Annotated in this window: 44 protein-coding genes and 4 pseudogenes (2 of these 48 running past the window's edge); 19 read left to right on the top strand and 29 right to left on the bottom strand. The window is 59.0% G+C overall.

Going from position 1 to position 57671, the window contains the following annotated elements:
* The 7 genes from WHX55_RS18000 to mhpT form a co-directional block, all read right to left on the bottom strand.
* On the bottom strand, positions 1-704 hold the 5' portion of the coding sequence (locus tag WHX55_RS18000) for a MurR/RpiR family transcriptional regulator (RefSeq protein WP_353740956.1). 205 nt of this gene lie to the left of the window's left edge; the window shows 704 of its 909 coding nt (coding positions 1-704); its start codon is at positions 702-704; its stop codon lies off the left edge, out of view.
* Between the two features lie 125 nt (positions 705-829).
* Positions 830-1594 carry an ATP-binding cassette domain-containing protein gene (locus WHX55_RS17995; RefSeq protein WP_150758772.1) on the bottom strand — a complete coding sequence of 255 codons (765 nt, stop codon included), beginning with the start codon at positions 1592-1594 and terminating at the stop codon, positions 830-832.
* Positions 1595-1612: 18 nt separating this feature from the next.
* A complete protein-coding gene (locus tag WHX55_RS17990) occupies positions 1613-2725 on the bottom strand; it encodes a succinylglutamate desuccinylase/aspartoacylase family protein (RefSeq protein WP_353740955.1) in 1113 nt (370 codons plus the stop codon).
* A gap of 9 nt (positions 2726-2734) precedes the next feature.
* Complete coding sequence (locus WHX55_RS17985; RefSeq protein ID WP_008046412.1) at positions 2735-3433, bottom strand: ABC transporter permease; 699 nt, start codon at positions 3431-3433, stop codon at positions 2735-2737.
* A gap of 12 nt (positions 3434-3445) precedes the next feature.
* Positions 3446-4135 carry an ABC transporter permease gene (locus WHX55_RS17980; protein WP_151214316.1) on the bottom strand — a complete coding sequence of 230 codons (690 nt, stop codon included), beginning with the start codon at positions 4133-4135 and terminating at the stop codon, positions 3446-3448.
* A 105-nt stretch (positions 4136-4240) separates the two neighbouring features.
* A complete protein-coding gene (locus WHX55_RS17975; RefSeq protein ID WP_150725574.1) occupies positions 4241-5017 on the bottom strand; it encodes an ABC transporter substrate-binding protein in 777 nt (258 codons plus the stop codon).
* Positions 5018-5379: 362 nt separating this feature from the next.
* Positions 5380-6597, bottom strand: a complete 1218-nt coding sequence (gene mhpT / locus WHX55_RS17970; protein ID WP_353740954.1) for a 3-(3-hydroxy-phenyl)propionate transporter MhpT — start codon at positions 6595-6597, stop codon at positions 5380-5382.
* A 331-nt stretch (positions 6598-6928) separates the two neighbouring features.
* Here mhpT and WHX55_RS17965 point away from each other — a divergent pair, with 331 nt between their 5' ends.
* Positions 6929-8251 carry an OprD family porin gene (locus WHX55_RS17965; protein WP_353740953.1) on the top strand — a complete coding sequence of 441 codons (1323 nt, stop codon included), beginning with the start codon at positions 6929-6931 and terminating at the stop codon, positions 8249-8251.
* Positions 8252-8312: 61 nt separating this feature from the next.
* Here WHX55_RS17965 and WHX55_RS17960 read toward each other — a convergent pair whose 3' ends face one another.
* The gene (locus WHX55_RS17960; RefSeq protein ID WP_150756326.1) at positions 8313-8801 is read right to left on the bottom strand and encodes a MarR family transcriptional regulator; all 489 of its coding nucleotides are present in this window, start codon (positions 8799-8801) and stop codon (positions 8313-8315) included.
* 213 nt (positions 8802-9014) lie between these two features.
* Here WHX55_RS17960 and WHX55_RS17955 point away from each other — a divergent pair, with 213 nt between their 5' ends.
* The 4 genes from WHX55_RS17955 (at position 9015) to WHX55_RS17940 (ending at position 14600) form a co-directional block, all read left to right on the top strand.
* Positions 9015-9845: a p-hydroxycinnamoyl CoA hydratase/lyase gene (locus WHX55_RS17955; RefSeq protein WP_046038330.1), complete on the top strand. Its 831-nt coding sequence runs from the start codon at positions 9015-9017 to the stop codon at positions 9843-9845.
* A gap of 83 nt (positions 9846-9928) precedes the next feature.
* The gene (locus tag WHX55_RS17950; RefSeq protein ID WP_150756325.1) at positions 9929-11377 is read left to right on the top strand and encodes an aldehyde dehydrogenase; all 1449 of its coding nucleotides are present in this window, start codon (positions 9929-9931) and stop codon (positions 11375-11377) included.
* A gap of 89 nt (positions 11378-11466) precedes the next feature.
* Positions 11467-13350 carry a feruloyl-CoA synthase gene (locus tag WHX55_RS17945; protein WP_150756324.1) on the top strand — a complete coding sequence of 628 codons (1884 nt, stop codon included), beginning with the start codon at positions 11467-11469 and terminating at the stop codon, positions 13348-13350.
* Positions 13351-13358: 8 nt separating this feature from the next.
* On the top strand, positions 13359-14600 hold the full coding sequence (locus WHX55_RS17940; RefSeq protein WP_353743064.1) for a thiolase family protein: 1242 nt from the start codon (positions 13359-13361) through the stop codon (positions 14598-14600).
* A gap of 126 nt (positions 14601-14726) precedes the next feature.
* On the opposite strand, the gene WHX55_RS17935 is transcribed toward WHX55_RS17940, so the two are convergent.
* The 3 genes and pseudogenes from WHX55_RS17935 to WHX55_RS17925 form a co-directional block, all read right to left on the bottom strand.
* Positions 14727-15215, bottom strand: coding sequence for a hypothetical protein (locus WHX55_RS17935; protein ID WP_150725579.1), 489 nt, complete (start codon positions 15213-15215; stop codon positions 14727-14729).
* Positions 15216-15230: 15 nt separating this feature from the next.
* The gene (locus tag WHX55_RS17930) at positions 15231-15647 is read right to left on the bottom strand and encodes a hypothetical protein (protein WP_353740952.1); all 417 of its coding nucleotides are present in this window, start codon (positions 15645-15647) and stop codon (positions 15231-15233) included.
* Between the two features lie 989 nt (positions 15648-16636).
* Positions 16637-16846, bottom strand: a pseudogene (locus WHX55_RS17925) (hypothetical protein).
* Positions 16847-17194: 348 nt separating this feature from the next.
* On the opposite strand from WHX55_RS17925, the gene WHX55_RS17920 reads away from it, so the two are divergent.
* Positions 17195-18649, top strand: a complete 1455-nt coding sequence (locus WHX55_RS17920; RefSeq protein WP_353740951.1) for a TrkH family potassium uptake protein — start codon at positions 17195-17197, stop codon at positions 18647-18649.
* Positions 18650-18871: 222 nt separating this feature from the next.
* Here WHX55_RS17920 and WHX55_RS17915 read toward each other — a convergent pair whose 3' ends face one another.
* The gene (locus WHX55_RS17915) at positions 18872-19909 is read right to left on the bottom strand and encodes an AraC family transcriptional regulator (protein WP_150758783.1); all 1038 of its coding nucleotides are present in this window, start codon (positions 19907-19909) and stop codon (positions 18872-18874) included.
* Positions 19910-20055: 146 nt separating this feature from the next.
* On the opposite strand from WHX55_RS17915, the gene WHX55_RS17910 reads away from it, so the two are divergent.
* The 5 genes from WHX55_RS17910 to WHX55_RS17890 all read left to right on the top strand — a co-directional run bounded on the left by WHX55_RS17910 (position 20056) and on the right by WHX55_RS17890 (position 27434).
* Entirely contained in the window at positions 20056-21876 is a 1821-nt protein-coding gene (locus WHX55_RS17910) for a DUF1302 domain-containing protein (protein ID WP_353740950.1), read from the top strand.
* Positions 21876-23231, top strand: coding sequence for a DUF1329 domain-containing protein (locus tag WHX55_RS17905; protein ID WP_353740949.1), 1356 nt, complete (start codon positions 21876-21878; stop codon positions 23229-23231). Before WHX55_RS17910 ends, WHX55_RS17905 begins: the two co-directional genes overlap by 1 nt.
* 66 nt (positions 23232-23297) lie before the next feature.
* The gene (locus WHX55_RS17900) at positions 23298-24728 is read left to right on the top strand and encodes a DUF1214 domain-containing protein (protein ID WP_353740948.1); all 1431 of its coding nucleotides are present in this window, start codon (positions 23298-23300) and stop codon (positions 24726-24728) included.
* 177 nt (positions 24729-24905) lie between these two features.
* A complete protein-coding gene (locus WHX55_RS17895; protein ID WP_191624962.1) occupies positions 24906-25916 on the top strand; it encodes an AraC family transcriptional regulator in 1011 nt (336 codons plus the stop codon).
* Between the two features lie 144 nt (positions 25917-26060).
* A complete protein-coding gene (locus WHX55_RS17890) occupies positions 26061-27434 on the top strand; it encodes an IS1182 family transposase (RefSeq protein ID WP_353740947.1) in 1374 nt (457 codons plus the stop codon).
* A 232-nt stretch (positions 27435-27666) separates the two neighbouring features.
* Here the strand turns inward: WHX55_RS17890 and WHX55_RS17885 are convergent.
* A pseudogene (locus WHX55_RS17885) lies at positions 27667-27858 on the bottom strand (nucleotidyltransferase family protein); the annotation flags it as partial.
* 364 nt (positions 27859-28222) lie between these two features.
* On the opposite strand from WHX55_RS17885, the gene WHX55_RS17880 reads away from it, so the two are divergent.
* On the top strand, positions 28223-28882 hold the full coding sequence (locus tag WHX55_RS17880) for a hypothetical protein (protein ID WP_150753502.1): 660 nt from the start codon (positions 28223-28225) through the stop codon (positions 28880-28882).
* A gap of 333 nt (positions 28883-29215) precedes the next feature.
* Here WHX55_RS17880 and WHX55_RS17875 read toward each other — a convergent pair whose 3' ends face one another.
* Positions 29216-30160 carry a LysR substrate-binding domain-containing protein gene (locus WHX55_RS17875; protein WP_150753269.1) on the bottom strand — a complete coding sequence of 315 codons (945 nt, stop codon included), beginning with the start codon at positions 30158-30160 and terminating at the stop codon, positions 29216-29218.
* A gap of 181 nt (positions 30161-30341) precedes the next feature.
* On the opposite strand from WHX55_RS17875, the gene WHX55_RS17870 reads away from it, so the two are divergent.
* From WHX55_RS17870 to WHX55_RS17860, 3 genes are all read left to right on the top strand, one after another.
* Positions 30342-31571 carry a CaiB/BaiF CoA-transferase family protein gene (locus WHX55_RS17870; RefSeq protein ID WP_353740946.1) on the top strand — a complete coding sequence of 410 codons (1230 nt, stop codon included), beginning with the start codon at positions 30342-30344 and terminating at the stop codon, positions 31569-31571.
* Positions 31568-32362, top strand: coding sequence for a methylmalonyl-CoA decarboxylase (gene scpB, locus WHX55_RS17865; RefSeq protein ID WP_150753267.1), 795 nt, complete (start codon positions 31568-31570; stop codon positions 32360-32362). Before WHX55_RS17870 ends, scpB begins: the two co-directional genes overlap by 4 nt.
* Positions 32363-32531: 169 nt before the next feature.
* Positions 32532-33884 carry an SLC13 family permease gene (locus WHX55_RS17860; RefSeq protein ID WP_150758789.1) on the top strand — a complete coding sequence of 451 codons (1353 nt, stop codon included), beginning with the start codon at positions 32532-32534 and terminating at the stop codon, positions 33882-33884.
* Positions 33885-34224: 340 nt separating this feature from the next.
* Here WHX55_RS17860 and WHX55_RS17855 read toward each other — a convergent pair whose 3' ends face one another.
* The 4 genes and pseudogenes from WHX55_RS17855 to WHX55_RS17840 all read right to left on the bottom strand — a co-directional run.
* Positions 34225-34710, bottom strand: a complete 486-nt coding sequence (locus WHX55_RS17855; protein ID WP_353740945.1) for a DUF6130 family protein — start codon at positions 34708-34710, stop codon at positions 34225-34227.
* A 164-nt stretch (positions 34711-34874) separates the two neighbouring features.
* The gene (locus tag WHX55_RS17850) at positions 34875-36311 is read right to left on the bottom strand and encodes an FAD/NAD(P)-binding protein (protein ID WP_353740944.1); all 1437 of its coding nucleotides are present in this window, start codon (positions 36309-36311) and stop codon (positions 34875-34877) included.
* 279 nt (positions 36312-36590) lie between these two features.
* The gene (locus WHX55_RS17845; protein WP_353740943.1) at positions 36591-37262 is read right to left on the bottom strand and encodes a DUF4157 domain-containing protein; all 672 of its coding nucleotides are present in this window, start codon (positions 37260-37262) and stop codon (positions 36591-36593) included.
* 150 nt (positions 37263-37412) lie between these two features.
* A pseudogene (locus WHX55_RS17840) lies at positions 37413-37569 on the bottom strand (integrase); the annotation flags it as partial.
* 129 nt (positions 37570-37698) lie between these two features.
* On the opposite strand from WHX55_RS17840, the gene WHX55_RS17835 reads away from it, so the two are divergent.
* Positions 37699-38463 (top strand): tetratricopeptide repeat protein, encoded by a 765-nt coding sequence (locus tag WHX55_RS17835; protein WP_353740942.1) that lies wholly within the window; start codon positions 37699-37701, stop codon positions 38461-38463.
* Positions 38464-38559: 96 nt separating this feature from the next.
* Here the strand turns inward: WHX55_RS17835 and WHX55_RS17830 are convergent, their stop codons facing one another.
* The gene (locus tag WHX55_RS17830) at positions 38560-39456 is read right to left on the bottom strand and encodes a serine hydrolase domain-containing protein (RefSeq protein WP_150753262.1); all 897 of its coding nucleotides are present in this window, start codon (positions 39454-39456) and stop codon (positions 38560-38562) included.
* 899 nt (positions 39457-40355) lie between these two features.
* Here WHX55_RS17830 and WHX55_RS17825 point away from each other — a divergent pair.
* Complete coding sequence (locus WHX55_RS17825; RefSeq protein WP_353740941.1) at positions 40356-42866, top strand: EAL domain-containing protein; 2511 nt, start codon at positions 40356-40358, stop codon at positions 42864-42866.
* 116 nt (positions 42867-42982) lie between these two features.
* On the opposite strand, the pseudogene WHX55_RS17820 reads toward WHX55_RS17825, so the two are convergent.
* The 6 genes and pseudogenes from WHX55_RS17820 to WHX55_RS17795 form a co-directional block, all read right to left on the bottom strand.
* Positions 42983-43269 (bottom strand): annotated as a pseudogene (locus WHX55_RS17820) (isochorismatase family protein); the annotation flags it as partial.
* Between the two features lie 194 nt (positions 43270-43463).
* The gene (locus WHX55_RS17815; RefSeq protein WP_353740940.1) at positions 43464-44153 is read right to left on the bottom strand and encodes a hypothetical protein; all 690 of its coding nucleotides are present in this window, start codon (positions 44151-44153) and stop codon (positions 43464-43466) included.
* 180 nt (positions 44154-44333) lie between these two features.
* Entirely contained in the window at positions 44334-46766 is a 2433-nt protein-coding gene (locus tag WHX55_RS17810) for an SAM-dependent methyltransferase (protein ID WP_353740939.1), read from the bottom strand.
* Positions 46767-46768: 2 nt separating this feature from the next.
* Positions 46769-47512: a protein-L-isoaspartate(D-aspartate) O-methyltransferase gene (locus WHX55_RS17805; protein WP_224789684.1), complete on the bottom strand. Its 744-nt coding sequence runs from the start codon at positions 47510-47512 to the stop codon at positions 46769-46771.
* A gap of 400 nt (positions 47513-47912) precedes the next feature.
* Positions 47913-49349, bottom strand: coding sequence for an IS1182 family transposase (locus WHX55_RS17800; protein ID WP_353740938.1), 1437 nt, complete (start codon positions 49347-49349; stop codon positions 47913-47915).
* A gap of 210 nt (positions 49350-49559) precedes the next feature.
* Positions 49560-50375 carry a transporter gene (locus tag WHX55_RS17795; RefSeq protein WP_353740937.1) on the bottom strand — a complete coding sequence of 272 codons (816 nt, stop codon included), beginning with the start codon at positions 50373-50375 and terminating at the stop codon, positions 49560-49562.
* Between the two features lie 399 nt (positions 50376-50774).
* Between WHX55_RS17795 and WHX55_RS17790 the strand changes: the two genes are divergently transcribed.
* Positions 50775-52247: a DUF1254 domain-containing protein gene (locus WHX55_RS17790; RefSeq protein WP_353740936.1), complete on the top strand. Its 1473-nt coding sequence runs from the start codon at positions 50775-50777 to the stop codon at positions 52245-52247.
* 32 nt (positions 52248-52279) lie between these two features.
* Positions 52280-53782: a DUF1254 domain-containing protein gene (locus tag WHX55_RS17785; RefSeq protein ID WP_353740935.1), complete on the top strand. Its 1503-nt coding sequence runs from the start codon at positions 52280-52282 to the stop codon at positions 53780-53782.
* A 197-nt stretch (positions 53783-53979) separates the two neighbouring features.
* On the opposite strand, the gene WHX55_RS17780 is transcribed toward WHX55_RS17785, so the two are convergent.
* The 4 genes from WHX55_RS17780 to rsxC all read right to left on the bottom strand — a co-directional run.
* Complete coding sequence (locus tag WHX55_RS17780; RefSeq protein WP_353740934.1) at positions 53980-54600, bottom strand: tyrosine-type recombinase/integrase; 621 nt, start codon at positions 54598-54600, stop codon at positions 53980-53982.
* Between the two features lie 140 nt (positions 54601-54740).
* Positions 54741-55247 (bottom strand): peptide-methionine (S)-S-oxide reductase MsrA, encoded by a 507-nt coding sequence (gene msrA, locus WHX55_RS17775; protein ID WP_353740933.1) that lies wholly within the window; start codon positions 55245-55247, stop codon positions 54741-54743.
* A gap of 270 nt (positions 55248-55517) precedes the next feature.
* Positions 55518-56465, bottom strand: a complete 948-nt coding sequence (locus WHX55_RS17770; protein WP_150758797.1) for an RnfABCDGE type electron transport complex subunit D — start codon at positions 56463-56465, stop codon at positions 55518-55520.
* Positions 56462-57671, bottom strand: the 3' portion of a protein-coding gene (rsxC, locus tag WHX55_RS17765) for an electron transport complex subunit RsxC (protein WP_353740932.1). It continues 191 nt past the right edge of the window; only the last 1210 of its 1401 coding nucleotides appear in the window; the start codon falls outside the window, past its right edge; its stop codon occupies positions 56462-56464. Before rsxC ends, WHX55_RS17770 begins: the two co-directional genes overlap by 4 nt.

The raw sequence follows: 57671 nt of genomic DNA, 5'->3' as shown, positions 1-57671 counted from the left end.
GTGAGCGGCGAGGCGGGTGAGTCGGTAATTGCCAGCACCGATGCGCCGCGTTCATTGGCGAAGCGTGCCAGTTGCAGGGTGTCGAGGGAGTAGCGCGGCAGGGCGATCGCCAGCAGCACGTCCTGATCGGTGATTGCGGCCAGACGGTAAGCGGCGTTTTCGTTGCCGCCCTCCATGCTGATGGCGGTGGCGTCCGCACAAAAGGGCATCAGGGTCGAGGCGGCGAGACCGGCAAAGTAAACACTGTTGCCAAAGCCCAGGATGTAGATTTTGCGTGCCGTGGTCAGGCGAGTGACGAACGCTTCAAAGGTGTCGGCGTGGTTGTTGGTTGCCGCCGTGGCCAGGTTGCTGCTGGCGCTCTGGAGTTGCTCATGCAGGCCAAACGCGCCGCCCGGGCGATGGGCAAGTTCGTTGCGCAGCTTGTCGACCGGCGACACCATCTGCTGCAACGTAGTGACCAGCTCGGCCTTCATGCCGCTGTAACCACCGAGGTCCAGTGCTTTGGCCAGGCGGTTGACGGCGGCAGGTGAGGTCAATGTTTCGTGAGCCATCTCCTCGATGGTCAGCGTCGCGGCCTTGAGCGGGTGACGCAGGATGAAGTCCGCCACCTTGCGCAGAGACGGCGGCAGTTCGGAAACGATTTCCGTGAGTTTGCGCATGACCGGCGCGGCATAGACAGTGGTGTCTTTCGATGGGGTGGGCATATCCAGCTCAACGTTTCCTGAAAGTGAGAGAAGGGCTGTGCCTGATGCCCTGACAAGTTGGCTGGAGTGTATCCGAAGCCAACCTTGTCGGGCAGCGCCGAGCAGTGCATGGGTGGGCTGCGGTCTTACTTCAAACTCCCGGCCAGAAACTGCTGGAGGCGTTCGGACTGTGGGTTGACCAGCACTTCTCGCGGGTCGCCGCGCTCTTCGACAACGCCCTTGTGCAGGAACACCAGCTGGTTCGAAACCTCGCGGGCAAAGCCCATTTCGTGAGTCACCACCACCATGGTGCGGCCTTCCTGCGCCAGATCCTGCATGACTTTAAGCACTTCGCCGACCAGTTCGGGGTCGAGCGCCGACGTCGGCTCATCGAACAGCATCACTTGCGGTTCCATCGCCAGTGCGCGGGCAATGGCCACGCGTTGCTGCTCGCCACCGGACATATGCGCCGGCCAGGCGTTCATGCGGTGCGCCACGCCGACTTTGTTCAGGTAGTGCTCGGCCTTTTCCCGTGCCTCTTTCTTGCCCAGGCCGAGTACATGCACCGGCGCTTCCATGACGTTTTCCAGAGCGCTCATGTGTGACCAGAGGTTGAAGTGTTGAAACACCATCGATAGCTGCGAACGCATGCGTTGCAACTGCCTGGGTTCGGCCGCCTTCAACCCGCCAGACTTGTTGGCCACCAGCTTGAGCGGTTCGCCATTGAGCACGATATTGCCCGCATTGGGTTGCTCCAGCAGGTTGATGCAGCGCAGGAACGTACTTTTGCCAGAGCCGCTGGAGCCGATGATGCTGATCACGTCACCGGCCCGTGCCTGCAGGGACACGCCCTTGAGCACCTGGTGCGCGCCGTAGCTTTTATGCAGGTCCTGAACTTCAAGTTTGTACATGGTTTGAACTCTCTGGAATCAGTCGCTGAGCAAGCGACCCTGGCGAATGGGGGTGACGCCTGCAACCTTGGCCAGCCACAATCCAGGCTGGGCAAAGCGCAGTCGTTCGCGGGCATAGAGAATGCCGTCGGTGCTGGCGCTCACTACGCTATGGCGGTCGGTCAGCGGGTCGATGACCTCGAATAGCGGATCGCCGACCTTGACCTGCGCGCCCAGCGGTTGCAGAAAACTCACCACACCCGGATGGGGCGCACAGGCGTACTGCGCGCCGGCGAATGGCATGGCCTGGCAATGGCTCGGCGGTGCCGCTGGCCAGTCACCGCTGATCAGGCCTTGTTCGGCGAGATACCCGAGAATGGCTTGTGCACTGTCGAGGCATTGCTCGCGCTCGGTGTCTGCCATGCCACGCAGTTCGATGGTGGTGGCCGCGCACGCCAGGGGAATATTGGCTTCGGGAAACAGCTCGGCCAGGCGTAGCCATGCAATGGCGCAGGCTTCGTCGAAGGCACTGCCGCCGGCGTCTTCGGCCAATAACGTGACCCCGGCGCCGAGGCGGGCGGCCAGTGACTGCAAGCGTGGCCAGATTTGCGGCATCGCATACAACAACATGATCGATTCGAAATCGCAGTGCAGGTCCAGCACCACATCGGCGTCACAGGCATGCTGCAGCAACAGGCGACGCAGGCCGTCGAGCTCCGAGGTCGGTGCCGGCATGGCGGCGAGGGCATCGCCCATGGCGCGGCGGATGAGTGCGATGTTGGCGTCGGCATCGTCTCCCAATCGGCCTTCCAGCAGCGGTGCAACGGCATCGACCAACACCGGGAAGTCGCGATTGAAGTTCTTGCCGCTGGAGAACTCGAAGCGTCCCTGGTGGGTGGCCTGGAACATCTGGGCGATACCGATCGGATTGGCCATGGGCACCAATTCGATCAGCCCGGTCAGGCGGCCTTGGGTTTCCAGTTCCAGAAGACGGCGCTTGAGCTCGACGGCGACGCGCATTCCCGGCAACTCGTCGGCATGCAATGACGCCTGGATGTACGCTTTGCGTGCTCCGCTGCCAAAACGAAACAGTGACAGCGTTCGTTCGGTGCCCGAGGCACTCCACGGCAACAGGTATTGAATGTGCTCCATAGCAGCTCCTTAGTGCTTGCGCGGTGCCAGATACGCCAGCCAGCGGCGCTCGGCCAACTTGAACAGACGCACCAGAATGAAGGTCAGGGCGAGGTAGATAAGCCCGGCGGTGATAAACGCCTCGAATGGCAGATAGAACCGTGAACTGACCGTGCGTGCGGCCCCGGTGATGTCGACGAGGGTGACGATGGAGGCCAGGCTGGTGGTTTGCAGCATCATCAGCACTTCGTTGCTGTACTGCGGCAATGCCCGGCGCAAGGCCGACGGCATGAGAATGCGGCGGTACAGGGTCAGGCGCGACATGCCCATGGCCCTGGCGGCTTCGATCTCGCCATGGTTGGTGGATTTCAAACTGCCGGCCAGCAGCTCTGCGCTATAGGCACTGGTGTTGATCGCGAAGGCCAGGCAGGCGCAAAAGGTGGCGCTGGAGAGGTAAGGCCAGAGCACGCTTTGGCGCACCGCTTCGAACTGCGCCAGGCCGTAATAGATCAGGAACAATTGCACCAGCATCGGCGTGCCGCGAATCACGTAGGTATAGAGCCAGGCCGGGAAGTTGATCAGTGGCGATCGCGACACCCGCATCAGCGCCAGTGGAATCGCCAATACCAGACCCAGGGCCAGGGAAATGAGCAGGACTTTGAGGGTCAACAAGGCGCCATTGAAATACAGCGGCAGGTTTTCCCAGATCAGGTTGTAGTCGAGAATCATGGGTGGCTCCCCTCACAATTCGGCGGCTTTGATGCCGACCGAGTAGTGTTTTTCCAGATAGCGCAGCACCAGCAAGGACAGGCTGGTGAGCATCAGGTACAGCGCTGCCACCGCGAGGAAAAACGTAAATGGCTCGTGTGTGGCATCCGCTGCGTTCTTGGCTTTGAACATCATGTCCTGCAGGCCGATCACCGAGATCAGCGCGGTGGATTTGGTCAGTACCAACCAATTGTTGGTGAACCCGGGAATGGCGAAACGAATCATCTGCGGTACCAGAATTCGCCAGAACACCTGCGCACCGCGCATGCCATAGGCCACGCCGGCCTCGGCCTGACCCTTGGGGATCGCCATGAAGGCGCCGCGAAAGGTTTCCGAGAGGTAGGCGCCAAAAATGAAGCCCATGGTGCAGACGCCGGCGATAAAGGGGTTGATGTCGATATAGCGGGTGTAACCGAGCGCCAGGGCAATGCGGTTCACCAGATCCTGGCCGCCGTAGAAGATCAGCAGGATCAGCACCAGGTCTGGAATACCGCGAATCAGGGTGGTGTAGCTTTCCCCGAGCATGGCCAGCCATTTGAGCGGCGACAAGCGAAAGGCCGCGCCGACCAGGCCCAGGGCAATCGCCAGGGACATGGACGTCAAGGCCAGGTTTATGGTCAGCCAGGCGCCATCGAGAATGCTCGATCCGTAGCCGTGAAGCATGATGAAGTTCCTCAAGCGAGCGCCGCGAGGCGCGCAAGACAAGCCCCGGGAGACGCCTGCAACGGGCCGTCGCCGGGTCTTGGGTCAGGGGGGCACGGGTAAGTCTTACTCGCCGTAGATATCGAACGCGAAGTACCTGGCCATCACTTGCTGGTACTTGCCATTGGCGCGAATGGCGTCAATCGCGGCACTCAGGCGCGCAACGTTGGCACTGTCGCCTTTGCGCACGGCGATCCCGGCGCCCCGGCCAAAATACTTCGGGTCGTTGATGTCGGGCCCTGTGAGTGCGAAGCCCTGGCCTGCCGGTGTCTTGATAAAGCTTTCGTCGGTGTTGACGATGTCGGCGAGGGTGGCGTCCAGACGACCCGAGGCCAGGTCGAGGAAAGCCTCATTCTGCGAGCCGTAACGCACCACGACGACGCCGGCTTTTTCCAGTTGCTCGGTGGCAAAACGATCGTAGGTCGAGGAGCGTTGCACACCGACTTTCTTACCCTTGAGGTCCACCAAGGGGTCATTGATCACGTTGCCGGCCTTCATCGCGAACTTGCCTGGCGTGTGGTAGTACTTTTTGCTGAAGTCCACGGACTTCATCCGGTCTTCGGTGATCGACATCGACGACAGCACGGCATCGATCTTGCGCACTTTGAGCGACGGGATCATGCCGTCGAACTCCTGAATGACCCACTCGCACTTGACCTGCATTTCTTCGCACAAGGCGTTGCCGATGTCGTAATCGAACCCGCTGACGTTGCCTTCTGGTGTCTTGAAGGAGAAGGGCGGGTAGGCGGCTTCGATACCGATTCGCAGGCTGTCTTCGTCGGCATGTGCCAGGAAGCTGAAAGCGCATAGCGCCAGAGCACCTAGAAGTTCTGTCTTGTTCATATTGTTGACTCCTTGGAGGGCATTTGGGGGAAACGGGTGCCTGCCATCCGGGTTGGCGTGGTGGATCAGTCCTGTGATCGGCGAGGCTATAAATGACACAATAAAAATCAATAATCAATATACGTGAAAATAAACGTATCAGTATGGGGCGTGATAAAGCGCACCAGTACCCAGCCGGTGCGGGCGCGGGCGGCCGGTTCTATGGGGGATTACAAAGATTGTTTCGAGGCGCTGATCGAGGATTTGCAGCGCGGGTTTGGAGCCATGGGGTACTTCGACTGATTGAAGCGGGTCTGGTGGTCATAAAAAAATGCCCGGCACATTGCCGGGCATTTTCATTCCTCAAACCCAGGTTGCGGCGCTCAGTTTGCTGCTTGCGGTTGAGACTCAGTGGTCGCTCCGGTGCGGGCGATCACGGTCAGGATCGACAGCGCGGCGATCACCAGTCCCGGTGACGTTGCCAGCAGCACGCCAGTGGTGCCGGCACCGGCGGCGAGGATCTGGCCGGCGGCCAGGGGACCTGCCACCGAACCGAGCCGGCCGATGGCCACGGCCGCGCCGACACCGGTGGCGCGCACCGACGTCGGGTAGGAAGGGGGCGCCAGTGCATACAGCACCAACTGTGCGGCCATGACGAACAGCCCGACGGCAAACCCGGCGATTGCCATCGGCACGATACCCACTGACAGGCCGACCCCGGCCAGCGCCGCCAACACCCCGGCGTACACGAACAGGACCACTTTCAGGCCGTTGCAGCGGTCCAGCATCACCCCGCCGAGCAGCGAACCAATGGCGCCGCCGATGTTGAACAGCATCTGCACCATGCCTGCCTGGGGCTTGGTGAAACCCTGTTCCAGCAACAGTGAGGGCAGCCAGTTGAGCAGCATGTACATTACGGTCAGGGTGAAGAAGTAGCTCAACCACAAGGCCAGCGTGCAGCGTGCGCGTCCTTCGCCAAACAGCGCCTGGGCGGTGGACGACCGTGGGCTGCCGGTCGTGACGTGTTGCTGGCGGAACACAGTGGATTCGGGCAGCAGCAAGGCCATCAGCGGCACCACCAGCAAGGGTGTCAGACCGCCGATGATAAAGGTGGTTTGCCAGTGTTCACTGGAAAACATCGCCACCACTGCCGCCAGCGCACCGCCCAGGGGCACGCCGCAGTACATGACGCTGATGGCGGTGCCGCGATGGCGCTCGCTCACGGCCTCGGCACACAGGGCAATCAGGTTGGGCAGGGCGGCACCCAGGCCCAGGCCGGTCATGAAGCGCACCAGCAGCAGGCTGGAGTAGCTCTCGACATAGGCGGTGCAGAGCGAGAAGACACCGAACAGCAGCACGGCGCCGACGAGGATTTTCTTGCGGCCGATACGATCGGCCACCCAGCCGCCAAAAAACGCACCCGGCAGCAGGCCGATGATGCCGGCGCTGAACACCCAGCCCATCATCTTCGGGTCCAGGGCAAAGCTCTGGCGCAATCCCGCGGCAGCGGTGCCGGCAGCCTGCAGATCGAACCCCTCGATCAGCGCAACGATAAAGCACAAAGCGATTGTCAGCGTCGAGCGACGCGATGGACTGTCCATGGGTGAGCCTCATTGTTGTTTTTGTTATGCAGTCGAGTCCTTCGTGCGTTGGCTACGCCGTCAGTGACCGCTGGCGATTAAGATAACAAAGATAACTAAAAAAAGAATGATGTGCTAAAAATTGCAAAAAACGACTAATAAATCGTTTAAAAACAGATTGTTATGAATGCATTCTGAGGTTTATGTAAAAATAGATAATAATATTAATGTTCGATTATCGGTCATCTGCGATTGACGGCGACCCTTGGCTGTTTCCATTCTCTGATCGTGAAGCCGGCAGTCCCGTGCGGGTCCGGCACCCACGAACAACAATAAAAAGTGGACATCGAACATGCCAAAACGCCCCTTGAACACCGGTTCCGTAGCGTCGCTCTCCTGCGTCACCAGTATCCATCCAGGGTGGGTCGTGGCACTGCTAGGCGTTAGCGTTCTGCCCTCTCAGCTGCGGGCCGAGGGGTTTATCGAGGACAGTCACGCAAACTTGACCCTGCGCAATTACTACATTGACCGTGAATACCAGGACGGCGGCGCCAAGACTGCCGCGCGGGAGTGGGCCCAGGGTTTCATCATGGGCATGGAGTCGGGGTTTACCGAAGGAACTGTGGGCTTTGGTCTGGACGTGAGGGGGCTGCTGGGGGTCAAGCTCGACTCCGCTCCGGATCGCAGCGGCACTGAACTGTTGCCGGTGTCGGCCAGCGACAAGCGCGCGGCGGATGACTATTCGCGGCTGGCGCCGACGGCCAAGCTGCGGCTTGCCCAGACAACGGTAAAGAGCGGCGATGTCTCGATTTTCCTGCCGTTTGCCCTTGCCAGCCCGTCGCGACTACTGCCACAGACCTTTCGCGGCACCACGCTCAGTTCCAGGGATTTCGATGGCCTGACCCTCAACACCGGCTACATCGATCGCATCAACAAGCGTGATTCCACGGACTATCAGGCCATGACCATCGCCTCGCCGAACCGGCGTTTCAACGGCGCTGCCACCACCTCGCACCTGGCTTATCTGGGGGGTGATTACCAGGTCAACAAGGACCTGAGCCTGCGCGCGTACCATGCCGAGGTGGCCGACCTGTATCAACAGGGCACCCTGGCATTGCTGCACAACCTGCCGCTTGGCGACGGTGTGTTCACCAGCGACTTGCGCAGTTTTTTCAGCCGTGAGGATGGCGCCGCCAAAGCGGGTGAGGTGGACAACCGCAACCTCTCGGCATTGTTCGGCTACCGCTTCGGCGGGCACCGGGTGAGCCTCGGCTACATGCATTCGAGCGGCGACACCGCGACGCCCTACATCTCCGGCACGGAGTTGATGGGCATGAGCGAACAGACCATGGCTTCGGATTTTCTCAACGCCAAGGAGCGCACCTGGCAAGCGATCTATGACTACGACTTCGTCGCATCCGGGGTGCCCGGTTTGAAGGGAAGGTTGCGCTACGTGCGCGGCGACAATATCGAGTTGGCCGCCTACAACGCCGAGGACCGCAAGGAGCGCGAATTCCAGATGGAACTGGGTTATGTGATTCAGAGCGGCCCGCTGAAAAACGTCGGGCTGTTGGCGCGCAAGGCGATCTATCGCAATGACTTCCCGAGCGGTACGGCGTTTCGTGATGAAAACCAGACCCGCTTCCTGGTGCTCTATACCTTGCCGATCTGGTAAGCCTGGGTCCTTCGATGTTCCCCGCCGGCCGCTCCTTCTGGAACGTGCCGGCAGCGTGCGTTCAGTCCTGGTAAACCTTTCTCAGCAAGCGCAGCAACTCCTCGCGCTCTTCGCCGGTCAGCGATGAAGTGGAGTCGAAATCGCTTTGCGCGGCGATCTGCTTGAGCTCCTTGAGCAAGGTTTCGCCGGTCTTGCTCAGGAAAATTCCGTAGGAGCGTTTGTCCGGCTTGCAGCGCACCCGCACCGCCAGCGCGCGGCTTTCCAGTTTATTGAGCAGCGGCACCACCTGCGGCGGCTCGATGGCCAGGGCCCGGGCCAGGTCAGCCTGCATCAGCCCCGGATTCTGGTCGATGATCGCCAGGGCCGAGAACTGCGCGGGGCGCAGGTCGTGGGCTGACAGGCGACCGATCAGGTTCTGGAACAGTTTGAGTTGGGCGCGCCGCATCGCGTAGCCGATCAGGTCGTCCAGTGCCGAATCCAGCGGTGCCTGCTGCTCGGCGGTGGCGGACGGGGACTCGCTCTGGTCGGCGAGGGGAGAAGGCTTGGTCATTGCGGGTGAATCCTGAAGAGGTGGAGGTTAACAAGTGTATCTAGTTTGCCGGGGTTGGCCGCTGATAGCTATGCCCGCCGTTCATGGCGATGGGTTCGGAGGATATTTCCGGGCGGATAAAAAATGATTAATTCGATTAATAGTTAATTGACATAACTATATTGGTCCTTTAATTTCCAGTCATCTTCAAGCCAAGAACAAGAGAGCAACGTCATGAGTAACTACGAAGGTCGCTGGACAACCGTCAAGGTCGAGATCGAAGAAGGCATCGCCTGGGTCATTCTCAATCGCCCGGAAAAACGCAATGCCATGAGCCCGACACTGAACCGGGAAATGATCGATGTGCTGGAAACCCTGGAACAGGATCCGGCGGCGGGCGTGTTGGTGCTGACCGGTGCCGGCGAAGCCTGGACTGCGGGCATGGACCTCAAGGAATACTTCCGCGAAGTGGACGCGGGCCCGGAGATCCTCCAGGAAAAAATCCGCCGCGAAGCCTCGCAATGGCAATGGAAACTGCTGCGCATGTACACCAAGCCAACCATCGCCATGGTCAACGGCTGGTGTTTCGGTGGCGGCTTCAGCCCGCTGGTGGCCTGTGACCTGGCGATCTGCGCCGACGAAGCGACCTTCGGCCTCTCGGAAATCAACTGGGGCATCCCGCCGGGCAACCTGGTGAGCAAGGCCATGGCCGACACCGTGGGCCATCGTCAGTCGCTGTACTACATCATGACCGGCAAGACCTTCGGTGGGCAGAAAGCCGCCGAGATGGGCCTGGTCAACGAAAGCGTACCCCTGGCGCAACTGCGTGAAGTCACCGTGGATCTGGCGCGCAACCTGCTGGAGAAAAACCCGGTGGTGCTGCGTGCGGCCAAGCATGGCTTCAAGCGCTGCCGCGAGCTGACCTGGGAGCAGAACGAGGACTACCTGTACGCCAAGCTTGACCAGTCGCGCCTGCTCGACACCGAAGGTGGCCGCGAGCAGGGCATGAAGCAGTTCCTCGACGACAAGAGCATCAAGCCCGGTCTGCAGGCCTACAAACGCTGAGACTGATCGCCGGGTGCATCTCCGCCCCGGCGCTCTGCATCGCTCGACTGTATTCCCGATAAAGACAATAAAGAGGAATCACCATGCTGGACGTGCCCCTGCTGATTGGCGGCCAGTCGCTGCCTGCCCGCGACGGTCGGACCTTCGAACGCCGCAACCCGGTAACCGGTGAAGTGGTATCGCGGGTTGCCGCCGCCACCCTGGAAGATGCCGATGCCGCGGTGGCTGCAGCCCAGGCAGCGTTTCCCGCCTGGGCCGCCCTGGCGCCCAATGAACGTCGCAGCCGTTTGCTCAAGGCGGCCGAGCAGTTGCAGGCGCGCAGCGCCGAGTTCATTGCCGCGGCCGGTGAAACCGGGGCCATGGCCAACTGGTACGGCTTCAACGTGCGGCTGGCGGCCAACATGCTGCGAGAAGCGGCGTCGATGACCACCCAGATCAATGGCGAAGTGATTCCCTCGGATGTGCCGGGCAGTTTTGCCATGGCCCTGCGCCAACCCTGCGGTGTGGTGCTGGGGATCGCCCCGTGGAATGCCCCGGTGATTCTCGCCACCCGCGCCATCGCCATGCCGCTGGCGTGTGGCAATACCGTTGTGCTCAAGGCTTCGGAGCTGAGCCCGGCGGTACATCGCCTGATCGGTCAGGTGTTGCAGGATGCCGGGTTGGGCGATGGCGTGGTCAATGTCATCAGCAATGCTCCGGCGGATGCCCCGGCGATTGTCGAGCGGCTGATTGCCAACCCGGCGGTGCGGCGGGTCAACTTCACCGGCTCGACCCATGTCGGGCGTATTGTCGGCGAGCTCTCGGCGCGCCACCTCAAGCCGGCCTTGCTGGAGTTGGGCGGCAAGGCGCCGTTGCTGGTGCTCGATGATGCCGATCTGGATGCGGCGGTCGAGGCGGCTGCCTTCGGTGCTTACTTCAATCAGGGACAGATCTGCATGTCCACCGAACGGCTGATCGTCGATGCCAAGGTCGCCGACGCCTTTGTCGCCAAGCTGGCGGCCAAGGTCGAGACCCTGCGCGCCGGTGATCCGGCGCTGACGGATTCGGTACTCGGATCGCTGGTCGATGTCAGTGCCGGAACGCGCATCAAGGGGTTGATCGACGATGCCCTGGTCAAGGGTGCACGGCTGGTGGTCGGCGGGCAACTGGACGGCAGCATTTTGCAGCCGACCCTGCTTGATGGCGTCAACGAGACCATGCGTCTGTATCGCGAAGAGTCCTTCGGCCCGGTGGCGGTGTTGTTGCGCGGGGAGGGCGATGAAGCGCTGCTGCGTCTGGCCAACGACTCCGAGTTCGGGTTGTCGGCGGCGATCTTCAGCCGCGATACCGGGCGTGCGCTGGCGCTGGCCCAACGGGTCGAGTCGGGCATCTGCCATATCAATGGCCCGACCGTGCACGACGAAGCGCAAATGCCTTTCGGCGGGGTCAAGTCCAGCGGCTACGGCAGCTTTGGCGGCAAGGCGTCCATCGAGCATTTCACCCAGTTGCGCTGGGTCACCTTGCAACATGGACCGCGGCATTACCCGATCTGAACCGCAGAAATAACAATAAAAAGGCTGCAGCCACCACCATGCCCATTCGTGCGGCTTGGTGGTAGCGTGCCTTGATGGAGAGCAAGCACGTGAGTTCCGAATTCAGATCGCAACCCCACACCGAGGCCAGCGCGCCGCGCTACCGTCACGTGTCCATCGGTCGCGCAGCGGTCGAGGTGACAGAACAGCAGGGTGCATTGCACATGCGTTCCCTGGAGCCATTGGCCGAGTATCCGCCGCGACTGCTCGACCGTCTGGTGCATTGGGCCCGGGTGCGTCCCGAGCAGACCTTTATCGCCGCCCGCCAGGTCGACGGTGACTGGCGTCGGGTCAGCTACGCCGAGATGCTCGACAGTGTCCGGGCCATCGCCCAAAGCCTGTTGAGCTACGGTCTGTCGGCAGACAAACCGCTGGTGCTGCTCTCGGGCAATGACATCGAACATTTGCAACTGGCGTTCGGCGCCCTGTATGCGGGCATTCCCTACTGCCCGGTGTCGCCGGCCTATTCGCTGCTGTCCCAGGATTTCGCCAAGCTGCGTCACGTCTGCGACCTGCTGCAGCCTGGCCTGGTGTTTGTCAGTGATGCCGCGGCCTACCAGCGTGCCATCGAGGCGGTGCTGCCGGCTGAAACGCCCATGATTACCGTCCGGGGCGAAATCGCGGGACGCCGTCAGGTCAGCTTCGCCAGCCTGCTTGAGCAGCCGGGCGGGGCCGAGGCCGAAGCTGCGTTTGCCAGCACGGGGCCGGGCAGCATCGCCAAGTTCCTGTTCACCTCCGGCTCGACCAGGCTGCCCAAGGCGGTGGTCACCACCCAACGCATGCTGTGCTCTAACCAACAGATGCTGTTGCAGACGTTTCCGGTGTTCGGCGAAGAACCGCCGGTGCTGGTGGACTGGCTGCCGTGGAACCACACCTTCGGCGGCAGCCATAACGTCGGCATCGTGCTCTACAACGGTGGCAGCTTTTACCTGGACGACGGCAAGCCCACGGCACAGGGTTTCGCGCAGACTCTGCGAAACCTCAAGGAAGTGTCGCCCACCGCCTACCTGACCGTGCCCAAGGGCTGGGAAGAACTGGCCTCGGCACTGGAGCAGGACGCGGAACTGCGGGAGATCTTTTTCAAACACATCAGCCTGTTCTTTTTTGCCGCGGCCGGCCTGTCGCAAAGTGTCTGGGACCGGCTCGACCGCGTCGCCGAACAGCACTGCGGTGAACGTATCCGCATGATGGCCGGGCTCGGCATGACCGAGGCTTCGCCGTCTTGCACTTTCACCACCGGGCCGTTGTCCATGGCCGGTTATGTCGGCCTGCCGGCGCCCGGTTGTGAGGTGCGCCTGGTGCCGGTGGACGGCAAACTGGAAGGGCGCTTTCGTGGGCCGCACATCATGCCCGGCTATTGGCGGTCACCGCAGCAGACCCTCGAAGCGTTCGATCCGCAGGGCTTCTATTGTTCCGGCGATGCGCTCAAGCTCGCCGACCCGCGGGATCCGCAATTGGGGCTGATGTTCGACGGGCGCATCGCCGAAGATTTCAAGTTGTCATCCGGGGTGTTCGTCAGTGTCGGGCCTTTGCGCAGCCGGGCGGTGCTCGAAGGTTCGCCCTATGTCCAGGACCTGGTGGTGACCGCACCTGATCGTGAATGCCTGGGCGCGCTGGTATTTCCACGGATGTTTGAATGTCGACGGCTGTCAGGGCTGGCGGCCAGTGCCAGCGACACAGAGGTGTTGGCCAGCGCACCGGTGCGCGAGTGGTTCGCCGGCTGGTTGCAGCGACTCAATCGCGAGGCCACGGGCAACGCCAGTCGCCTGGAATGGATCGCCTTGCTCGATGAGCCGGCGTCCATCGACCGGGGGGAAATCACCGACAAGGGTTCGATCAACCAGCGTGCGGTATTGCAGTGGCGCGCGGAGCAGGTCGAGGCGCTGTATCGCGGGCTCGATCCGGCCATCCTGCGCGCGGGGGCGAAATCGTGAGCGAAGTCGTGAGTGCAGGCGGGCAGTACTCGGCCTTTGCCGATGCGGCGATTTTCGATGCGGTGCGCACGCCGTGGGTGGACCTCGGTGGGGCGCTGGCCGAGGTTTCGCCGATCGACCTGGGCATCAAGGTCGGGCGCGAAGTACTGGCGCGCGCGGCAGTCGATCCGCTGGCGGTAGACAGCGTGCTGGCGGGTTCCATGGCCCAGGCCAGCTTCGATGCCTACCTGCTGCCACGGCACATCGGCCTCTACAGCGGCGTGGCGCAATCGGTTCCGGCACTGGGGGTGCAGCGCATCTGCGCCACCGGTTTCGAACTGCTGCGCCAGGCCGCCAGGCAACTGGATGACGGCGTGCAATTGGCCCTGTGCGTGGCCACCGAATCGATGTCGCGCAATCCGATTGCGGCCTATACCCATCGAGGTGGCTTCCGCCTTGGCGCGCAAGTGCAGTTCAAGGATTTTCTCTGGGAAGCGTTGTACGACCCGGCTCCCGGAGTGGACATGATCACCACCGCCGACAACCTGGCGCGGCGTTATGGGCTGAGTCGCGAAGCGGTGGACGCCTACGCCTGTGCCAGTCATCAGCGGGCGTTTGCGGCACAACAAGCAGGCTGGCTGGCACCCGAGATCGTTGCCGTGGGGCATCAGGTGTTTGAACTGCAAGGCTATCAGCCACGGGGCATCCGCCTGTCACGCGGTGTCGCCATGGTGAGTGAAGACAGCCACCCACGGCCCGGAGACATCGCGGCGTTGGCCCGGTTGCGCAGCGTGCACGAAGGCGGGGTGCAAACCGCCGGCAACAGTTGTGCGGTGGTCGATGGCGCGGCAGCGGCCCTGGTCGGGCGCGCTTCGGCCTGTCGGGATACACCGCTAGCCTTGCTGCGGGCCAGCGCGGTGGTCGGGGTGGCGCCAGAGTTCATGGGCATCGGTCCGGCACCGGCGATTCGCCTGCTGTTGCAGCGCAGTGGCTTGAGCCTGGAGCAGATCGACCGCTTCGAAATCAACGAGGCCCAGGCCGCCCAAGTCCTGGCGGTGGCCCAGGAACTGGAGCTGGATTGTTCGCGTCTGAACGTCCAGGGTGGTTCGTTGGCGCTCGGCCACCCCTTGGCCGCCAGTGGCTTGCGTCTGGTGCTGACCCTGGCGCGACAACTGCGTGAGCACAATCTGCGTTACGGGGTCGCCGCGGCCTGTGTTGGCGGCGGGCAGGGCATGGCGTTATTGATCGAGAATCCGGCCTGGCGGGCCTGAGGTTTCGTCGGCTGACGGACAATCTGTGTTTTCCGGTAATGACCGGTTCTGGCCGAGAGGTGGTTGCCGGGAAGGGGAAGGGGAAGGGGACGGAAGGAGCCACGCTCCTTCCGCTGGTTCAGCTAGTCAGTTCGTACCAATGAAGGGGTCCCATTGGATGAAACGTGTCGATGGCCGCAGTCCTCCAGAGGTCACCTTGACCTGGATCTGGTAGGTGGTCTGAGACGATGCGTTGCGAGCCAGGCCCACCCAATAGTTACCAGCGGCACCGACTTGCATCGGGTAGCCATCGCTGCCGAACACGCTGCCCTGGGAAATTTGGAAGCCGGTGATGGACACCGTGTCGCCAGCGTTCTGATCGATCGGTACCACCTCGAAGCCGATGTAGTCCCCGATGTTGCAGTGGGTGCGCAGTTCCAGCGTTCCTTCGCCGCTGCTGTCATTGCTCAGACGATTGTCAAACATGTACACACCGGTGGAAATGTTCCCGCCACCAGTGCCCAGTACATATGAGGTATCGATGGCAATGGTGATTGCGGTTTGCGGATTGGCGATGCCGGCAAGCACCTGCGAATCAGCAACCCAGACCTGGGCAGTATTTTTTTGGCCACTCATTGTCGTGCTCCTTCCTTAGGCAGAGACAGTCACGCTGGGGTTGAGCTTCACGGTGATACCGGAGCCGCCCGCCACCTGTACATTGAGGGATACCGGGTAGGACGCGGAACCTGCGTTCTGCACGGTGCCGGTAAACGCGCTCGGGTTATCCGAAGCGGTTTGCGGCTGGCCACTGAAGCCCCAGGCGTTCGAGTTACCGAAGGCGGCAATGGAGACCTGCGAGGTCGACTTGGGATTGATCAGGAACACCTCCCAGCAGACATTGCTGCCTTTGGACGCAGCAGTATTCAGGTTGGCGGTGCCTTCGTTGGTGGTGCCAGCAGAGATACGGTTATCGACCAGATAGACCCCCGAGGTGGAGCCATTGGTCACTGCATTGTCGTCGACCCAGATTTGCACCTGGACGTCACAACTGGTGGTAGGAATTGCCATGAGAGAACTCCTTGTAAGGTTTCGACGCAAGCGTCGGGCGTGCCCTATGTCGACCCCACACACTTACCTGCAGGCGTGGTGCCGCACCACCTTGAGCCTTGTGGTCGCGAGGACCTTGGCAAAGCATCTCGGTCAGGCGAGTAGGAAGATAGACCAAGCAAAGAAAGGCAACTTGCCATTACGCTATAAGCGCTAGAGTCGTTCGAAGTAACTACCGCGACAGAAGCCTCAAATCGCCTTGGGGCGGCTTGGCGAACCCGCGCAATACAAGGTTCTCGAGCTTGCAGGCATGGCAACCTCAATGCCGAAACGGCTGGCGATGGCCTTGCGCCCGTTCCTCGGCAAGGTCAGTACACGGCTGTCCAGGTCCTGGGGCCGCCACTGGCGCTTGACGGCCGGAAGCGCCCGGTTTGAAACTCCGCTTATGGCCGGTTTCTGCCTGTCGCCAAGGGCTGCAACCGACCCATAGCGGTCTTTGGCGGACCTCAAGAGTTAATCTCTGACTATCCGCTTTTTAGCTGCTGATCACGATTGGCTGTTCTCGAAGCCAAATGGTCCGTAATGGCGGCGCGTAAATATTACGGAACTGAATCTGAGCTGCTCAGCTGCGCAAGGGGATGCTGGCTTATTGTGATCTACACTCCCTGAGCGTGTGAGTAGACGCTTCGCCACAAAATTTACTCAGTCGCTAAGTAAAGAGATAAATCTGAATTTCAGTGAGTCGTGGTCTGGGTGGGGGCACGCCAGTCGATCAGCAAAAAACCTTGTCTGGCAATCGTGTATCAGGCGAGTTTGTAGTGGTCAACTAATCCCGGACACGACGTTAAGTTTTTTCTCGGCTTGAGCCGGGGCCGCTCATCCGGAGCCTCTATTGGGCAAGCATTCTCGCCTAAATGGGTATCAAAAGTTTAATTAGACCACGAGATATTCAGGGGCTTGCGAGTCGCTCTCGAGCTGCTTATGACGCGATTGGCCACAGCCGATAGCCGTCACTCCGGCGCCATCATCATTGCGAGCGTCATCTTGATAAATTCCTCATTCCTGTCGATAGCTTCAAGGGCGCCGCGCACATTGTCGGCGACATCGGCCGATCCGCGCTGCTCGACCCAGTTCGAAAGCTCCAAGATGGCGGCTTCAAGGGCAAGCCGGTTTTAGTTGAGCTTGAACAGCAAGGAAGGGAGTAGGTCAGAATTTGGCATCGCGAATCCTCCGTGGAGATTTCAGCGTAGCAGTCGCCAATCGTGAGGGAGGGAAGGTGGGGCGGTCGGCAGGAAGCCGGAGGAGGATTTCGGTATCGCGCGCCATCTCGCGCAGCTTGAAGGTTCAGGGCGCGCTACGATGAAACCACCTATTTGAATGCCTTGAGGAAGCGTGTTTCACCGCTCCTGAAGAGTCTCGATTTTGGTTGACTGACTTCCTCTGGGCGTGAAGCTGCCCTTTGACGTCCCCAGCCTGACTGATTGCTCGTAGAAGTTTTACGCAAAATTTACGGGGGCTTTAGGGGGGGCATCCGATACTGCGTGGTGCTAATTTGGAACGCTACTGTTATGTCCCTCGCAGCAATTCGGCTTATCGGCTTCATCTTGGGCATTTTTCTGATCACGCTGGCCGTAAGCATGGCTATTCCCATGATCACGCTGGTGGCCTATGAGCGTAGCGACGATCTGTCGGCCTTTCTCTGGTCGAGTTTGATTACCTTCCTCTGTGGATTGCTGTTGATCGTGCGGGGGCGCCCGGATACTGGCCAGCTTCGCCCGAGGGATATGTACCTGCTGACAACTGGAAGCTGGGTAGTCGTGTGCACCTTCGCAGCGTTGCCAATGGTGTTCATCAGCGATATCAGCTACACCGACGCATTCTTTGAAACGATGTCTGGCATCACAACCACTGGCTCGACGGTACTCACCGGTTTGGATAGCTCATCTCCCGGCTTGTTGATATGGCGCTCCATGCTGCATTGGTTGGGAGGCATCGGTTTTATCGGCATGGCTGTGGCGATCCTTCCACTGTTGCGAGTAGGCGGTATGCGTCTGTTCCAGACAGAGTCCTCAGACTGGTCGGAGAAAGTGACACCGCGTTCCCATGTGGCAGCCAAGTACATACTTCTGCTCTATCTGGGGCTTACTGGCATCGGAGCTCTGGCGCTCTGGCTTGCTGGAATGACGCCATTTGAAGCGGTCAACCACGCAATGTCGTTGATCTCTACCGGGGGGTTCTCAACTTCGGACGCCTCACTTGGGCATTGGGCGCAACCTGCGATTCACTGGGTGGCGGTGGCCATCATGATTCTGGGCAGTCTGCCCTTTACCTTGTACGTTGCAACATTGCGGGGAAATCGGCGTGCGCTGATCAAGGATCACCAGGTACGCGGATTCATTGGGTTCTTGCTCGTCACATCGCTGGCTGTGGGTACCTGGCTGTGTTTTCACAGCGATTACGGATGGTGGGATGCGTTTCGTATCGTGGCAGTCAATGTGACCTCGGTCGTCACGACCACCGGAATTGCGGTTGGCGACTACACGTTATGGGGCAGCTTCGCTGTCTTGCTGTTTTTCTATTTGACCTTCGTGGGTGGATGTTCCGGCTCCACTGCAGGCGGTCTCAAAATCTTCCGTTTTCAGGTTGCTGCCGCTCTGCTGGTCAGTAGTTTGAAGCAGTTGATCCATCCTCGCGCCGTGATTCAGAAGAAATACAACGGTCATCCCATCGACGAGGAGATCTTGCGCTCGCTTTTGACCTTCTCGTTTTTCTTCACCATCACTATTGCTGCCATCGCCTTGGGCCTGGCTCTCATTGGGCTTGATTGGACAACAGCGTTGAGCGGTGCCGCTACTGCGGTGTGTAACGTTGGACCAGGGCTGGGCACGATCATTGGACCGGCCGGTAATTTCTCTTCATTACCGGATGCCGCCAAATGGCTACTGACCGTTGGAATGCTTCTGGGAAGGCTGGAAATCCTGACTGTGTTGGTACTGGTAACTCCCGTTTTCTGGAGATATTGACCCACCTTGTCGGGGGCTGAGTCTAAAAGGTACATGGGGGACGAAAATAAATCTGTCGATACCCACCCAAGGGGCAGCGAGTACTTCCATAGAGAGATCAGTAGTCGTTTGGGTTGCCGCTATTTGCCGATTTCTGCCACTGGCGAAGGGCGAAAGTCGACCCATAGCTGACACTCAAGAAAAGCACCAGGAAGGAAACTGCCGTTCGATTTATTTCGAACGTCAGTGCTCGTGCAATTTACTAGGGCTTACTCCGTACCAACGGCGAAAGGCGCGGCTGAAGTTTGAAACTTCGCGGTACCCCAGTTGCTCAGCCACTTCACTCACCGATAGCTTCCCGCTTGAGAGCAGATCATGCGCCACGTAACGGCGGTGTATTTCCACAATGGCATTGAACGTCCAGCCCTCCCGATGAAGCGCGCGATGCAGCGTGCGCGAGGTGAGGTGCAAGTGCTCGGCCATTTGCTCAAGACCCGGAGGCTGTGCAAGATCGGCCAGCACGGCGTTGGCCACGGCTTCGAACACTGACTCCCGTGCAGTTTGCTCCGCGTAGCTTTTCAAAGCGGCCTCCAATGCCTTGCAAATGGCCGGGCTACCGCCTGGACGTGGTTCGCCCAGGGCCGCCATATCCAGTACCACTTCGTTGCGTGCGGCATCGAACCGAACTTCGCCGGCAAAGAGCTTCAGCCAAGGCTCGGGGTTCTCCGGGCGGGTACGGCAAAAATGGATTTCGCGCACCGCATTGGTGGTTCCAGGCAAGCCCTTGAGGTGCTGGATTTGCAGGGCACCCCAGAAATCCAGTTCTTCTACTGCCGGCTGCAAGGCATGTTCGGGCATCAGGGCCACGTGCAGCAGTCCGTCCTTTACTTCGCCGAGCAAGCTCATATGTCCGGTCCACAACGGCCAATAGCGCGCCAACATGTCCAGTGATTGCATGCGGCTGGGCATCAGTTGCATGAGATAGGCCAGGCCCAGCATTTGCCCGGGATCGTTCTGCCGCGCCGCGGCCAGGCCGATGGCCGGATCATCACTGAGGTCGCGCGCCACTTCCCAGAACCGGCGAGCCAGAAATGCCGGCAGACGCAAATGCGGCTGGCGCAGGCTGGCCAGGCTCACGCCCCAGTCGCTTTGCAGGCGCTGCATGTCCACGCCGCGCGCCTCCAGTTCCAGCACCCCCGAGTTGATGATGCCGACACATAACGACGGTCTATTTCGATGCGCCGGGAAACGATTTGTCGGCCAATGATTAACGATCTTCAAGCAAATCCTCCCATCGTGGCTGTCCCGGCGGCGCAACCCTTTTGCGTCTTCGGCGGCGCGACATAGTACGGCTGAAATTGCCAACCGCCAGCACCTTGCGCGTCGTTACGTACTCACCACTAAAACAAAAACAGGTGAACATGAGCATGAAGCAGCTTGCACCACCACGTACCCGCGCGAGACGCATCAACCACTTGCATCCGGGCTTTTCGGTCGCTGGTATTGCATTGGCGGCGCTGGCCTGCCCAATGGCCCAGGCCACCAGTTGGCAAGTCAATGACGACTGGAGCCTGACCACCAACACCACGCTGACCCTGGGCAACAGTTGGGCCTTGCGCAACGCCGATCCTGATCAACTAACGGTCGCCGATGCTCGTTCTATCGGCAAGCGTGGCGAAGGCATCAACTATAGCGCCGACGACGGCAAGCTCAACTTCGACAAGGGCGACACCATCTCGCAGGTCTTCAAGGGGCTCACCGAGTTTGACTTGAACGATGGCGGGCAGGGCGCCTTCGTGCGTTTCAAGTATTGGTACGACCACGCCTACGAAACCGGAAACGGCGACTTCACCCGGTTTGACGACAGCGGATGGCAGGATCTGGCCAAGTTCCAGGGTTTCGAGGTGCTGGATCTGTATGCGTGGAAAAACTTCGAAGTCAACGATCACCAGCTCAATGTGAAATTGGGTAAACAGGTGCTGTCGTGGGGCGAGGCGCTATTCCTGCAAAACGGCATCAACGCCATCAACCCATTGGACGCCTCGGCCTTCAACCGTCCCGGCGTGGAACTGAAAGAAGGCCAGTTACCGGTCGAGATGCTGAGCTTCAGTTACGACTTGGCAGACACCCTGAGCCTCGAAGGTTTCTATCAGTACAATTTCCGGCCTTCGGTTTTTGATGGCTGCGGTACTTTCTTCTCGGTCAGCGACAATACCCAGGAAGGCTGCCAGTTCAATAAAGTCATCGTCAATCCGCCAGGCAACCTGACCACTGCACAGTCGATCCGGGCCCGTGCCTACGAGACTCGCGGTGCCTCGGATTGGCCCAGCGACGGCGGCCAATACGGCTTGGCTCTGCGCAAGACTCTTGATTCGCTCAATGACGCCGAGTTGGGTTTCTATTACGCCAACTACCACAGCCGTACACCTTTGGTGAACGGCACCGTGCGCACCAGCCTCGCCGCTGGCACGCTGCCCACCGGTACTTACAACACCGTCTACCCGGAAGACATTCGCCTGTTCGGCATCAGTCTCAGCGGGGTGGTCGGCAGCACGGCGGTGTTCAGCGAATTGAGTTACCGGCCCAACCAGCCACTGTCCTTCAACGCTTCCGATGTGGTGGCGGCCATCGCCGGTTCCGGTGCCAGCACACCGATCTTCGATGGGGTGGCGCCGCCCTTGGGCAGCGATGTTCAGGGCTACACGCGCAAGAAAGTCTGGCAGTACAGCCTGGGAGCCACCAACAACGTCAGCAACGTGCTCGGTGCGCAGAAGTTGACCTGGGCAGCCGAAGCCGGGGCGAACTGGATCGATGACATCAATCTCAATGAGGAACGGCTCGGTCGCGCCAGTGTGTTCGGTCGGGTGCAGAACAGCGGTGCGGCGTGTTTCACGCCTTCGGCGGGTGGTTTGAGCCCGTCGCAGGCTGCCGACAAGAATGCCGACTTCTGCAACACCCATGGCTATACCACCGGCTTTTCCTGGGGCTATCGGCTGCGCGCGGCATTGGCCTACGAGAGCCTGATTCCGGCCACAGTGGTCACTCCATCATTGAACTTCCGTCATGACGTCGAGGGCTATGGCCCGAACTTCCAGGAAGGCCAGATGGCTGCCGGCGCGGCGCTGACGTTCGACTATCGCAATAACTACTCGTTGGAGCTGGCTTACAACGACTTCTTTGGCACCAACAAATTTTCAACCATCGATGACCGGGATTTCGCTTCGGTCACCCTCAAGGCCAGTTTCTGATGATGACGACTTCCATAACCCGATTGCCCTTCGTTCTTTCCCTGTTGGCAGCATGCTATCTCAGCTCGGTGGAAGCCAAACAGACCGATGCAGTGCGTCTGGACAGTGCTCTTACCACCATGGGCGCCGAGCGCGGCGCCAACGCCGATGGCAGTATCCCGGCCTGGAGCGGTGGCTTGAAACCCGGCGCCGCCGCCGTGAGTGCAACCGGAAACTACGCCGACCCCTTTGCTGGCGAGAAGCCGCTTTACACCGTCGACAAGAGCAACCTTGCGCAGCACAAGGCACAGCTGAGTTCGGGGCAACAAGCGATGTTTGTTCGCTACCCCGACTATCGCATGCGTGTATTCCCGACGCATCGCACCGCGCGCTTGCCGCAGAAGTACCAGGATCAAAGCCGTACCAATCTGAGCGCTGTATCGCTGGAAGAGGGTGGCTACGGCCTCAAGGGCTACACGTTCGGCGTGCCGTTTCCGGAGCCAACCGAGGCAATGGAAGTTCTGTGGAATCACATGACGCGTTTTCGAGGCGGCGCGATCCGTCGCGAATTTGCCTCTGCCGTAGTCCAGGCCCGTGGCGATTCCACGGTGGTGACGTATGACGCATTGAGTGCCTTTCGTGAGAACGTCGCCGACGTCGAGCCGGACGCCAATCTTCTCTACTTCACCCGGGTGCTGACCCAGACGCCTTCGCGATATTCCGGCGAAGTGACGCTGATCCAGGAACCGCTGAACCAGATCGCGGAACCCCGTGCGGCTTGGCAGTACATCCCTGGCCAGCGCCGGGTTCGTCGAGCGCCGACGGTGGCCTATGACAACAGCGCCCGTTACAGCTTCGGCCAAGTGGTGTCGGACAGCGTCGACGGCTATAACGGCGCGCCGGATCGCTACGACTGGAAACTGATCGGCAAGCAGGAAATGCTGGTCGGCTACAACGCCTTCCAGCTTGCCAACAAAGACCTCAAGTACACCGATCTGCTTACGCCCGGTTACCTCAACCCGGATCTGGTGCGCTACGAAAAACACCGCGTGTGGGTGATCGAGGCGACGCTCAAACCCTCGGCCAGGCATGTCTACGCCAAGCGACGTTTCTATATCGATGAAGACACCTGGCAAATCATGGCGTCGGACATCTATGACAGCCGAGGTGAGTTGTGGCGCAACTACGAGTCGTACCTGACTCAGCAACACGACGTCGAGTTGCCGTTCACCGCCCTGGAAGCGACCTACGATCTGATTTCCGGCGGTTACGCAACCAACTACATGACCAACGAAGTACAGAAAAAAATGGATGTCGGCTTCATCACCGAGAAAGCCGAATTCACTCCGGCGCAACTCAAACGCCTGGGCAAGTAAGCGACTGCCGGAGCCTGCCTGTCGGGTTCCGGTGTTGCCCACGCTTCTGCTTCAAAGGATAAGCACATGCAAGATTTCAATGATGTAAATGATCTGTTCGAGCAGCGTCGCCGCCTGCTCAAGGGTTTCGCCGCTGCCGGCCTGATCGGCGGCTTGAGCGCCATTTTACCGGGTGGCCGGGTACTGGCCGCCAATAACCGTGAAGAACAGGCCTATCAGTTGGGGATGGCCGCGTACGTGTACGGCTATCCGCTGATCTACTTCGCCCGGTTGCGCTATACGCGGATGATGGAAGGCGACCCGATGAACGGGATCAAGCACCGCTATGGCGCCTTCGTTCATCGTCGCCATACGGTCACTCCGGCAGTGCCGGGCATGCCACAGACCGATACGCTCTACTCCAACTTCTGGGGCGACCTGCGTGAAGAGCCGCTGTTGCTGCGCATTCCGCCGATCACTTCGCGTTACTGGAGCATCCAGCTGTGCGATCTGTTCGGCGTGGGCTTCGGCGTGCCCAATCACCGTGAATTCACCGATGGTGCATTGATTGCACTCGTCGGCCCCGACTGGCAAGGCACGCTGCCTGGCGAAGTGGCCAAGGTCTATCGCGCACCTTCGCCGTTGCTGTTTGGCCTGTTGCGCCTGTACTTCGCTGATGATGCCGACCGGCAACAGGTCATCGCGTTGCAGGAGCGATTCGAATTGTTCCCACTAAGTGCGCACGGACAGTCCGGCTGGCAGGCACCACCGGCTCAGATCTTCCAACCTGCGAGCATACAGACTGACCCGCTGGCCGATTTCAAGACACTGCAACTGATGTTGCGCGAATGCCCGCCACCCCACAGCGACGCTGGATTGCTCGCAAGCTTCGCGACGATTGACCTGGGCACCAGCAAAACACCGGATTTCTCCGCACTGGATGAGCCCGCACGCCGTGGCTTGATGCGGGCTGAAGTTGATGGCCGTGCGAAAGTAATCACTACCACCAAGAACATGGCGGGCAACCTGTCGAGCAATGGTTGGCTTTATCCGCTCAAGCACATCGGTACTTATGGCGACGACTACGCCTATCGGGCCAGCATGGCATTACTTGGCACCGTAGCATTGCCGATCAGCGAAACGATCTACCTGATTTACCAGAAGGACGCGACCGGCCATTTGCTCGATGGTAACGCGCAGTATCGCGTGACGTTCCCTGCCGGCAAGCTGCCGCAGGCTAATGCTTTCTGGTCACTGCATTTGTACCGTTACGAGGGCTATTCGGTAATCCCCAATGCCCTGAACCGTTACTCGGTCGGCAACCGTTCGCACCTGGTGGCAGATGCCGACGGGTCGATCACCCTGTACCTACAAACCAGCGACCCGGGTGAGGAGAAAACCGCCAACTGGTTACCGACCGAGGCCGGAAAACCATTCCTGATGATCCTGCGGGGCTATGAGCCTACGGGTGACTTTGCTGCACTGACCTGGCCCGGTCCAGCCGTCAGCCGCGTCTGACGGATATTGCTTCGCTCCTTCATCGACCCTTGGGGCCATGCCCCCTCGAACCGCCCCGAACTGAACCTTTGGGGCGCTTTTTTTGTTCTTGCGAAACCCTCGACAGACAGCCATTCTTCGCGATAAACCTTGACTCCTTCTCTTGCCATGAAGCCTCTTGCATCTTCCCAAGCAACCTTGGTCCAGACAACCCTGGCTACCGTCGTTAGTGCCATCGCCAACACCCTGCGCGGCGAGTACGGTATCGAGCCTGAACCGGTGCTGCTCGGGGTTGGCATCGACCCTGCGGTAATGCAGGCGACTGAGTTGCGCCTGAGCGTCACGATCCTCAGTCCACTGTGGCTTCGCTGTGTCGAGTTGACCGGCGATGAAGCCTTTGGCCTGCGCGTGGCGCGCTACATGCTGCCAGCGCAGTTCTACGGCATCGACCTGGCACTCAGTACCAGTGCCACCTTTGGTGAAGCCTTACAGCGCCACGTGCAAATTATTCGCGTGTTATCCACCAGCGCACTCCCCCAACTGACCACCGAAGCCAACGGCGACCTGCGTCTGGAAATTCGTCAGCATGGCCCGCACCGCCACACCGACGCGGCGCTCGATTGCTTTTATCAGGGGGTCTACATTCGACTGTTCGAACGCCAGACTGGCCTTCAGGCGCGGCACTTGCTGCGTCGTCTTGAACTGTCACGACACCCCCCCGCAGATCCGGGCCCCTGGCAGGCACTGGGACTGCCGGTGATCTTTGGCTGCCCTTGCAGTGCCATGGTGTTCAAAGCCAAGAGCCGGACTCTGGTCCTACCGGGCGCCAACCCGCATCTGTTGGCGCAATTGGAGCAACCTATTTTGCAATACCTGGCGCAACTCGGCTTGCCGCTGCCGCCCAGTGCCTTACGCGCACGCTTGGCCGAGATGTTTACGGATGCTCCGAATCTGGAGCGACTCGCCATGGCGCTGGAAATCAGCACACCGTTGCTGCGCAAAAACCTCAGCGAACAAGGCGTGACGTTCAGCCAACTGCTCGATCAGGCTCGTGAGGCCCAAGCCCTGGTGCTATTGGCCAACCCTACCCTGAGCCTGGAACAAGTGGCCGACAAGCTGGGTTTCAGCAGTGCCAGTAGCTTAGTCCGCGCCTTTCGTCGATGGCAAAACAACACACCCGCCAACTATCGACGGCAAATACTTGGTTGAAAGTCAGGCGGTCAGCATTGATATTGCACTACCGACAAAAAGCAGCGGCTCAATGACCGCTGATGGCCGATTGTGTTGAAAAAGTAGCTCCCCTGTCTGGCCTGCGGCAAAATCTCTGCATTGGCCAGCAGGGAAGCGCGCAGCATGATGGGACAGTTATCGAGTGGGCAGGAGCGACTGTTTTACTCGTTCAATCTTGAAGATCACATCCCCGCCAATCACCTTCTGCGCAGCATTGATCGGTGTCTCGATCTGAACGATCTGCGCCATTACCTCGCCGATTTCTATAGCCCGATTGGGCGTCCGTCGATTGATCCCGAACTGATGATTCGCATGCTGATCGTGGGCTATTGCTACGGCATTCGCTCAGAGCGGCGGTTGTGCGAAGAGGCCCATTTGAACCTGGCGTATCGCTGGTTCTGCCGGTTAAGCCTTGAAGATGAAGTCCCCAATCACTCGACCTTTTCCAAGAATCGACATGGCCGTTTTCGGGACAGTGATCTGTTTCGCTGGTTGTTCAATGAAGTGCTGCGTCGCTGCATGGACGCAGGTCTGGCCAAGGGCGAAGGCTTTGCCGTGGACGCCAGCATCATCAAAGCGGATGCGAGTCGGCAGCGCGGCGTACCGGGCGATGAGCAGGTCAACTGGAGCGATCCGGCCCTGAGCACCCGCGCCGTGCGTGAGTACCTTGAGGCACTTGATGAAGAGGCTTTGGCCGAAACGCTACCGAAGCGACTATCGCTGACGGATCCTCAGGCTCGCTGGACCGCTGCTCCAGGCGGCCCAGCGTTCTACGCTTATTCCACGAATTATCTGATCGATACCGAGCACGGCGTCATCGTGGATGTGGAACCCACACCGGCTCATCGCACGGCCGAGGTCGAGAGCACCAAGACCATGATCGATCGCGTTGAAGCGCAGTTCGACATCAAGCCGGAACGCCTCATCGGCGATACCGCGTACGGCACCGCGCCGATGCTGGCCTGGATGGTGGAGGAAAAAGACATCGAACCGCACGTGCCGGTGTGGGACAAAACCGAGCGCAAGAACGACAGTTTTTCGAGCAACGATTTCCACTGGGATGAAGAGGCTGAGGAATACCGCTGCCCGGTCGGCAACGCATTGCGCAGCGAATGGCGAGCCTTCAAGAACGAGCGCTCACACGTCACCAAAGCCAACACCATCATCTTCCGATCCCGGCAGACCGACTGCGTTGCCTGTCCGATGAAAGCCAAGTGCTGCCCAAACACATCGTTCCGCAAGATTGCTCGCAGCGTCCATGAAGCCGCTCGTGATGTGGCTCGGCGCATCGCAGCGACGCCGACATATCAGCGCTCTCGCCACGAGCGTAAGAAGGTCGAAATGATGTTTGCTCACCTCAAGCGCATCCTGAAACTGGATCGCTTGCGGCTACGTGGCATGAGTGGCGCGACCGACGAGTTCACGCTGGCCGCCGCGGTGCAGAACCTGCGACGGCTGGCAAAATTTACCTCTCAAGGGCCACCGCTCACGGGATAGGTGCGTCTGCACGAAGCAAAAAACCTCAAATTAACCCAATAACCGAGCAGCAAAGGTCAACGAAGGGCCGAAAAACCACGCAACGTGGTGAATAAGTTCTCCAGAGGTGACCGTGCCTGAGTTCAGGCGAGCTGAAAATCCGACTGTTTTCAACAGAATCGGCCAGAAGCGGACGTTCGGGAATGGCAGCTAACGATCCGAAACGGGCATGAAACTTCGAAGATGAAACGCTTCATCCTATCGGGAGAACCTTCAGATCCGGCCAGGTTGCAAGCCAGTTTTTTGAGCGAAGGCGGTTCAGATAGACCTGCCGTTTATCTGCCCGGAACTTCACCGTAGGTCGGACGACAAGGTTAAAGAGATCGTCTAGGCCGAGTGGTGCCGCGACCTCGACCACACCCTCTACTCCAAGCCGTACAGCTACCTTGAAACCTCAGGGTCAGGTCTTGTCTTTTGCCATCACTATTATGCAAAAGGCAAGACCTGACCCCGCATTGCTTTGAGAAATACGAAAACCCCTGATTTCGAAAGAGATCGGGGGCTTTTGCTTTCTGGCTCCCCGGGGCCGTGTCGAAAAAGTGTCGAAGCCCCTAGAGCGCCCCAAGCGGATTGAGCCTTACCGCATCCTGCATCCAACGCCCGCCTGCCAAGCTGCGAGCCGCGCACTCAAGCAATACATGAGGACGGAAGGTTGAACCGCGGCTGTGTGTCGGTAACCGGCGTCGTCTAGGCTCAATTTCTCGGTCACATTCCATCTTGGAGGCCGTTTTCCCGCAGGAGGACTGTACATGCACATCACGACTTTCACTCTCACCTTACCGACTGCCCTGCTGGCATTAGCCTGCAGTTTCGCCAGTCAGGCCCAGCAAACGGACATGACCTTCTTTGTCACTAGCCTCGGCATGGGCAAGGGCGCCGATCTAGGTGGTCTGAGCGGCGCCGATAGGCACTGCCAGACGCTGGCCTCCGCCGTCGGGGCGGGCCAGCACACCTGGCGTGCTTACCTCAGCACCAGTGCCGTCGGCGGTGCGGGGGCGGTCAATGCCCGTGATCGCATCGGCCAAGGCCCTTGGCAAAACGCCAAGGGGGTCGTCATCGCCCGCGACGTCGCGCAACTGCACGGCGACAACCAACTGACCAAGGAAATGGCCCTGGACGAACACGGGGCACTGGTTAAGGGGCGCGGCGACACGCCGAACATGCACGACATCCTCACCGGCTCGCAGGCGGACGGAACTGCGTTCGCCGGCAGCGATGACCATACCTGCAGCAACTGGACCAGCAGCGGCGAAGGGACGGCCCAGGTCGGTCATCATGACCGAATAGGACTGCGTGACGATGCGGCGGCACGCTCGTGGAACTCCTCGCACCCCTCGCGTGGCTGCAGCAGCGAAGCCCTGGCCGGCTCGGGCGGGGCGGGGCTGCTGTACTGCTTTGCCGCAGAATGACGGGCGATGCCGCTGCGGGGTCGCCGCATTCCTAGGCACGGCGGATCAGTGCAGAAAGTCTGTGAAACCTCAGGGTCAGGTCTTGTCTTTTGCCATCGCTATTATGCAAAAGGCAAGACCTGACCCCGTATTGCTATCCTTGCACCAGACGGAGTATCCGCCAACGTACCGGATCGGCAGCGATGATGGTCTGCACCTGCGAGAGCTGGATCATGGGCGCTGGCCTAGATGTTAAAAGTCGGAGCGAGAGACTACCAACCCAGCTGCGTTAATGTCTGCTTCTGGCCGATAACTGCCCGTCGCGAAGGGCCGCAGTCGACCCAAAGCAGCCCGTCAGTAGTCTTGGAGGTTCTTTCCTTTGACCAGTTCATCTGCCCACCCCGGCTGCCGCTCGAATTCCTCGAACAGCTCGAAAATGGTCGACTTGACCTTTTGCACGGCATTGCTCTCTACAACCGTGTCATGCCAGCACAGCGAAAGATCCCGCTTGAACAGTCGATGATCGATCCTGGCCAGCTTGAGCCTGTGTTGCACAAGCTCAACATGGGCCGCGGCCCACGGCAGGATCGTGACACCGAGCTGCGCCTTGACGGCTGAGAACAACAGGTCGGTGGAATTGGCTTCGAATTCAACCTCGCATTTCAGGCCGGCCTCCTGCAGTGCAAATTCGACCCGACTGCGAATGGTGTTCGGAGCACAGGGCAGCACCAGCGGCATCTTCGCCAATGCTTCAATCGACACCGGTTCATCCGATAATGCAAATTCCGGCCACGCCACCAAGTACAGCGTTTCGGTTAACAGCCGCCGGAAAGCCATGCCCCGGGTTTCGACCGCATCGACATTCACCGCCAGTGCCACTCGCCCTACCGTGATCAGACGTCCGAGTTCGGCGCTCGGAGCATCGATCAATTCCAATTTGATGCCCGGATAACGGCTGCGAATCGTGCGCGCGAGCGGAATTGCCAGCATGCGCGCCGTACTCGACGGCATGCCGACCGAGACTTTGCCTTGCGGGAATTCGGCGTCCTGGCGCAGCAGTTCGTGGGTGCCGTCGGCCTGGCGCAGCAGTTCGATGGCATGCCGATAAAGCGTTTGTCCGGCCGCCGTGGGAACAACGCCATGCACGCTGCGCTCGAGCAGTTGCATGCCCATGTCCTGTTCCAGGTTGCGCATCTGCTGGCTGATGGCTGGCTGCGCGATATGCAGCGTTTCACTGGCGCGGGTGATGTTCGCGCACTCGACCACCTTGATGAAATACCGCAACTGGCGCAGGTCCATGTGTACCCTCCTAAGCCATAGGAATTTCCGATGGGTTTAGAGAAATATCATATTTGAAGGATATGAGATACGGCGCCTAGACTCGTCTCACAACACGAAGCGCTAACGGTCGTCAAAGGCGAGTAGCGCTTCAAAGGCCTTGGCGCAATGGCCCGTATTCAACCCTTCAATGGAGAATCCCATGCAAGCTTTGCAAGGCGTGAAAATCGTCGACCTGAGTCGCGCACTGTCGGGGCCGTTCTGCACCATGGTGCTGGCAGACCTCGGTGCCGATGTGATCAAGATCGAGCCCGGCCCGACTGGCGATATGAGCCGCACCTGGGGTCCCTTCGACCGGGGCGTGAGCACCTACTATTTATCGTGTAACCGCAACAAGCGCGGCATGTGCATTGACTTGCGCAATCCCGAAGGGTTGACCACCATCCGGCAGCTGGTCGATGACGCCGACGTCGTCATCGAGAACTTCAAGCCTGGCACGCTGGAAAGCATGGGCCTCGGTTATGAGGTGCTCAGCGCCCGCAATCCGCGACTGGTAATGGGCAGCATTAACGCCTTTGGCGCCGACGGGCCGATGAGCAGTTGGCCGGGCTTCGACCAGATCGCCCAAGGCTACTCGGGGCTGATGAGCCTGACCGGTTTCGTCGATGGCGACCCGACACGCACCGGCACCGCCATCGGCGATTTGACTTCGGGCATGTGGTTGGTGACAGCGGTGCTGGCCGCGCTGCTCGAGCGCGAGCGCACCGGGCGCGGCCAACATGTCAGCACGTCGCTGCTGGGCAGTCTCGTCGGGTTGCTGAGTGTGCACGGCCAACGCTACCTCAGCCTGGGGGATGTGCCGCGCCGCACCGGCAACGCCCATTCGGTGATTGCACCTTACGGCGTGTTCCAGACAAAGGATGGCCCGCTCAATCTGGCGCCGATCACCTCGGCCATGTGGGGGCGTTTGTGCATACTGCTCGATTTGCCCGAGCTGCCGGACGATCCGCGCTTCGCCACCAATGAAGCGAGGGTCGAACGTCGTGACGAATTGAGAGAGATTCTGGAAAGTCGTTTGAAAACCCGCAGTAAACGCGAGTGGACTTCGCTGTTCGTCGACGCAGGATTACCCGCCGGCCCGATCAACACACTCGATGAGGTCTTCGACGATCCGCAGGTGCTGCACAGCCAACTGACCGAAACACTCACGCACCCGACACTTGGTGCACTGCGTCAGGTAGTGACTCCGGTGTTCTGCGCGACTGACAGCGTTGTCAGCCGCCCACCGCCACTGCTTGGCGAACACACCGTCGAAGTATTGCGCGAAGCCGGTTTCGACGCTGCATCGATCAACGCACTGCTCGCCGCTAAAATAGTGTTCCAGAACTCCGATGACATGACCGGCGCGCAATCGACAGGAGCCGCACAATGAATCCAGCCTCTTCCGCAACCGTGATCGTCAACCGGGTCGATGAACGCATCGCGCGGCTGGTCTTCAGCAACCCCACACACCGCAATGCACTCAGCGCGCAACTGCTGACGGCGCTCGACGAAAGTTTCGTCGCCCTGGCGTCACAACGCATCCCGGTGGTGATCCTCGGCAGCGAAGTCGGCCAATCCGTGTGGAGTGCCGGCCACGATATCCGCGAACTGCAACACGACCGCGACCCGATTGCCTATGGCAAACCGCTCGAACAGGTATTGCGCCGCATCCGCGCCTATCCCGGCGTGGTGATTGCCCTGGTGTCTGGCTCGGTGTGGGGCGGCGCGGTGGATCTGGTCATGAGCTGCGACATGGTCGTCGCGGACCACAGCGCAAGCTTCGCCATGACGCCAGTGAACATTGGATTGCCGTACACCACCAGTGGATTGCTGCGCTTCTTCAACAATTTGCCGATTCATGTGTTGAAGGAGATGTTTTTCACTGCACAGAAGCTCGATGCGCAGCGGGCGCAACGGTTTGGTCTGGTCAACCGACTGGTCGACACTGATGTGCTGGAAGCGACCGCGCTGGAACTGGCACACGGCATCGCCAGCAAGGCGCCGCTGGCCGTTGCGGCGGTCAAGGAACAGCTGCGTATCCTCGAAGACCTGCAACCGATTCCGGTGCAGGCGATGGAGCAGATTGCCGAACTGCGCCGACAAGCCTGCGAAAGTGCTGACTTTGGCGAAGGACTGGCAGCCTTTGCCGAGCGCCGGCCAGCAGCATTTAATGGCAATTAGCACGACAGATTTGAAAGCTTCTGTGTTCGTACGACCGACTTCGCAGGCAAGCCACGCTTCCTCGTTTCGGCACGCTCGGCCCGACGTGAGTCGATTGCTAAACATCCCGAAACAATAACAACAAGGACGGTACCTGCGGGACCGTCCGAATGCGGGGAGTCAGATTGAAATGAGTAATGAAATTCTGTCGATTTTAGTGCTAGTGGTCATTTTCGGCATCGCCAGCGTGTTGCCCATCAACATGGGCGCGCTGGCGTTCGCAGCGGCCTTTATCGTCGGTTCGGTGATAATGGACATGACATCGGCGACCATCTTCGCCGGCTTTCCCAGTGACCTGTTCCTGACGTTGGTCGGTGTCACCTATTTGTTCGGCATCGCCCAGAACAACGGCACCATCGACTGGCTGATCGAACGGGCAGTGTTGATGGTGCGTGGCCATGTCGCCTGGATACCCTGGGTGATGTTCGTGGTGGCGGCGCTGCTCACCGGTTTCGGTGCGCTGAGCCCTGCGGTGGCAGCGATCCTCGCGCCTATTGCTCTCAACTTCGCCGTGCAGTACCGCATCAACCCGGTGCTCATGGGGCTGATGGTGATTCACGGCGCTCAAGGCGGCAGTTTCTCCCCTGTGAGTATTTTCGGTGGCATAACCAATCAGATCGTTGCGTCCTCCGGGCTGCCTTATGCACCGTTCACTCTGTTCATCGCCAGCCTGCTGTTCAACCTGGGGATTGCCATGGTGGTATTCGTAGTCTTCGGTGGTTTACGTAGCGCTCGCCTGTCATTGGTGGCGGTCCTGCCCGGTCCCGAGTTGCATGCTGCTGGTGCATCGCTGGCCATTCTTGGCCACGGCGGTACGCCGGCGTCCCCTGCTTATCATCGTACTGACCTGACGGGTGCCGGTGCGCCGCTACAGACCCTCAGCGGCCTGGACGGGGCCAAGCTGTCGACGCTGGTCGGGCTGTTGGCCCTGGCGATCTCGGCATTAGTGTTCAAGTTCAATATCGGGTTGGTGGCCATGACGGTCGCGGTAGTCCTGGCCATGTTCGCGCCTGCGGCGCAGAAGGCGGCCATTGACAAGGTCAGTTGGTCGACTGTTCTGCTGATCACCGGGATCATCACTTACATCGGAGTGATGCAGACCATCGGTACCATCGACTATGTCGCCCATGGCATCTCCGGCTTGGGTGAACCGCTGCTGGTCGCTTTGCTGCTGTGCTTCACTGCCGCAATTATCTCGTCCTTCGCTTCGTCCACGGCGTTGCTAGGGGTGATCATTCCCCTGGCCGTGCCATTTTTGAGCCAGGGCCACATCAGTGCGGTCGGCGTGGTCGCGGCTATCGCCATTTCCACCACGATCGTCGACACCAGCCCGTTCTCCACCAATGGTGCGCTGGTGGTTGCCAATACACCCCCGCAGGAGCGAGAAAAAGTGTTGCGCAGCCTGCTGATCTACAGCGCGGTGGTTGCCCTGGTGGGACCCTGTGTTGCCTGGTTGACCCTGGTGGTGCCCGGGGTGCTCTGAGCGATCGGGTCAGGCCCTGATCAGCCTGATGGACTCAATTTTTCCGCCCCCCACCCTGGATAATTCAGCACAAACTGGACATGCGCCTTCACCCCTGTAGCCAGGGTCGCATCGTCCGCGGTGAAGTAGGGGGCTGTGATTGTTCGGGGCCTTCTGCCTGTCGCGAAGGACAGGAGACGGCCAATTGGCGGTCTTTCAGATGATGCGCCGTACTGCATTCACTTCATTGAACTGGGACGAGGTTGATGTGGAGCGGCTTGAACTAATAAAACGTGTGGTGATGGAGCCCACCCGTGCTGTCCTGCTCACACCACCGCAGTTAGCCATGAACACCCAGCAGTTATGGTTTTACCGCATGATCATCGTCAATCTGGGGAGCGTCCGTTGGTTTCTTCTCCGGAACTATAAAACTCACTGTCGTACTGGTGAGGATTTTGTGAGTCGGGTCGGCCACTTCAAGAAGAACCTTGTGAGTGCCGGGCGTCAGTCCAACCAGGATAATCGGGTCTTCGCTGGTGTGCGCCCATGTACCTTTCCAGTCGTCGACGGTCACGTGGAGGTGACCGAGACGTGGTGATACATCAACAGCCGCTTTGCCAAATACCGGCATGATCCTGGCGTGTTCTGCTCGATACTGGATAATGACAACACCGCGGGCGAGCGGCTCGGCAAGCGGCGGGTATGCAATGAGTTTTGGCGCAGTCTCGGATTCCAATGGAAGTATTGCCGGTGGGGAATCGGTGTCTGCTACCCCTTGCCCGCACACGGCTGTGCAAAAGAAGACACCCAAAGCCAGGGCCAATAGGTTTCCGGTAACGAGGGACATGGTGTTTTTCTCCCGCGTGGTTTCATTCAAGCCTGGATCAAACCGAGTATTTCCTGGTGTTCATTTGAAATTGGAATCACCCATGTATTTCATCGACACTGACTGACAGTTTTTGGCCGGTTCCTGTCTGCGGGAGCAGGCTACAACCGACCCGATTCATTCGCTCAGGACTCTTGCGCTGAACCTGCTACGGCCTGCAAGAGCCTGGGGATATTTTCCAAGGCTTTCTTTCTGGCTTCAGTAAATCGGTTCAACACTGCCAGCTTTTCAGGATCCCCCTCCTGCAGGCTTCTCATCACTATCGGCAAAAGGTGCAGATGGCACTGCGCAAGCCAGTTGGACAACCCCGCGTGGTTCTTCCATTGCCGTTGATTGCCAAGATAAGCGGCCCACATTCTGACCCAGTCCACTGGTGAGCGTGGTAGTGGGACAATCGCGCATAGTTTATTCATCTGCATCTGATCGTCGAAGTGACTTTCCACGTATGCGATTACTGCGGCACTGAATAAGATCTGATAACTGCTTACTGTCATCAAGTTGATGCGATTGCCATCAAATGCTTTCACGATTCCATCAGGAATAATTGGGACAGCGCTTGCACTGCAGTCGACGTAAAGGGCGTCGGGATCTCCAGCGATGCAGCCCCTTTCGAGGGATATGCGGCTGGCTTCAATCGCGCAAACCCGCCCCAGGCGCACTACATTGCTTATGCGCCGTAGTGCACGCAATTCACCCTGTGAAATGGTCGCAGCGCGGAAGGCGGTGGGTTCGACGGCTTTATCGATGCGCACCAGTTCGCCGACACTTTCGAGTCTGAGGAATAGGTCCGGGATCGAATCTGCAGCACCTATTGCTTCGAACTGGTTCGCGAGGCTACCGATTGTTCGTACAACATTCTCCTGGCCAGGTTGAAGGTTGGCGCGGTCCAGCAGCCAGGGGTCGTTTGGAACGATCCATTGAATCCTGCCTGGTGCCACGCCATTGTGCAGCAGCCACAGACAGGCATCGATGCCGGTCTTTCCTCCTCCCACCACCACGTAACGCAAGTAAGGCTGTCTGATCTTTGGCAAGTCGTTCAGCGGTAGGCACCGTATCCCGGGCTCTATCCGGTAATGCGGTGGATGGGTCGAAGGAACGGCTGTCTGTGCAATAGTCGCGTCCACCAGCTTCCTGCGCACCTGGACAAGGTTACTTTCGCCGGTGACCAAGGATGTGATGCGATGATTATTGCTGCGATCACCTTCGTAGTTGTGCATCGGAAAATATTGCACCCGACCTGACGGCAAGAATCGATGATGCATAAGCTGATCGAAGTAACTGACAACCTCGGCGCCTGAGGCCAATTCATATAAGCCACCGCCCCATTCGGATTCGTCTTTTTGGCCGGAGCCCAGCTCGCAGGAGTTAACGCCATAGAAGGCAGACGGCTGGTGCAAGCGGACGAACGAGTAGGCATCGTTCCAATGTCCACCAGGTTGAGCATGTCGATCCACCATCAACACACTCGCATCCGACTCATCGAGCAATGTATCGACGAAGGCCATAGCTGTTGCCCCCGCGCCGATAACCAGATAATCCGTCGCTATGGTGGTTGTGTTCATAGGTATGCCCTAATGACGGGTTAATACACGCCTCCATCGAATCAGGCTAGTTCATTTCGCTTGTCGTAAAAGAACAGTTGTTCCTTACCTAAATTGCCAACGGATTTAACGACTCTCTAAATCCCATGACACTCATCCTGCAACGCGCTTCTCGCTTGCGTTGGCGGGGAGTTGTAGGGCGCTGTGTATACGTCAGCGACGCAAGCCCACGGCAGGTGTTCACGACGTTTATCGGGCGCTGGCTGCCTTTCGCGAAGGGCTGCAAGCAACCCTTTGAACTCAAGGATTTCGAGGAGGCTCTGGCTGGGCCACGCTGACTCTTAGCGCTCTGGCTACCTGGGTTTGAATCTCGTAGGCAGGCGCCTCAACGGTTGTGTAATCACGGGTATAGCGAGTGGCAAACTCGCGAACGCCCCATTGCAGGTACTGCTGCACGTGCTTCAATTCATGCGCCCATAGCGCGACATTGTTAAGTGCATCATCGGGACTGCGAAAGACGATGATGTCCATAAGGGTGACCGCACTTACATCGGGATTCTGCAGCATGGTGTGTGCGGCGTTCAGCTCTGCATCATCGCCTACCTTGTAGCGAGCCGAATCGAGCACTTGGATGTCATAGTAGGGTTCGAGTTGGGCTCGGATATTCAGCGGGATTGTCCGAATATCGTCAGTTGCCGCGGTGTTGCGCGATTGCACAATCCAATTCTGCAATCCAGAGGCCGCCATTTGGTTCATGTTTTCGAAAATCTCCCCAGTTTCCTCTTTGGAGCCTGGAGCACAAAAACAAGCGACCATACAGACTTGGTACTGTCCTTGCGGGCAGGCGAAAACAGCGGACGAAGTGCCAACGGAAAAGAGCGGTATCGCTAACCGGAAAATTTGACGCAAAAAGACAGTTAACAATTGGTTCTCCCAAAGGCAATGGTGGTCGGCAGACGATACTTTGGGCATCTCGCGCCCGCTGTCCTGCCAGGTGTTGGACCGCTGGACTACCGTTCGATTCCCTGAGTTCCACAACTTCTTCAGGCCATCTCCAACATTGCCTGAAAGGCCGCGCCTGGCCGCAAAGCGACGGTCTAACCACTACCGTCGCAGTGGACGTCAGACTTCCGTCTGTTCCGCCATTTCAAGAGCATCGTCGACCTCGATTTCCAGGTACCTGACGGTGCTTTCAAGTTTCGTATGACCAGGCAGGCGTTGGACAGCGCTAGGTTCGTCGTAGCGTGTGAGTGCCGTACAAGATTGGGTCAAGGCCAATAGTCGTCACCCCAAGCGGGAACTTCAGGGTACTGGCCAGGTCAATTGCGGCCCTGTATTGCAGATGCCGAGCAGCGCTGTGGCCTGTTTTACGGCAGCGCCGTCCTAGATCAGCCGAGTCCGCCCCCTGATGCCAACCAAGAGTTTTCTGCCGGGTCTCATCCTGGCGTTCTGCGCTGTCGCGTCGCTTTGTTCGGTTGCTGCCGAGCGAAGAGCGCCCTCGCAAAGTAACAGCGCATCAACCACCCTGATCGAAACCGCCTCGCGGCAGTATGAGAATGGCCAGTTGGACCAGGCCGCTGCCACGCTGGAGCGTGCCCTGCATATCCAGCCTAACAATCCCGCGACGCTGCATTACCTTGGTGTGTTGCGTCTACAGCAGGGGCAGTACCAGCAGGCTGAAACCCTGGCGGCGCGCTCGAACATGCGGGTTGGTCGCAACGTCGAGTTGCGCAACCGCAACTTCCAATTGATCCAGGCGGCGCAGCAGGCCCAATCTTCGGGTACCCCACCCAATGCCAAAGAGGACCAGGTCGCAGTACAGAAGGGGCTGGAAGAGGAGACCCAAAGGCGCCGCGAAGCGGAAATGGCGGTTGTTGAGCAATCCACTCCGGACACTGGGCGTAACGCTGGCAACTTCGCTAGCGCACAGACAGATCGGGTTGCAGATGCACCGACGGCTGGCAGAGCCGGGCCCGAAGGAAAATTGCAAATGGCTAATATCGAGCCAGAGCGGGCGTACGCTGAGGTTGAGATTCCCCGCCGCCATATGCCGCCTCCGGGCAAATGCCGAATTTGGTTTCCTGATCGTCCGCCGGGGCATCAGCCTGCACCCGGCAAATGCAAGAAGCTGCGATATCGGGTTCCCTCAGGGGCCTACCTGGTGCGCGGTTGAGTTTCTGAGTGTCCACTTCTGGCCGATTGTTGTCTCGCGAAAGGCAGCCTTCCAAAGTGGTCACTCGAAAAATCATCAGGCAGGCCCTAACAGGACTTAGGCGTCTTCAGCACCCTCTTGTAAGGCTTGCATCAATCTTCGGACGACGTGGGCTTCGACGGCGCCTTCACTGGCGCCCGTCTCAAAACCAGCGCAACAGGCCGATGCGTTGCCATCGCAGATACGGTAAACGGCAATGACACTGCCAGGCCCGCAGCCTGTGTGTCCGCGTAGGGTAAAGCCGCCTTCAATCGAACCCTGCATCAAACCAAGGCCATAACCCGGTGTAATCCATGGGCGTCCTGGAATCGGACCGCCCAATGTTTTTGCTGTCTGCATTTCCTGGAGCAAGCCCGGGGAGAGGAGGTGTCCCGCGAGAAGTCGATCCAGAAAAAGCGCTGCTTGCGAAATGGGGCCGATCAGCAAGCCGTGATATACCCAGGCGGGGTCATAATTTGATGGGTTTCCAAGGTGGGAATTTTGTAAATCTGATCGCGTTTTAGCGAAGCGAACGCTCGACAGGCCCAAAGGCGTCAGTGCACATCGACTCACTGCCTCTTCAAGCGCCAGATCAGTTACCCGTTCAATAAGCCTGCCTATGAGAAAGTAGCCTACATTCGAGTAACGCCACCCGGTTCCAGGGCTATATCGAAGCCGAGCACCATCAAGGCGTTGCATCATTTCAGCTGCCGACCAGGCTGCCTCATTGTTAGCGACGGCAGCGTGATAATCCGCAAGTTCGCCATAATCGGCGAGGCCTGCTTCATGCCGCAGTAGCTGGCGCAACGTGAAAGGTTGGTCAAGGATCGGGGCATCCAATCCGACCATCCCATCACGCACCAACGATAGGGCGGTCGCGGCCAAGGCTGTTTTCGTAAAGCTCCACCATGGGGCCATCAGTTCCGAATGGTCAGCCGTTAGTGACTGACCATTCGATACAAGTGAACTCAGCATTGACTTCCCTGGAGTTTTGAACGGATCGACAGCTCAACAAGATATCCCATTCAGCCTTATCCTGAGACTGTTGGGCCTGTTGTACTGTTTGAATGGCTGCTACCGACCTGGAGCAGTCGGCGAACAGAATAATGGCAAATTTGCGGCTATGCTTGGTCTGCTGTCGAAACTGATCAGGCAGTCCGGCAGGCAGCGCGGAAATGACCCGCAGCGTGCCCTATGTCACCCGACTATTCTGCGTGAAGCATCCAGTTCAGGGGCGCAAATTCGCAACGACACTCGGGAAGACATGGAGCAAACCCTGCACCTGCAGGCGCAGGGTTTGGACTAGATTTGTTGGGATCACTCAGGATCGAATCGACTTTCGCTACGGTGCGGCAGGGCACTGCGAAAACGGGGATATGCTCACCCCAGACATGCAGGCCTTGGTCTGCACGCTCGCCAGAGGCGCAGAACGAGGCTGAGGAAATTGAAAGGAACAGAACATCTGGCAAAAGTGATTGCCGACGTTCAGTTCTACAATGGAGAGCGAGGAGAATCGTTACCTGAAACGATGATGTCAAACACAATAAATGAAAATGATTTCGTTTTATCGCCGAAATGTTAAGAGACTGCTTCCGAGAGTGAAAAATTTCACCATGAAATTAGCATCGCCAAATGCATTGCTTAGTGTCGAATAGTTGGTTGGCGTGACACTTAAGACGTATAGCCTCGGTAGCTATTGCTTGTCTCGGGAGCTTCGCTCACGAAAACCAGCGTGAATCCAGAACAGAGAAAAAATTTGGCTAATGCTACGTGCGGTGTGTTCTCAGGTTCAGGTGTCGGCACAAAAGGTTAATTGGTTTCCGAATACCGCTTTTATTGGTCAATTTAGAAGGATTATGTTTGGAGATTGTGAAATGGATTTTTTCAGGAATAAAAGCGCCGCAAAGGAAGCCATACCCACCAGTTCAAATAAGCCGCGCTCGACCAAATGGCACCGCATGTACTTTTTTCTTGCGGGATTCGACGTGCTGGTTGTTGTGCTGAGCGTGCTATTGAATCACCTGATCGTCGATACCTATCACCGCTCCATCAAGGCAAACCAGTCGTGGGTCCAACAGCTGTCGAGCTATTCAACGCTGGGCAGCCTGGCTTCCACAGTCAATGCGCCGGGCAATAATGTGTTCGACACACATGATGTTGAAGCCGAATCGCGGAACATGAATGAAGCCTTGCGCGCCTTCAACGAGCATTTGGCAATGGCCAAAAAGCAGTTGGAAGTACGGATCGCCAATGAGGCTGAACACAGTGCAGATGTACAAGCCTTTACCCTTGCATTGAAGGATGAGGTGGGTGCAGTTGATGCCGCGATGGTCGAAATGGTGAACGAGGCCTTGCTGATCTTTTCCTACTTCAGGGAGGGGCAGTCGGATAATGCCGGCAAACGCATGGCAACGATGGACAGGAAGTTTGCCCTGTTGCTCGCCTCACTCAGTACCGTGCGGGATCGCGTTGGCCTGATTCAAAGCAAGCTCCTGGAGGAGGAGCTTGAGTCGGTCGAAGAACTGCGCCGGGTCGAATACGCGATCATGGTGTTCGTGCTACTGATGGTCAGTGCGGCCGTTATCTACGGGGGCAAGATCAGGCGCGAAATGGAGTCGCAAGCAGCCGAAAGGGAAGGTTATCTGGCAGTGCTGCGCGAAAGCGAGAAACAGGCCCGCCAGCAAGCATCGCTGCTGGACAAGGCCCAGGACGCCATTGTCGTTCACGGGATGGATAACCGCATCCTGTACTGGAACAAAAGTGCCGAGCGTCTCTACGGTCTGTCAAAGGAAGAGGCGCTCGGCAAATCGGCACAGGAGTTGATCTACCAGGGTAGCGCCGCTTTCAATGCGGCCACTAACAGCCTGATAGAAACGGGTGACTGGGCGGACGAAGTTACACTTCGACGCCGGGATGGCTGCACCATCACGCTCGAAAGTCATCGAACCCTGGTGCGAGACGATGATGGCCAGCCGCAATCCGTTCTGTCGATCAATACTGACATCACCCACCGTAAGACCGCTGAGCAAGAGGTCCAGCGTTTGGCCTTCTACGATCAGTTGACCGGGCTGGCCAACAGGCGGCTCATGTTGGACCGGCTACAGCATCTGCTGGCGGGCAGCTCCCGTAGCCTGCATACGAGCGCGATAATTCTCATTGACCTGGATAACTTCAAGACACTGAACGACACGCTGGGGCATGACAGAGGCGACATGTTGCTGCAGCAAGTTGCTCTGCGCCTTTGCGGCTGCATACGCGAGAGCGACACCGTGGCTCGCCTGGGCGGAGACGAATTCGTCGTCCTGCTGGATGGCCTTAATGAGAATCCTCCAGAAGCAGCTATCCAGGCCAAGGCTATTGGCGAAAAGATTCTCAACTCTCTGAACATTTCCTACCAGTTGGATGGATATGAGCACCACAGCACCCCCAGCCTCGGCATTGCGCTGTTCCAGGGGCAGCTGAGCACAGTGGACGATATTATGAAGCGCGCTGACCTGGCGATGTATCGCGCCAAGGCGGCGGGCCGCAATACCATGCGCTTCTTCGATCCGGAAATGCAGGCGGTTGCCACGGCACGCGCCAGACTGGAAGTAGACTTGCGCCAAGGCTTGCAGGACAACGAATTCCTTCTTCATTACCAGCCGCAGGTGAATAGTGAGGGCCGTATCATTGGCGCAGAGGCACTGATGAGATGGCAGAATCCTGAGCGCGGAGTCGTGTTTCCAGGCGAGTTCATTCCATTGGCAGAGGAAACGGGGTTGATTCTGCCGTTAGGCCGTTGGGCGCTGCAGGCAGCCTGCACTCAGCTGGTTGCCTGGGCAAAGCATTGGGAAACCGCCCGACTGGGTATGGCTGTGAATGTCAGCGCCCGCCAGTTTCACCATCCGGACTTCGTCGAGGAGGTACTGCAAGTACTGAAATACACGGGGGCCGATCCGAAGAAATTGAAACTGGAACTGACCGAAGGCCTGCTGATAGAGGATATGGAAGGTACTGTCGCCAAAATGATCGAGTTGAAAAAGATCGGCATAGGCCTTTCGCTGGATGATTTCGGAACCGGCTACTCGTCACTGTCATACCTGAAGAGCCTTCCGCTGGATCAACTCAAGATCGACCAGTCCTTCATCAGAGATGTGCTGGTTGATCCCAACGACGCCGCCATCGCCTGCGCGATTGTGAGCCTGAGCCAGATATTGGGGCTTTCGGTGATTGCAGAAGGTGTAGAGACAGAAGCTCAGCGCACCTTTCTGGTCAAGCATGGCTGCCAGACCTACCAGGGCTTCCTGTTTTCCCCGCCACTGCCAGCCGAACAATTTGAGGAGTATGTTCACGAAAGATTAATGGCGAGCACTGATTTCCCACGGACCAAGACTAAATCGCCATAACTTCGCAGGTGCCTGGGAACGTCCGCTTTCGGCTGTGGATTCAACCCAATGCGGACGATGAGAGGTCGACTCAAATGTGGCTCGCACCCGCAACTGCCGGAGGTAGCCTCGAACAACTAGTAGGAGCGAGCCTTCTTGCCCACCTGAGGATTTAGCACTTGAAGTGCCGTCATCAGGACTTGTACCAACTGACCACCTTCGGGCGCAGGGCGATATCATCCGCCATTACGCCAGGGGAACCGCCGCCATCAGCAACCACCTGTACTTCATAACCATCGCGCACCAGGCTCAGCGCCGGATAGACCGTGCAGACGTCATTGGTGACCCCGGCGATGATCAGTTTCTTGCGCCCCGTAGCCTTGACCGCTGAGGCGAAGTTCTCACCGTCCATGGCGTTGACGATAAACAACATCTCAGGCTATGAGCTCGTAAGGGGCTGTCTTCTAATACAATGGGAATCTAACGCTTGTTAGGTGCCAGATCATTCTGTGGCCTTGTTTTTTGTTGAAAGTCGGACTTCGACCCGAAGCAGTCTTCGCTAACGATTGAACTCAAAGGCCTGGACAGCCGTTCGGGCAGGTCCGGCGGCATGATGGATCAGCCCGTAAAGAAGTACTTGCCTTTGATTTTCCTGGGATTGACGAAGACGAAGTCTGGAAAGATTTTTCCTCGGACGTACCAAACAAAAGCCAGGATAACGATACTTATAGCTAATGCGATAGTGGTTGTTGCCGGACTCGATGTATACCCCTCAAGCGCTCTTGGGAATTGGGGAAGCACAAGGAGTATGTACGCGTTGTAGGCGCCGACGCGATGGTTGTAGAAGCCCCATACCAAAAACAAGGGAATCAAGGTCATTGAAACACCCATAACCCATTTGGCCGTTGGCCCCATCCTGGCGCCGATATCCAATCCCAGAAAGAATGCAATCAAAGCCTGGGCGAGCATTATCGTAATGAGAATATGTACGAGGAAAGAGACACAAGAAGGCAGAGCAAGGCAAAGAAAAATAAAACAACGAACAGGGCTGTCCTTAGCAAGAAGGTCTTCATAAGGCTCCTTGGCCAACGTGAAATGGAGGTCAGTTGGGAAATGACACCTTGGCGGCAAGTCCCCCTGCGCGCGGTGTAATGATGCACTGAGGTTAGTCCGTAGATACTCAAATGCAATGCAACTTCCCGCGCTTCCGCTCCTGGCCGGTTTCTGCCAGTCACCACCGGCAGCTATGGGATGAAAGCCACCTCTGACGACTCGACTGCGTCGGCCAAAACCAATTGCTTGCGGCACGCAACCTCTCATCTTTGGCATGACGCACACGTCCATATTTTCAAATGTTCAGCTTCGAAGCAGGAAAGGCGTCACCCTCGCTGATCGACACGGCGAAACGTGTGAACTGCGGCAAGCGGCGTTCCAACAAGCCATTCGTCTCACCAGGGTCTGTTGACGTGTCGCTGCGAACCGCCGCGATCAGGGAAATGCGACCGCCGCCGCGAGATACAGCAGCAACGCCAGCAGCAACACTACGGTGAAGCCCAGGTGGATCGCCAGCAGGGTCGCCAGCACGGCCGCCACCACCGATACGCTGGCGTTGACGGCCCAGGCGATCGGCACCAGTGCTTCAGCGCGCGCGGAGACGCGCCCGAGTCCGAGCGGAAACGGCATGCCCATGGCGAACGCCAGCGGCGCTACCAGCGCGGCGCAGATGCCGAACCTGGCGAGGGTCCCCACCGGCGCCAGCAGCTGGAACAACGGGGGCAGGGCGATCAGGTAGAGCAGGGCGATCGCGCAGATCGCCAGGACTGGCCGCGCGAGCGGATGACGGGGCCCCACACCAGGTCCGATGTCCCCCCGCCGCCGACCGGAGTAACGGCTGCCGAGGCCCGCGAAGATCAGGAACGCGCTGAGCGTTACCGCCACCGAATACAACGGGTGGCTGAGGAAAAGGGTGAACTTCTGGATGAAGGCGATTTCCACGAACATGAAGGCGAAGCCGATGGCGGCGAAGTAGGACACGACCCGAAGTTCGAACCTGGCCAAAGCCGCATCCCGAGCGCGCCGCTGGCGCCGCCGCGCCACCCATAGCGGCGCCAGGATCAGCAGCACGGCGGCCACGCTGGACTGCAGCAGCGTGGCGATCAGCACCGGATAGCCCCACTCCAGCATTGACAGGCCGCCCTGCGCCTTCAGCGCCAGCAGTTCCGGCAGCGAGCGCCACTTGAAGAAGTGGAAGAAATACGGCCGGTCATCCATGGTCGGACGCACGTCGAACTTGTAGCGTGCCAGGAACTGCGCGCGCTCGCCGGACAGCAGGGCCTGCGCCGCTTCGAAGAACCAGGGCCGGTCGAGCAGGTTGTAGCGGTTCGCCTCGGCCACGGTCATCCCGGGGTAGTAGGCCAGGTCGAAGGAGCGCGCCCGGCAGAACTCCCGCAGCACGGCGATGCCGGCATCGTCGAAATCCCTGTTGCTGACCAGCAGCGTCGCGGTCTTCCAGCCGCGGATCATGACAATGCGGCGCGCCGCGCTGGCCTGCCCGTCGCGCTCGATGGCCGCGGCCGCGGTGGCCAGCAGCCTGGGAACATCGCGGGGCGGCAGGGTGACCCAGCGAGTGATGGCCAGCAGGCCGCCGGGCGCGAGATGGCGCAGGTACTCGGCGAAGGCATCCACCGTGTACAGGTAGTTCTCGGACAGCGCATGCAGGCCGCCCGAGGCGGTGCCGAAGGAGTCCAGCAGGGCGATCTGGATCAGGTCGTAAGGCTCGCCGCGCGAAGCCACCAGACCGCGCGCCTCGCCGATCAGCACACGGACGTTGGGCGCGCTGTACGGCTTGCCGGAGAAGTCGGCGAAGCGGCGCTGGACCAGATCGATCACCTGCGGGTTCAGTTCGATGGCATCCACCGCGCTGGCGCCGTGGTAGATCGCCTGCAGCACATCGGCGCCAGCGCCACTGCCCAGCACCAGCACGCGGGGTTGGCGCAGCAGGTGATAGGGCAGAGCCGAGGTCAGGTAGTCCAGGTAGGCGAGCGGTTCGCGGCGCCCGTCATAGCGGTTCAGCACGGAAAGGCCGTCGCCGTCGGTGAAGATGGCCAGTTGTGCGGGCGGCTCCTGCGTCGCATTGAGGCTCAGGCCCGGCGCGTGGCGCAGGGGAATGGTCGGGCTGTCGACGACCGTGAGCAGGCCCAGCGGACTCCAGGTCTGGGCGATTGCGCGCGCATCCTTGATACGCAGCGTCTGGCTCAGTTCCTTGTACTCGGAGGGCGACAGGGCGATCCAGCGCTCGGGTACGCCGGCCGGCACCGCGACTGCCGCCGCCAGCAGCAACGGCGCGAGCCAGTGCCTATGCCCCGTGCAAGCCATGGCGGCCAGTGCCCCGGCGGCGATGCCGGTGCCGCCCAGCAGCCGCAGCGCATCGACGGGCGTCAGGGCGAACAGCGCGGCGACGATCGCCAGGCTGCCCACGCCGGCGCCGAGAATGTCGAAGGCGTAGATCCGATGAATCTGTTCCTGAAAGCAGGTGAAAGTCAGGCAGATGCACACCGCCGCGCAGAAGAACGGCACGAACAGCAGCAGGTAGATCAGCAGCAGGCGCGCCGACTGCCGCGCGTCCCAGAGGATCTCGAGGGGATTGAACGGAACCTGCTGGGCCAGGCTGAAGCAGGCGATGGCGCTCAGTCCGAACAGCACCGCGCCGCCGATGAACACGCCGTGGAAGCGCGGCGCCAGCACAGGCCGCGCCAGCGCTACGGCGGTGCCGGCGGCGCCGTAGCCGAGCAGCGCGACGCTGATCATCATGTAGGCGAAATGGTGCCACTGGATGATCGAAAGCAGTCGCAGCAGCAGCACCTCATAGCCGAGCGCGGAGGCAGACAGCAGCGCCAGGGCGAGCAATGGCGGCGAATGCATGCTCAACCGCCTCCGACCAGCGGCACGAAGCGCACAGGCAGCACCTGCCGGGTGGACACACTGCCATCGCCGGCCTTCTCGATCAGCAGCAGGTACTGGATCATGAACGGCGCGCCGACCGGGATTACCATCCGTCCGCCGGCCTTGAGTTGGGCGATCAGTGGCGGCGGCACATGGCTGGCGGCGGCGGTGACGAGGATGGCGTCGTAAGGCCCGTGCTCGGGCCAGCCGTGGTAGCCATCGCCCAGCCGGGCCTGCACCTTTGCATATCCCAGCCGGCCCAGGCGCTCCCCGGCCTGCACTGCCAGCGGCTCGATGATCTCCATTGTGTAGACCGCCTGCGCCAGCTCGGCGAGGATCGCCGCCTGGTAGCCCGAGCCAGTGCCGATCTCGAGTACCACGTCGCCGGGCCCGACCTGCGTCAGGTCGGTCATTAGGGCGACGATGTAGGGCTGGGAGATGGTCTGGCCGTAGCCGATCGGCAGCGGGCGGTTCTCGTAGGCGTAGGGCACCTCGTCGGGCGGGACGAACCTATGGCGTGGCACCTTGGCCATCGCGGCCATCACCGGCGCGGCAAACTCGACCCTGCCGGTTTCGTCGCGGGTGACGGACGACATGTTGGCGATCTCCCGCACCATGGCGTCGCGCAACGGCGCGAACGGATCGTCGGCATGCAGGCCGGCGGATGCCAGCGCCAGAGCGATGGCAGGCGCCAGGATGCGCGTCAGGAGCATCACCGGCTTCACAATGACTCCTCCGCCTGAGGAATAGTCGAATCGTATGGCCGGCGGGCTGGCTCGGCAAGCCCGGGGGTGCCGGCGACCAAACCAGGCTGCGGCGACTGCCTGAGAAAATATCGCAATCCGTAACTGCACTGATAGCAGCCAGCCAGTTCAAGCGGTGATACAAAAGTGAATGCGATTGTCAGCTAGTGGCCGATCGTTGCCTGTCGCGAAGGGCTGCAGTCGACCCAGGCTGTGTGAAAACGCGCTAAATACCTCGAAAACTGAGAGTCGCGAGGGTTGCCTATGGAATCAGCGGGCGAAAGCACGAATTAGCTTAGTCAGTGACATAGACGTTCGTAATGCCGTTTGGGCCGCGTCTGCGGCCCAAACGGCTTCTAACTGGCGAGCCAAGCGGCTGGGTTCACGCCCTGATCGCCTCAAGCAGTCCTGCGATGCCGAAGATGCTCATCATTCGTTTGAGGTTGTAGGCGAGCACATGAAGGCTCATCTCAGTGCTCACCCTCGGCAGGGTTTTGGTCAGGAAGTGGGTACTTCCCATCCAGTACTTGAGCGTTCCAAAAGGATGTTCAACGGTCTGGCGACGAACCCTCATCATCGCTGGATCATGTTCTAGCCGAACCTGCATCGCGTCGACTACAGCCTCATGTTCCCAGCGCTTCACACGGCGCTCCTTACCCGTCGTACATTGCTTTTGCATTGAGCAGGACTGGCAGCCCGAGAAGTAGTAACAATGCAATAACATGCCGTCTTCCATCGACGAGTACCGCCTGGTTAGTAACTGCCCCGCAGGGCATTGATACTCGTCCGACGCAATAAGATAGATGAAATCCTGTTTGCCGAATCTGCCTTCGGCTTTGCTGCCAGATGTGAGGGGTTTCGGTACGAAGGTAGTGATGCCGGCTTGCTCGCAAGCAAGGATTTCCAGACCTTTGTAATAGCCTCGGTCGGCCACCACCGTTAGCGATTCAGCCTCGATTTCTTCACGCGTTTGGTTCGCCATATTGCTCAGTTGCCCACGATCATTACCAACGTTGGTCACCTCATGGGCAACGATCAGATGGTGTTTGTCGTCGACAGCTGTTTGTACGTTGTAGCCAACCGTTCCGGTGCCTCGGCCGCTCGTAGCCATTGAGCGTGCATCTGGGTCTGTGAGGGAGATTTGCTGGTCTGGACTTTCGTGGAGCTGCGCCTCGATGTCCTTGAGTTTCTGTATCTGCTTTTTCAGTGTTTCTATCTTTTCTTTAAGCCGCTCTGCTTTGGCCTCGGCCACTTCGGGCGTTGCCCGATCCGCCGAATCCATCGCCGCCAGATATCGATCAATGCTCTGCTCGATCTGCTGCATGCGTGCCTTCACCTTGCCCTGAGTGAAGTTGCGGTCGCGATTATTGACGGCTTTGAATTTGCTGCCGTCGATGGCGATGATCGATTGGGAGAAGAGATTGAGGTTGCGACAAAGAACTACGAACTGGCGGCATACGCTGCGAATGGCTTTGCCGTTGTCTTTGCGAAAGTCGGCAATGGTTTTGAAGTCCGGAGCCAAACGCCCCGTTAGCCACATCAACTCGACGTTGCGCTCGGCCTCTCGCTCAAGTCGGCGGCTGGATTGAATCCGATTGAGATAGCCGTAGATATAGATCTTCAGCAACACCGCTGGGTGATAGGCCGGACGACCAGTTGCGGCAGGATCGACGCCCTCAAAACCAAGCGCGCCCAAGTCGAGTTCATCGACGAAAACATCGACCACGCGCACTGGATTTTCTTCGGTTACGTAATCGTCCAGACACTCCGGCAGTAAGGTGACTTGCGCCCGAGCCTCACCTTCAATAAATCGCTTCATGATCGCCCCCGCTACGATCTCGACGATCAGAAGATTAGACAATTGCGGGAGTTTTCACACAGCCTGGACCCATTGCTGCCGGTGGCGATAGTCAAAAACGGCCATTTGCATTCGTTAGCGAACGGCTAGATTGGGTCGATTTCAGCCGGTCGTGAAAGGCAGAAATCGGCCAAAAGCAGACGCTTAACATGCTCCATTGAAACTTGGCACTCACTTGGGAAACAACAGTGTAAACGCCACCCGGAATCCCCAGCCCTCGGCACCATCTTTCGGACTATCTGCCCAATAGCGTGGTCCTGCTTGCAGGGTCATGGGTTGATGGCCCACTTTGAACAACTGGGTGACGAACAGGTTGATTGGCACTGACCATTCTCGGGTCTGCCAGTCATAGGTGGATTCTGTGTTGATGCCGAAGGTGGTGTAGGTGTGAGTGGTGTAGCTGAAGAAAGGTTGCAGGAAAGTCGCGTTGACCTTGTCCTTGTCATCGGGCGGGCTGTTTTCCAGCGACCAGATGTGATTGGCCAGAATGCCGCGGGTCCAACCATTGCTCTGTTTGAGGGCCACCACTGTGGGCCCCAACCCCCATTGCTCACTGCTCAAAAGCTCATCGCTGCCGGTCGGCACCAGAATGGCCGGTCCTGCCCCCCAAATCCAGCCACTGGAAGTCGGCTGCTTGGGTGAAAAAAAGAAGCTCTGGGTCACATCCCCCAAACCGGATTTGTCCGCCTGCCCGCCAGGTACCAGACCATGCTGATCAATGATCGGCAGGATGGTTCGGGAGATCAGGTTCCACTCGTCATTGATACTGAATGGCAGCACTGGCTGGATGTTGGTGACACTTTGGTAGCCCTCGCCGCTCGGGCCGAGTTTTTGGTTCCAGTTGTACTGAATAGGTACGCTGTAGAGCGCGGCGACGGGATTCAGCGTTTGCTTGGCCAGCTCGGCCTGGCTATCGGCGGCGGGGCTAATTGCGGGCCATACCACCGCAAAGGTAATGAAAGGAACAAGTCGAACGCCGTTGTTCATGTCCAACTCCTGTCTCGCAATTGAGAGTTTGGGTTGTCATGTCGCGGTTACAAGGCTGAGGGTGACCTGCTGCCAATGAGATTAGACCAGGTACCTGAACTATGTTCGACGGGGTACAAACACTGTCTCCGGCCAATCGGATTAATTCGTATTAACCAATATTAAGTTGAGCCATCGTTCAGTCAGCACTCATCTATATCTGGCGATATATTCTCCATTGAATGGGGTGTCCCTATCCTTTATTAGACCGAAACAGAAGATGGTTTCTTCAGAAAACTTATATTGTCTATTCGCTACGTTAGAAAACAGACTACTAAGCTAGATGGGGACAATATTTAACAGTGTCAAAGCGCTGCCAGCGAAGCTTGCAGCCCTCGTTATCCTCCCAGAGGATGCCCCATGAAAATTGGCATTAAGCAATTCACCATCAACGCATGCGTCATCGGCGTCGCCCTCGCAATGCTTTCGGAAAACTCGCAAGCCCAGCAGTCCCCCATCCCCACAACCGCTGCCGTAGTTCCCGGCCCTGTTTCGGGCAATACGTTGACTAAGGAATACGTCCAGATGGTTGGTCAAATGGCTTACTTCTGGGGCTGGCCGCTGGTCGCCAACGCCAATCGCGCCGCAGCCTTCTCAAAGGTTCCCGAGCCTGGTCTGGTCGGTGGTGTTGTGCCGATCGCCTACGGTGGGATCGCCATGCTGACTGACTACGTTACCGCGAACCAGCGCGTCATTGCTTGTTCGAACCAGGACGTCGTGTATGGGCCCGGCTTCCTGCCATTGGACAAGGAGCCGTTTGTCTTCCAGGTACCGGACTTCGGTCAGCGCTTCTGGGTCTATGCGTTGTATGACGCCCGCACCGACGAGTTTTCCGAGATCGGCCAGGCCTACGGCACAAAACCTGGCTTCTACATGGTTGTCGGCCCGGACTGGAAGGGAGAGACACCGGCGGGCATCACTGCTGTAGTGCGATCATCCACGGCACTGGTATTCACCATCCCGCGCATCTTCATGGACGACACGGCGGAAGATCGCAAAGCCATCCAGCCGATGCTGAGCCAGATCAACTTCTACCCGCTATCGAAGTTCGACGGGAAGATGAAGACCACGGACTGGTCCAAACTTCCGCACTACCCTGCACCGAAGTCCACCGGGACAGGCGAAACCAAGTGGGTGAACCCGGAAACCTACTTCAACGAATTGCCGTCGGTGATGGAACAAGTTCCACCAATGCCTGGCGAGGAGTCTCTCTACGCATGGATCACCAGCGTACTGGACGCCGCCGAGAAAGACCCGGCGATCATGCAGACGCTCAGGGACACCGCAATTGCTATGGACAAGGAAATGCTGCCGGCATTTCTTCAATGGAGCCACAACGGCCGCGCGGCCGGTAACGGCTGGAATTCACCGGTGAACAATGCGAAATGGGGCACTGACTACCTCAACCGCACCGCCATCGCCAAGTCAAACATTTACGAGAACCGCCCGGAGGAGACGAAGTACATCTACACAGACAACGACCACCAGGGTCAGCAACTCAATGGGCAAAACAGCTACACCATCACATTTCCCAAGGGCCAGACGCCACAGGTGAAAGGATTCTGGTCGCTGACCTTGTATAACGCGGAGCATTTCTATCACGACAATCCGCTCAAACGCTATTCGCTGGGTACCAAGAACAAGAACCTAACGCTCAATGCAGACGGCTCCCTGACGTTGTATGCCGGCGCAAAATCCCCTGGTCACGACAAGGAAAACAACTGGCTACCCGCACCCGAAGGGACTTTCTCGCTGTATATCCGTGCCTACTGGCCGGACAAAGCTGTTCTGGATGGCACGTGGATGCCCCCCATCGTTGAGAAGGTGAAATGAGCTAACCCACCAACTACCAAGAGGGCACAACCATGCAGCCTTCCTGCATCCGCAGTCTCATGACCGCAGTACTCGCGCTGACACTTGCCACCTCAGCGATGGCGCAAGAACCATCGCGCTACGACGAACTGGCAAATCTGCCTTTCGAAAAGGGCTATATCGCCAAGGACGACGCGCCGAAACTCCTAGACGAATTGTTCTACCAGCGTGCGGTGCAGACCTACCTCTGGGCAATGCCTACCCTCAACCTGTATGGGATGAAGGAAGGCATGCAGAAGGTCTTCGGCAGTGGCTACAACAAACTGGCGATTTTCAAGCAGAGGCTCAACGCCAAGACGCTGATCACGACGCCGAACTCCGACGTGATTTATGGGTTCGGCTTTCTTGACTTGAAACAAGACGGGCCGATGGTCATTGAGGTGCCACCGGGGTTGCAAGGCATTATCGATGACTACAGACAACACCCGATTCCTTCCGAGGGCGACATCGACGGGCGCAGATGGAGCGGCGATGTAGGGCTGCCCGGCCCGGACAGGGGAAAGGGCGGGAAGTACCTCATACTGCCGCCGGATTATACGGGGGAGGTTCCATCGGGTTATTTCACTTATCGGTCCGGCACCTACGGCGTGTTCGTTTTCTGGCGCGGCTTTTTCAAAGATCCGAAACACCTTGAAGAACCCGTGCGGGTCATGGAGCAGACGCGGATCTATCCACTCGGGAAGCAGGAAACAGCCAAGCCTATGGAGTTCCCCGATGCCTCGGGCGTACCGGCGAATATGCTCTACCCACAGGATGGCACGGCGTACGATATGCTTTGGCGGTTCATCGACCATGAATACGTGAATCCTGCCGACATGGAAATGCGTGGCATGGCGGCAGCGCTGGGCATCGTCAAAGGTCAGCCGTTTGTACCGGACGCCAATACCCGTGCAATGCTCGACAAAGCGGCACGCACGGCCACGCGTATCGGCCACGTCTTGGCCTACACGCCTTCGCCGCTGGTGAAGGATCAGATGTGGTACCCCGACCGACACTACATCAATGCGTTCCCCGGCAATGCGACCTTCACATCGCCCTCGTTCGAATACCTCGATGCACGCACTTCCTTCTTTACTTACGCCTACTCCACCAGTCCCGGCATGGCGGTGAGCATGAACGACGTCGGCGCGAAGTATCTTGTCACTTACAGCGACGCCGATGGCGACTTTTTGAGTGGCGACAAGGACTACAAGCTACATGTACCCAAGGACGTTCCCGTTGCCATTTTCTGGTCGGTGGCTGTGTATGATCCGATCACCGGCTCCGGTCTTGATAATGGCCAGCCCTTTCCGTCGCTCAACATGATGGATAAGCCGGTGCAGAACGCTGACGGTAGCTTCGACATTTACTTCGGTCCGAAGTCGCCCGGCGAAGGCAAGAACTGGCTGGCCACGCTCCCCGGCAAAGGCTGGTTCACGATCTTCCGACTCTACGGTCCTAAGCAGGCATTCTTCGACCAAACCTGGAAACCGGAGGATGTCGCCAAGTTGAAGTAGCACGGTTTCATGAGGGCACAGGACGTCGAGTGCGCCTGTAAGGTCATTCTCGGCAGCATGGCGATGGTGTCCATCAATGTGGACACCATCACTCTAAGGTTGGATCGGGAAGGTGTCTTGACTGGGCGCTAACACAAATCGAAGGGCTGCATTGGGTCGGATAGCGACGGTCTAGCATCGACCGTCACTATGGATGATCAGACCTCCGTTTGTTCTGCCATTTCCAGGGCATCATCGACCTCGATTCCCAGGTATCTGACAGTGCTTTCAAGCTTCGTATGACCAAGCAGGAGTTGGACAGCTCTCAGGTTCTTCGTCCTGCGATAGATCAACGATGCCTTGGTTCTCCGTAGCGTGTGGGTACCGTACATGGTTGGATCAAGGCCAATGGCTGTCACCCACGCTTTGACTATTCGAGCGTATTGCCTGGTGGAAAGATGGTCTGAGGCGTGCAACCGGCTCGTGAACAAGAAGTCCTCGCTGCGGAGACGCGCCCGATGCATCCAAGCCTCCAGAACCGTTCGGGTTTGTTCAGTGATTTCAAATTGCACTGGGTGCTGAGTTTTCTGCTGCATCACGATGGCCCGTGACGACGCATGCTCCCCATGGGCGATGTCTCGGACTCGCAACTTGGTTAAGTCACAGGCACGCAGCTTGCTATCGATGGCCAAGTTGAAGAGCGCCAAATCACGCGTCTTCTCAGCAAGCTGAAGTCTTACTCGAATGGCCCAGATATCTCTGACTCGAAGCGGAGCTTTCTGCCCGACAAGCTTTCCCTTGTTCCAAGGCTGATGGCTGTATCTAGCAATAGTGTTCATGGCTCGTTCTCCACGTTGAGGGGAGGACAAGGGTGGATCAGTCACAATGGCTGGTGGTCGCTATCCGACCCGAAGCTGACGGTGGCGACAGGCAAAAATCGGCCAGAAGCGGTCACCTCTGCGCCTCACAAGCGCGACTCTCAGGCGCGCTTGGGGAGCTTCCAGTTCGGGCGGATGAAGTGGCATGTGTAGCCATTCGGTATACGTTCGAGGTAATCCTGGTGCTCCGGTTCCGCTTCCCAAAAGGGCCCTGCCGGTTCGATTTCGGTGACTACTCGGCCTGGCCACAGGTGTGAAGCATCGACATCGGCAGCGGTGTCCTCGGCGATGTCGCGTTGCTGTTCGCTGAGGTAGTAGATCGCCGAACGATAGCTGGGGCCCAGGTCATTACCCTGACGGTTTGGCGTGCTGGGGTCGTGTATCTGGAAGAAGAACTCAAGGATCTGCCGGTAGCCGATCACGGCAGGGTCGAAGACGATCTCGATGGCTTCGGCGTGGTTGCCATGGTTGCGGTAGGTGGCATTCGGCACATCGCCGCCGGTGTACCCGACCCGAGTGCGCAGCACACCGGGATAGCGCCGCAGCAGATCCTGCATGCCCCAGAAGCAGCCGCCGGCGAGAATGGCAGTTTCGGTTTGTCTGGTCATGGTCTGTCCTTCCTCACGGGGATGTTGGGTATAGCCATTGTTATGAGGGCGTGTTGGCCAATTCCAAGGATTCGCGCAAACAGAACTGGAATGATCGCTTTTTGGCTGTGGATTCAACCGGTCGATGCAACAGTCTGGCTAAATCGCTCAGCGGGTGTTTCCTGGTCTAGTGTTTTCCGAGGGCAGCTATTTAGCTGCCTGGCCACTTCATTGAGGGTGAGGCTCTGACGCAAAAGAGGCGCTGGCTACTCGCTGCGTACGCTCTCAGTGTCAGGTGTTCGTATGTACGGGGCGCTGTATGCGCAGCACCAACCGGTCGATCTGCGGCACCAGCAGATTGGCGGCTAGCACGGCGAAGCAGAGACCATCGGCATAAAGCCCGAATTCGCGAATCAATTCAGTCAGCGCGCCAATGGCCGCGCCGAACAGGATGCGACCGGCGCGTGTATCGGGACTGGTGACCGGATCGGTGGCGATGAAGAAGGCGGTGAAGAGATAGCCACCGAGACTGAGGCTGTACAGGCTTTCCTGTAGGCTATGGCCGGCTGCCATACACAGCAATACTGTGCTCGCGAGCATCGCCAGCGGAATCTCGATTCGGATCACCCGCAGGACTGCCAGTAGCAAACCGCCGGCAATGTAGCCGTACCCCGACAGATTGGGGGTGATCAGTGTGAACTGGTTCTTGGCCAACTGAGTGGCGCCGGCGAACGCATCGAGGTTAAGGCGTGGCGCCAGCTGCAACTGTTGTAGAAGAACCGCCTTGGCGTCCAGGGTGAGAGTCCAGGGGGCATAGTTCGAAGGCGCAGGGTACAGTTGCTGGTAGAAGCAGATAGCGATGATCCCCAAGCCAACCATGGCGGGGTTGAGGCGGTTGCGACCCAGGCCTCCACTGCCGTGTTTACACAGTGCGAGCGCGGCAAAACTGGCCAGGGCGATCATCCACAGCGGCACCAGCAGCGGCAATGCCCGAGCCAGTATCAGGCCTAGCACCAGCCAGCTCAGGTCGCTCAAGCCCTCGCGGACATTACGTCCGCGCAGGCGCAGCAGGCCGGCTTCGAAGCCCAGGGCGAGCAGCACGCACCAGAAGGTCTGCAACCAGACCACTATGCCAAATTGCCAGGCGTACAGGGCGGTACCCGGCAGGAGACACAGGCTGACCAGCAGCATCATTGTGCGCAGTTGTCGGTGCGCGGTAGGACGGAGTATCAGGCTCATGCACGTAGCTCCGTCTTGCTCTGGCGGAAACGTTCGCGCAGCGGCAGATTGCTTGGGCAGGTGCTGCTGCAGCTGCCGCATTCGATACAGGCATCCAATCGCAGGTCCTGCAGGCTGGCCTTGTCAAGACGTTCGGCAGCAGCGTAGAGATCCAGCGGTCTGAGCAACATCGGGCAGACATCCACACAGCGCGTACAGCGAATGCAACTGCCTGCGGGCTGAGGTGCCGGCAAGTAGCGCTCGGCGCCGAATATCAGGCAACTACTGGTCTTGCTGATGACGGCAGTGGGGTCCGGTAACGGCTGTCCCATCATCGGCCCGCCGACCTGGGTCAACTGGCCTTCGGGGGCCGCGCCAGCAACTGCGCGCAGTGCGCTGACCGGGTAACCCACTGGCACCAGGACATTCCCGGGGCGCTCGCAGTTCCCGGTCAGCGTCAGCACGCGTCTTACCAGTGGTTCGCCGTGGAAGATGGCCCGGCCCAGTGCGTAGAGCGTCGCGACATTCAGCGCCAGTACGCCGATATCGGCGGGCAGGGTCCCTGGCGCCAGGTTGCGGCCACTAAGGCTCTTGATCATCAACGGCTGCCCCCCTGCCGGGTAACGCGCCGGTAGCGGACATATTTCGACCCGGGTGCGCGCCCGGCGAGTGGCGGCGCGTAACGCGGCCATCGCCTCAGGTTTGTTGGTTTCGATACCAAATCGGGTCAGCGTTATTCCCATCAGCGCGGCGACATAGTCGGCGGCCTCGATCAGCGCCTCGGCACGTTCGCGCATGAGACGGTCATCGCAGGTAAGGAAGGGCTCGCATTCGGCACCGTTGATCAGCAGAAGATCCGGCTGCTGGGCGCCGGCCAGCTTGAGGGCCGTCGGGAAACCCGCCCCACCAAGGCCGACTATGCCCATCTGCAATGCTCGTTCGACCAGCGCCTCGGACGTTTGCGGTAGCCCCAGCACTGGGCGTTCGATCCACTCATCCAGACCATCTGCGTTCAGAATGACGGCCATGACCGGCTCGGCCGAGTCGGCCGCGAAGGCGAGATCAATCCGTTCCACGATGCCGGAGGTGCTGGCATGCACCCAAGGGGTGTTGTCATCGCCAATACCGATCACCTCGCCCTTGCGCACATGCTGTCCCGGCTGCACGCAAGGCTGGACAGACCGGCGACCCCGCTCGAGCGGAATCGCCAGCTGTATGTTTTCGACC

The organism is Pseudomonas fluorescens (genome assembly GCF_040448305.1).
Taxonomy (GTDB): Bacteria; Pseudomonadota; Gammaproteobacteria; order Pseudomonadales; family Pseudomonadaceae; genus Aquipseudomonas; species Aquipseudomonas fluorescens_BH.
The sequence above is the reverse complement of the archived record's forward strand: the minus strand, read 5'-3'. Positions and strand labels throughout refer to the sequence as shown.

Excerpts from the sequence above, each read along its gene's own strand:
- WHX55_RS17850 (WP_353740944.1), bottom strand. The coding sequence starts at position 36,311 with ATGAACACAACCACCATAGCGACGGATTATCTGGTTATCGGCGCGGGG.
- WHX55_RS17780 (WP_353740934.1), bottom strand. The coding sequence starts at position 54,600 with ATGAACACTATTGCTAGATACAGCCATCAGCCTTGGAACAAGGGAAAG.
- WHX55_RS17800 (WP_353740938.1), bottom strand. The coding sequence starts at position 49,349 with ATGAAGCGATTTATTGAAGGTGAGGCTCGGGCGCAAGTCACCTTACTG.
- WHX55_RS17975 (WP_150725574.1), bottom strand. The coding sequence starts at position 5,017 with ATGAACAAGACAGAACTTCTAGGTGCTCTGGCGCTATGCGCTTTCAGC.
- WHX55_RS17980 (WP_151214316.1), bottom strand. The coding sequence starts at position 4,135 with ATGCTTCACGGCTACGGATCGAGCATTCTCGATGGCGCCTGGCTGACC.
- WHX55_RS17960 (WP_150756326.1), bottom strand. The coding sequence starts at position 8,801 with ATGACCAAGCCTTCTCCCCTCGCCGACCAGAGCGAGTCCCCGTCCGCC.
- WHX55_RS17955 (WP_046038330.1), top strand. The coding sequence starts at position 9,015 with ATGAGTAACTACGAAGGTCGCTGGACAACCGTCAAGGTCGAGATCGAA.
- msrA (WP_353740933.1), bottom strand. The coding sequence starts at position 55,247 with ATGACCAGACAAACCGAAACTGCCATTCTCGCCGGCGGCTGCTTCTGG.
- WHX55_RS17920 (WP_353740951.1), top strand. The coding sequence starts at position 17,195 with ATGTCCCTCGCAGCAATTCGGCTTATCGGCTTCATCTTGGGCATTTTT.
- WHX55_RS17810 (WP_353740939.1), bottom strand. The coding sequence starts at position 46,766 with ATGCATTCGCCGCCATTGCTCGCCCTGGCGCTGCTGTCTGCCTCCGCG.
- WHX55_RS17905 (WP_353740949.1), top strand. The coding sequence starts at position 21,876 with ATGATGACGACTTCCATAACCCGATTGCCCTTCGTTCTTTCCCTGTTG.
- WHX55_RS17855 (WP_353740945.1), bottom strand. The coding sequence starts at position 34,710 with ATGTCCCTCGTTACCGGAAACCTATTGGCCCTGGCTTTGGGTGTCTTC.
- WHX55_RS17870 (WP_353740946.1), top strand. The coding sequence starts at position 30,342 with ATGCAAGCTTTGCAAGGCGTGAAAATCGTCGACCTGAGTCGCGCACTG.
- WHX55_RS17910 (WP_353740950.1), top strand. The coding sequence starts at position 20,056 with ATGAAGCAGCTTGCACCACCACGTACCCGCGCGAGACGCATCAACCAC.
- WHX55_RS17890 (WP_353740947.1), top strand. The coding sequence starts at position 26,061 with ATGATGGGACAGTTATCGAGTGGGCAGGAGCGACTGTTTTACTCGTTC.
- WHX55_RS17985 (WP_008046412.1), bottom strand. The coding sequence starts at position 3,433 with ATGATTCTCGACTACAACCTGATCTGGGAAAACCTGCCGCTGTATTTC.
- WHX55_RS17930 (WP_353740952.1), bottom strand. The coding sequence starts at position 15,647 with ATGGCAATTCCTACCACCAGTTGTGACGTCCAGGTGCAAATCTGGGTC.
- WHX55_RS17965 (WP_353740953.1), top strand. The coding sequence starts at position 6,929 with ATGCCAAAACGCCCCTTGAACACCGGTTCCGTAGCGTCGCTCTCCTGC.
- WHX55_RS17795 (WP_353740937.1), bottom strand. The coding sequence starts at position 50,375 with ATGAACAACGGCGTTCGACTTGTTCCTTTCATTACCTTTGCGGTGGTA.
- mhpT (WP_353740954.1), bottom strand. The coding sequence starts at position 6,597 with ATGGACAGTCCATCGCGTCGCTCGACGCTGACAATCGCTTTGTGCTTT.
- WHX55_RS17860 (WP_150758789.1), top strand. The coding sequence starts at position 32,532 with ATGAGTAATGAAATTCTGTCGATTTTAGTGCTAGTGGTCATTTTCGGC.
- WHX55_RS17790 (WP_353740936.1), top strand. The coding sequence starts at position 50,775 with ATGAAAATTGGCATTAAGCAATTCACCATCAACGCATGCGTCATCGGC.
- WHX55_RS17835 (WP_353740942.1), top strand. The coding sequence starts at position 37,699 with ATGCCAACCAAGAGTTTTCTGCCGGGTCTCATCCTGGCGTTCTGCGCT.
- WHX55_RS17900 (WP_353740948.1), top strand. The coding sequence starts at position 23,298 with ATGCAAGATTTCAATGATGTAAATGATCTGTTCGAGCAGCGTCGCCGC.
- WHX55_RS17825 (WP_353740941.1), top strand. The coding sequence starts at position 40,356 with ATGGATTTTTTCAGGAATAAAAGCGCCGCAAAGGAAGCCATACCCACC.
- WHX55_RS17935 (WP_150725579.1), bottom strand. The coding sequence starts at position 15,215 with ATGAGTGGCCAAAAAAATACTGCCCAGGTCTGGGTTGCTGATTCGCAG.
- WHX55_RS17770 (WP_150758797.1), bottom strand. The coding sequence starts at position 56,465 with ATGAGCCTGATACTCCGTCCTACCGCGCACCGACAACTGCGCACAATG.
- WHX55_RS17995 (WP_150758772.1), bottom strand. The coding sequence starts at position 1,594 with ATGTACAAACTTGAAGTTCAGGACCTGCATAAAAGCTACGGCGCGCAC.
- WHX55_RS17845 (WP_353740943.1), bottom strand. The coding sequence starts at position 37,262 with ATGCCCAAAGTATCGTCTGCCGACCACCATTGCCTTTGGGAGAACCAA.
- WHX55_RS17830 (WP_150753262.1), bottom strand. The coding sequence starts at position 39,456 with ATGCTGAGTTCACTTGTATCGAATGGTCAGTCACTAACGGCTGACCAT.
- WHX55_RS17990 (WP_353740955.1), bottom strand. The coding sequence starts at position 2,725 with ATGGAGCACATTCAATACCTGTTGCCGTGGAGTGCCTCGGGCACCGAA.
- scpB (WP_150753267.1), top strand. The coding sequence starts at position 31,568 with ATGAATCCAGCCTCTTCCGCAACCGTGATCGTCAACCGGGTCGATGAA.
- WHX55_RS17785 (WP_353740935.1), top strand. The coding sequence starts at position 52,280 with ATGCAGCCTTCCTGCATCCGCAGTCTCATGACCGCAGTACTCGCGCTG.
- WHX55_RS17875 (WP_150753269.1), bottom strand. The coding sequence starts at position 30,160 with ATGGACCTGCGCCAGTTGCGGTATTTCATCAAGGTGGTCGAGTGCGCG.
- WHX55_RS17950 (WP_150756325.1), top strand. The coding sequence starts at position 9,929 with ATGCTGGACGTGCCCCTGCTGATTGGCGGCCAGTCGCTGCCTGCCCGC.
- WHX55_RS17880 (WP_150753502.1), top strand. The coding sequence starts at position 28,223 with ATGCACATCACGACTTTCACTCTCACCTTACCGACTGCCCTGCTGGCA.